The organism is Streptomyces sp. NPDC102451 (assembly GCF_044765485.1).
Taxonomy (GTDB): Bacteria; Actinomycetota; Actinomycetes; order Streptomycetales; family Streptomycetaceae; genus Streptomyces.
Genome location: NZ_JBIWKD010000005.1, coordinates 326,438 through 382,505, shown reverse-complemented (window position 1 = coordinate 382,505; position 56,068 = coordinate 326,438). Strand labels below are relative to the sequence as shown.

Below are 56,068 nucleotides of genomic sequence, written 5' to 3'. Positions count from 1 at the left end.
TCACCCCCCCCTCCGCCCCCCGCGCCGCCTACTGGGACATCGAGGGCAACCTCTACGACGAGAGCGGAAACCTCGTACAACGCGGCGACGAAGCCCACAAGGAAGCCGGCAAGACCGACACGGACACCCCGGACCACGCCCGCGTGGAAACCCCGGTGCAGCAGCCGGTACTGGTCGGCGCGGGGGCACGCGTGGGCGACGACCTGGGCGATGTCGGCCGGGCCGAGAACAACCTGCCCGGCAGCGGGGCACCCGACCACCCCTTGGGCGGCACGGCAGAGCACATGCCGAGCAACGCTTTGGGCAACAACCTGCCGGACGGCACGGCCGGCCACCACCTGCCAAGCAACAGTCTGGACGGCGGCGCACCGAACGGCACGGCCGGCCATGGACACGCGGGTGACGGCGGCGGCCATGGGGAAGGGCCTGGGGCTACAAAGCCGGTAAGGCCAGGTGATGAACCCGATCGTCTGGCGGCAGCCATAAACCGAGAAATCGACCTGGACAATCTGGGCATGCCCGTCGTCTGGCGCACGGACGACGTGCCCCTATATCGCAGCGACAACCGGCCTCCCGAGGACATTTTCGAGAGTGGCTTCGAGGCGCTGGACCCTTCGCGCGTCGACCTCGCCGAGTACGTTGAGAGCAGCGATCCCTCAGCGTTCGTAAGCACGTCGTGGCGCGATGACATCGGTGATGACTTCGGTGGAAAGTATACGTACGAGGTCGATGTACCCGGCGGGATCGATGTGAACGCTTCGATGGGTGATCATCCGCTCTCCTACGAGAAGGAGGTAGCGTTCCCCGGAGGCATTCGCGCCGAGTACATCAAGGGGGCCCGCCCCTACGATTACCGAACGGGCGAGGTTGGCGACCTCGTTCCGAACCCGAACTACCGCCCCGAGGTCGACCGTGTCCCATAATCCCGAAGTCCTGTACACGAAGGAGATCAAACTCGTCTCCAGTGAAGGTGTGCTGGCCGGAAGACTCGTCGGTGAGCACTCGGGGACTGATTACACCGTCCGCATCACCTACGGGAAGGGCACCTCGGAACACACCGCATGGAACCTCTTCGAGGCCTTGACGCAGGTGCGAAACGACCTGGAGCGGGAGGGCCTGAAGCCAGCTGTCGAGGGAGCCTGTCGGGACGTCTACCCCAGCAGAATGGCGTTGGAAATGGGCGGCGGCAGGAGAGCCTACCGATGGCCACCATCTGGTCGGCCAACAACCGTGGACATCTTCGACACTGTGCCAGCTGCATGCTACGCACGCCTCACCTCGGTGGTCGAACAAAGTGACCTGAACAAGCAACGCAGAAAGCGCGACAATGAATGACCCGAGAACACTGATACCGCCAGTGACCGAAGCGGTACGTGCGCAGGCAGCAGCCCGCCCGGGGTCTTGGGTCTATGCCATTGACCCGTTCTTCGACCCTGCCGGAGAGGTTCCCCCCTTCGGGATCATCGGCGCCTGGAAAGTCGACGCTCGCGGCCACCTCACGGGCGAGTTCAGACACAACTCCAAATATCGCCCTTCGCCGCAAAGCCTAGGCATGAAAAAGCCCCTCGATGCCGTGGATGCTGCGATTCAACTCGCCGCTACAGGGTACGCCGATGAAGCTGCTTTGCGAAACGTGATCTCGAGTTCCACCGTCTTCCTTATTCCCGGATCCGCCTTTGCGGAGCAAACAAATAGCGCTACAGGCCAGATCCTCACGGTATACACGAACGAATACTACGCACCGAGTTCGGTCCCGCAACTCCAATCAATTGAAGTAAGCACTCTCCTTACGAAACTCACAAGTCATACGGTACTGAAGTTCAATCCAGGCAGTTCGGCATCGGTACAGATTCCCGTCGCCGAACTTCGGCAAAACTGAGGTGCAAGCGAAGACGCAGGTAGGGTCCGACAACGCCGGGACTTCGCCCGAAACTACTCTTACGCCGGGCCACGAATCCGGAGCACTGCGAGGTGGATCAACCTGAAACTTATCCGGCGGCCCGGCAGCGGACAACGGCCCACCCCGCAGTCCCGGCGGCCCCAGCCGTCCCGCACCACCAGGCCGCGGAGGCTTCGATGGCCAGGCTGATGCGCCCGCCGCGCGAGTGCGGTTCGTGGTTCTGGAACCTGCACGGTGCGGTGGAGCCCGGCCTGGAATCCGCACTCAGGACTGCGGAGCGTATGAGCACAATCCTCCAGAAGCACGCCCTGCTAGGACCGGACTCACTCGAGTAGGACTGGTTTCAGGTCGGAGAGGACGGACTAGGCATCTACAGCCGCCTGAATCTTGTCTGGCGCTCTCTCCTCGATTCAAAATTGCCCGAGGACCTTCCTGCCTGCCGACCGAACGGTCATCCGCAGGGCAGAGATGGGCGATATTCTGGTTCTCAGATCCAGCACGTGGTTCGAGCGAGTGGAACACGTCATAACGAATATCGTCTGGTCGAACTGCTGGTGTCGCCCGATGAGATCGGCGCTTCGCCTCCGCACCTGCATTCCTGACGCTCGCACCAGCCCCTCTCGACGCGCTGGATGCCGAGGGGGAGATGACGTACTACGCGAAGATCAGCGACGGGTACCCTCGGCACAGCCCGCGCGGGATCGTCCGTCGGCGAGTCGACGATGATCGGACAAGGACATCGACCATGTCCGAATCACCGAGATCGAGGCTGCCGCATTCATTGAAGCGCTGACGAAGAAGCTCGTCGGCTCTCCATGTATCCGCAGACACGCTCTCCGCTCAGGCATTGGCTCCGGGCTCCTCCCACCGCTCAATCGGTCGGGCAGGAACTGATCGCCTTGAAGCGCGCCCCAGCTTTCTACGACCGATGTACGTCGAGCGGCGCACGGCCTGCACTCCAGGACGTAGCGGGGTTTCGTCGATGTGTCCTGCCGGGCAGCAAGCATTGGCCGAGTCCTCGATTCCGCACGCGCACCCAGGTGGGTTCCATCTCGACACCTTGGAACGGGACCCGTCCACGGTCCGGCCCGACGACCTCAAGCACCCGGACAAGGCCGCGGCCAAGCGCATGGCCGGCATGGAACTGACCAAGTGGGAGAAGCTCTTCGAGAAGGACCCAAGCTTCGCCAACGCATACGGGCTGGCCCATGCGCAGGAGAACTTCAACCTGCTCGGCGAGGGCGCGGCGAACAACAGTAAGCTCGGTGAAGCCCTTGGTGAGGAAGCTGCCCGCCGGCACATGCTCAGGCAGGTGGAGTTCGAAGGAGCTCGCGAGCTGACCGACCTCCCGGAGACTGCAAACGGCTCGAAGAGGTTCGACCAGCTCTGGCGGGACAAGGACGGCAACCTACTGATCGTCGAGGCCAAGAGCCCCAACGGAACCTTGGACTGGCGCCAGAGCAATGGCCATCCCAGCGGCGGCACTTTCATGGTCAAGCAGGGAAGCCTCGACTATGTGCGCACCATCGTGGCCGACATGAAGGACCGTGTACTCGAATCACCAGGTGAAGCCAAGTACATCCGGGAGATCGAGGATGCCATCAAGGACAAGACACTGCGTTACGTCCTCGTCCAGGCCTCTGAAAACACCGGTACGTATGTTGGAGCCGTACTCAAATACTTCAAGCTCTTCTGAGGAGAGTCGCCTTGACTTCGCGCATCCCCCGCCATCCCTTCCCCGTAGAGAACGCGGAAGTAGCGCTCGCCTCGCTCAAGGAGAGCGCGGAGCGGTGGATCAGTGGTCTGGAGGCCGATTCGAGTGGCTTGGGTGAAGCCTTGGACACCACGCTCATGGTGGCCAAGGTGCGCTGCCTGACGGACCCGCAGGGGTCAATCTTTCCCACGTGGGATGCCTGGGTGGACACAATGCAGGTTGGTTCGGCCGTGTTCGCAGCCGCGACCGCTACCGAGGGGCAGGTACGGTGCCGGATCGCGCACAAAGACCGTACGCTCCAGGCCACTGGCCCGCAGCAGTACGTGACACCGGGTACCTGGCTGACCGCCTTCTACCTGGCCGTAGTGTGCCGGGAGCGGGACAGGATCACCGCCCTGTGCCGGGTGCCACTGCCGCTGCTCAGGGACAACAATGCGCACTTCGACGAGTTCGAGTACGCCTGGATCGACGCGCTGCAGACCTACTGGCTCGGTGGTGACGGCCTCAGCGCGAAGCTGGTGGCCGCAGTCGACGGCACGGACCCGGCAGTCGCCACTCATCCGGAAGCTGCAGGCAAACTGATGTACCCGCCGATGGAGATGTTTCACCGGATCATTCGTGGGGACCACGCCGGCTTCGACCGGGCCCTCACCGCAGCCCTGGAGTGGCACAAGGAGTACTGGACGGAGGAGGGACGGGCAGCCCGTATCTCAGGTCTCGTCGCCCTTGCTCCGCTCGCCATGGCCTGTTTCGCCCGGAACGAGGGCATCCCGGTCGAGGTCGAATCCGAATACCTGCCCGCCACTCTCCTCGCCGGCAATTGGTGCGGCGAGTTCCCGACGTAGACGATTACCCCTGGCCAATTCAGCGGCACCGGATGACCTGACACCCCAATAGTCGAAAGGTGCCGCTGACCTGCAATGCCGTTGAGTTGGCCTCGCTCTTTCATGACGGGCTGCCAGCTTCTTTGTCGAAGCCTTTCGGCTGGCCGGGCTGATGGGGGCCAGGCTGATGGCCACACTGCGCGTCGGGTGGGCGCCGGGTTCCACGTCTCCGGTGAGGTGCTGCAGCCTCGTCAGGACGGGTGTGTTACCGGGGCAGTCGGGGTTCAGGAGAGCGTCGAGTCGCTCGATCGCGCCTGTGACAATGTCGACCAAGGGCCAGTGATGGGCGAATCGCACATGCCGACGGCGGGCGGTCGTGACGAGCTGGGCGGCGCGGTGAAGAGGCGGAGCCGCAGGCTGCGGGGCTCCCACCTGTAAATCTCGCGGTCAGGGCGAGCATGGGCATTCAGATGAAAGCCCCCGCCGACGAGCACGGCAACGCCGCAGAACGTGAGTCGGCCGCAGCGCCCTCCAGTGGCACACGGAGTACTGGACCGAGGAAGACCGCATGTACCGATCCCCCGGCCTCGTCGTCCTCGCGCCGCTCGCCATGGCCTGCATCGCCCACGACGCAGGCGTCCCCATCGAAGTCGAATCCGAGTACCTGCCCAAGCACCTCCTGCAACGCGGATGGCTCGGCGAGTTCCTTGCGTAAGCGATCAGGCCTTCAACTGCCCGTCCTCCAGCGCTAACTTTTGACCGGCCACTCCAGCGTTTCGCCGCTGCATCCCTGGGTGAGCTCAACGGCCTCCGCCTTCTCGCCCCTGGTGATGAGGAACGCCGTGCAGATCTTCGCCGACTCCCCCGAGTTCAGCTTCTTCTCGGAGTCCGGGGTCGGGCAGTTCGGCCAGGTGGCGTCGCCCATGAGGACGAAGACGGCCTTGGCGCGGTCCCCTCGGTCCGTCCTGATGACCAGGCTGTTGTCCATCTCATCGATCTTCGTGGCCGTCTTGCCTCTCTTGTGGGCGAGCGTGGACCACACGTACACGGGAACCCAACCAGGCCGTCTTCAGTGCAAACAAGCGATTATGCCAGAGCGGAACCGCCGGCCTGGCGGCGGTTGGCGGCGACTTTCACACTGCGCTCCGTCGGCGGTCGCGGCGCCGGCTGACAAACTGCTCGGCCGGGCGCCGTGCCCGCCAGGGGGAGGCCCCCCTGGCGGGTGCGCTGAGGACTGCCTACACCGATCGTCCGGTCAGCACCCGGTCCGGCCTCGCGTGACAGCTCAGCCCTTGTTGACCTTGATGACGACGGTCTTGCACACCTTGTCGGCGAAGGTCTGGTTCTTCTCGTCCCACAGCGGCCACAGCCAGCCGAGGTAGCAGGCGAAACTGTCCAGGAAATGCGCGAGCTTACGGACGAACGCCATGCCGAACCCCAGCGGCCTGCCGTCCGCCTCCCGGTGCAGGCTGATGCCGAGGACCTTCTTGCCGGTCGTCTGGCCGGTCTTGCCCTCCAGATAGAGCTGGAAGAAGGCCATGCCGAGGGCGTAGACCACGCCGATCGCGAAGAAGACTCCAGGCTCGGCAGTCGCCGGGTCATCGCTGCCCGCGAGATCGATGAAGCCGAGTGCGTACATCGGGCCGGCGATGATCAGCACATCCAGCAGGTACCCGCCCAAGCGCTGCCCCCAGTGGGCCAGCGGCGGCAGCCCTGCCCCCGGCATGCCGGGCGGCGGGTACGCCCCGTACTGCTGCTGCGGATAGCCGTACTGAGGAGGCACGCCCTGGGGCGCCTGCTGCGGGTAGCCGTACTGAGGGGGCGTTGCCTGCTGGGGGTAGCCAGGCTGCGGGGGCACGCCCTGCGGCGGGTAGCCGGGCTGGCCTTGCGGGGGCTGCTGGCTGTAAGGGTTGTTGGGATCGCCGAAGCTCATGGCGGAGCTCTCCAGTTTTGAGGTGGGGACGGAGCGACCTGAGCGGAGGACTGTTTCACGCCACGCGCAGTTGCCCCCCGTGCAGCCGCGATTGTGCGCGATCATCGTGTTCGTAGGACTGTCTGCTTGTCTAATCCGACCGGGACCTGTCCGGCCGGTCACTGACCCGTGGCTGAAGAGCACAGACAGGCGGGGCGAGATCGCGAAGAAGACGCCCCCGTCGTCGTCCTGGCCGGCGACGAGGGGCGGCTCATCGGCTTCGGGGGGCTACCCGGGCAGATACGCCTGGCCGGCACCGTTTTCGTCAGGTTTGAGGGACATCCTCACCAGTGTTCCCGACTCACTGATCAGCAGTTCCGGCACATGGTCCTCGTAGAAGCGGATCTGCCCGATGACGCCCTCGGTGCCGGAGTGCCGCGCCAACTGCTCCAGCAGCGGCCCCAGGTCGGGTAGACACTCCGCGTGCACCTCCTGGCGTGCGGTAAGGGCCCATCCGCCATCTGTCCGGTGCAGCTCACCCACCAGCAGGCCCCCGATGCGCGCCGCCGGTCCACGCTCGGCGAGGAGGGGGAACGCGTCGTCCGGTCCGGTCAGTTCTCCCGCGGGAGTATCTGCCGCCCCCTCCGCCCGCCCGGCGCCCGTACCGGCAGGAGTGCCGAGATGCCATACCAGCTCGTCCACGACCGCACTCGGCACCGTGGCGCGGAGATTCAGCGAGAGCTCGACTGCGTACATGTCACCCATCCCGGCAGCCTATGCATGCGCGCCGGGCGGTGAATTGGGAGGCAGCCCCGAGAACGGTCTGCTAGGAATACGAATTCCGCCCCATCCGACAGGAATTGGATGTCATGCCCCGCGCCGTCACCCTCATCCGTTCCACCGCCCTCTCCGACGTGGCCGAGTACGCCTACGCCGCCACCGCACCCGCCGACGCACGGCTGATCTTCCTCGCCGGGGCGTGCCCGCTGAACGAGGACGGGTCGACAGCGGCCGTCGGCGACTACGCCGGCCAAGCGGCGAAGGCCCTCGAGAACATGAAGACCGCACTCGCGGCGGCGGGGGCCGGTCTGGAGGACGTCATCAGTACACGCGTACTGGTGGCCTCCACGCGGCAGGAAGACCTGGTGACCGCCTGGGAGGTGGTCCGGGACGCGTTCGGCGACCATGACGTCCCGAGCACGTTGCTCGGCGTCACCGTCCTCGGGTACTACGACCAGCTCGTGGAGATCGAAGGCGTCGCCGCCGTGCTCGACGCCTGATCTGGCGGTCGTTGGGAAGTTACGGACAGCGAATGGCCCCATATGCCCGGGATGCGCGTCCGTAACTTCCCGACGACCGGAGTCACCGCGGCCCCTGCCGCGCCGCGTGCAGGTCAGCGCAGGGCCTGCGGGCCTATGACCGCGAGGAGGCGCAGCTTCTCGTGGCTCTCGCTGCCCGGGGCCGCGGTGTAGACGAGCAGGCGGTGCGACTGGTCCGGGTCGAGGAGGTTCTGGCAGTTCAGTTCGAGGGCGCCGACCTCCGGGTGGACGAAGCGCTTGACGTGATGGGGGCGGACGCCGACCTCGTGCCTGTCCCACAGGCCGCGGAATTCCTCGCTCCGGGTGAGGAGCAGCTCCGCGTAGCGCGCGGCTCGGGAGCCGGGGCCCCGTAGAGCGGCCACTTCACGCAGGCCGGACGCGAACATCCGGGAGAGGAACGCGTGGTCCTCCGGCGCGTAGAGCTCGCGGGCCGCCGGGTCCGTGAACCAGCGGTAGCCGATGCTGCGCGCCGGGCCGGTGTAGCGGGTCGTGTCGCCGGTGAGGGCTGCGCCGAGCGGGGTCTGCCGCAGCGTCTCCCCGAGCTCGGTGACGACCTCCGCGGGCGTGTCGTCCAGCCGGTCGAGGATGCGCAGCAGGCCGGGGCTGACGTGCTCGCTGACGGTGCCTGTGCCCCGTACGGGCGGGGCGTGGCCGGCCAGGCGGAACAAGTGGTCCCGCTCGTCGAGGGAGAGGTGCAGTCCCTGCGCGATCGAGGCGATCATCGGCTCGGAGGGCTGGGGGCCCCGCTCGCGCTCCAGCCGGGCGTAGTAGTCGGTCGACATGTGGCAGAGCTCGGCGACTTCCTCGCGGCGCAGCCCGCTGGTCCTGCGCCGCCGCCCGCGCGGGAGGCCGACGTCCTCGGGTTGCAGCAGCTCCCGGCGGCGCCGCAGGAACGCCGCGAGGCCGGCTCGGTCGATCTCCATGCGTTCTCTTCCTCTCGTACGGATCCTTTGTAGCGCGCGCACCCGTGCTCATCCACGGATCGTCGATCCCCCTCTGCGGCGGGGCGGGCTGTCGGCAGGCGTGTCCCCGGTGCTGTCTCTGCAGGTCAGCTCTAGTCTGGCCGCGCCGGCCGGGCATATCGGTGGATCGGGAGTCCCTGGATAGGTCCGGTCGTCGGGGTCACGGTGGGGGCAACGACTTCGTAAGGGAGTGCACTCATGCCACGTCAGGACATCGACATCACCGTTCCCGACCTGACCGGCCGGCGCGCCGTCGTCACCGGAGCGAGTGACGGGATCGGGCTCGGCATCGCCACGCGGCTGGCCGCCGCCGGCGCGGAGGTCGTCATGCCGGTCCGCAATTCGCGTAAGGGCGAGGCGGCAGCCGCCAGGATCCGTGAGCAGGCCCCCGGCGCGAACGTTTCGCTGCGCGCCCTCGACCTCTCCTCGCTCGCCTCCGTCGCGGAGCTCGGCAAGACCCTGCTGGACGAGGACCGCCCCGTTCACCTGCTCATCAACAACGCCGGCGTCATGACCCCACCCGACCGTCAGACGACGGCCGACGGCTTCGAGCTGCAGTTCGGCACCAACCATCTGGGCCACTTCGCCCTGGTCAACCACCTGCTGCCGCTTCTGCGAGCCGGGCAGGCCCGCGTGACGTCGCAGGTCAGTGTCGCCGCGAACCGCAACGCCATCCAGTGGGACGACCTGAACTGGGAGCGTTCGTACAACGGCATGCGCGCGTACAGCCAGTCGAAGATCGCCTTCGGCCTCTTCGGGCTCGAACTCGACCGCCGCAGCAGGGCTGCGGGCTGGGGCATCACGAGCAACCTCTCGCACCCGGGAGTCGCGCCGACGAGCCTGCTCGCCGCCCGCCCGGAGGTCGGCCGCGCCAAGGACACCCTGGGCGTGCGCCTGATCCGCGCTCTGTCCGCCCGCGGCGTCGTGGTCGGAACGGTGCACACGGCGCAGTTGCCCGCCCTTTACGCCGCCACGTCCCCCGAGGCCGTGGGCGGCGGGTTCTACGGACCGAGCGGGATCGGGAACATGGGCGGCGGCCCGGCGGAGCAGAAGCTGTACGGCCGGCTGCGCGGCAGGGAGGACGCGCAGCGCATCTGGCGGATCTCCGAGGAACTCGCGGGCGTTCGCTCCTGGGGATAGCACCGAAGGGGACGGGGCCGCCACTCCTCAGCCGGCCGGCACCAGGAAGGCAACAGCGGCGTTATGGCGAGTCGGGCCGTCCAGCATCAGTGGCGGCCCCCGCCGTGTGGCGCGGGTCACCGGAACTCGTCGGTCGGGCCGGAGAGGTAGGTGGTGTGAGGTGTAACGAGCAGGGAGATCGGGAGCGCATGCGTGCACGGATCAGGGCGGGCGACCGCGAGGCGTTCGCCGCGCTCTACGAGGAGTACGCGCGGGCGGTCTACAACCACGCCTACCGGCTGACGGGCGACTGGTCGACCGCCGAGGAAGTGTTGTCCGAGACCTTCCTGGCGGCCTGGCGCACCCGTCACGCCGTCGAACCGGAGGGCGACTCGCTGCGGCCGTGGCTGCTCGGGATCGCCACGAACAAGGCGCGCAACGCGAACCGCGGCATCGGGCGGCGCCTGGCCTTCCTGGCCCGCCGCCCCGCCCCGGAGCCGGTGGCGGACATCGCGGACGGCACGGCAGGGCGTGTCGACGACGCACGGCGGCTCGCCGCGGTCCAGCGGGCGCTGGGCGGGCTCCGCCGCCAGGAACGCGAGGTGCTGGTCCTCTGCGTCTGGTCCGGGCTGGACTACGCCGGGGCCGCCGAGGCCCTCGGCATCCCGGTGGGCACCGTGCGGTCGCGGCTGTCCCGTGCCCGTGCCCGGCTGCGCCGGCTCACGGACGAGGAGCTCGGCCGGGCGCCGGACGGGTCCGCGCGGGAGGCGCGAACCGGAGAAGCGGTCCGATCAGGCCGGGAACCCCGCCCCGGCCGCGGAGAGGTAGGGAGCAGGGCCCCGTTCGTGGCCCTGCCCATCCAGGAGGAAGCCCGATGAACGACCGTACCTCCGGCCCCGAGCGGGCCGAACGCGAGGAACTGGGCCGGCTGTTGCCGGCCCCGGCCGAACGGGATCTGCCCCCGGGCCGCCATCTCCACCACAAGGACACCCTGATGCGTCTGATCGACCAGGACGGCGCCCGCGCCACCGCTCGCCCCCGCCCCCGCCTCCTGCGCCCTGCCGTCCTGCTGCCCGCCGCCGGGCTGGCCCTGGGCGGGGTGCTGCTGACCACGCTCGCCGTGACCGGTCAGGACAGCGCTCCGTCACCGTCCGCCGCGGGCACCGCCTCCCACGCGCCGGCCCCGCGCGGCGCGGCCGTACTGCTCGACCGGATCGCGTCAGTCGCCGGGAAGAGCGACGAACGGACGGTCACCGGCGACCAGTTCGTGTACGTGAAGACACTCCAGACCGGTAACGAGGGGGAGTTCGGCGGTCCGTTGGAGCTGGGCAAGCCCCACGAGCGCGAGGTCTGGATGTCGCAGGAGCCGGGACCGGTGATCGATGAGGGCCTGATCCACGAGGACGGCTCCTACATCCCGATCGTCGTCGGGGTTCCGGACGGCGAGAAGCCCGTCGGCTACCCGGCCGGCCTCAACCGGCCGACGTACAACTGGCTGGCCTCGCTGCCCACCGACCCCGACGTCCTGTTGCGGCGGCTCACCACCGAGATCACCCGGGACCAGAACGCGCGCGACACCCCGGCCGAGGACCGTGACCAGGCCCAGGACGTCTTCGACGCCATCGGTGCGCTGCTGCAGGAGACGGTGGTGCCGCCGAAGACCGCGGCTGCTCTCTACAAGGTCGCGGCGAAGATCCCCGGAGTGACCGTGGACTCCGCCGCGGTGGACGCGGCCGGCCGGCACGGGATCGGTGTGGCCCGCGACGACACCCGGACCGGGTGGCGCACCGCCTGGATCTTCGACTCCACCACTCTGGAGTACCTGGGCAACCGGGTCTACCTCTTCAAGGACACCGACATGGGCAAGAAGGGCAACCTGCTCGCCGAGTCGGCGGTGCTGGAGCGCGCGGTCGTCGACGCCCTCCGCGAGAGGCCGTCGGCCGGGAAGCCCTCGGCCACCTGATCCCGCCGGCCTGCCGGGGCGCGACCACACGCCCCGGCAACGGCCTCGCACCTCCTTGTCACGCCCGGGTGCGGGTGGGCTTCAGCCGGAGTGCCGAGACGAGGAAGAACACGCCTCCGAGGAAGGCGTAGCCCGCGAGGTTCACCAGCGTGGGATCGCCGCTGCCGGCCTGCGTGATGAGCGAGGTGCCGGCGAGTACGGAGATGGCACCACTGATGATCATCGGCCACTGGCCGCCCAGGGCCCGGCGGACGGCACCCGCGACGAGTTGGACGAGTCCGGAGGCGACGGCCCAGGCTCCCCAGATCCGCAGGACGTCCGGAATGCCGGACGTGACGGCGACCGCCAGGCCGATGACGGCCAGCGAGCTGATCGCGATGTTCACGTGGAGGGCCGGCGCCGTACCGCCGTTCGCCTTGGCGGACCGTACGTCGACGATCGCTGCCGCCACGTCGAACAAGGGGTACACGAGCAGGAGCGCCACGCTCAGCGGTCCCAGCGTGTCGGCGGTCGCGAACAGGAGCCCGGCCCAGACCGCGGCGAACGCGAAGCGCCCGAAGTACAGCTTGCGCAGGGTCGCGGGGACGCTGGGGGGTGCGGTGCTGACGAGGGTGTCCACGGGAGGGCCTTTCGATGGTGTGACGGCGTCGTGATGCCGAATGAGGGAGAACGTTCGGTCTCATGCATTACAGACCCCCACGGCCCTGTCAAGACCGAACGTTCTACCTCAGGGGTTTGATAGCCTGGCCGCATGAGCCCCAGCCCAGAAGGCGGCAGCACGTCCGAAGCGCGGGCGCGGCTGCTCAGCACAGCGACGCGGATCTTCTACGCGGAGGGGATCCACTCCGTCGGCATCGACCGGATCACCGCGGAGGCGAAGGTGACCCGGGCGACGCTGTACCGCCACTTCGCGGGCAAGGAAGACCTCGTCCTCTCGTATCTGGACCAGGCCGACCAAGGGATCCGAGCGCAGGTCGCCGCCGCGCAGACGGGCAGCCGGTCGGCCCCCGACAAGGTCCGGGCCGTTGCCAGGTCCATCACGGAGGGCATCCGCTCCCCCGGTTTCCGCGGCTGCGCCTTCCTCAACGCGGTAGCCGAGTATCCCGATCCCGCACACCCGGTCCACCAGGCCGTCCTGGCCCACCGGGAGTGGTTCCTCAACACCGTCACGGACCTGCTGGCACGGACCGGCGACGCCCCCGCCGGGCCGGCCGCCCGGCACCTCGTCATGCTCCGGGACGGTGCCATGGCAGCCGGCTGCCTCTTCGACCCGGAGCTGATCTCCGAAACCTTCCTGCACGGCGTCGAGGGAATCCTGAGCTCTCGCGCCGCCGCGGAAGGCTGAGCGACGCGCCGTCAAGGCGCAGGCACTCCCCCGTCCGAGCGGTGAGCCCCGCCCCGCTAAGGTCCCGGCATGCGTGATGTGCAAGTGGTGCTGATCGGCGGCACGTCGAACGTCGGGAAGTCGGCCGTCGCCCGCGCGGTGGCGGACAGGCTCGGCTTCGAGTGCCTGTCGACGGACCACCTGGCCCGGCACCCGGGGAGGCCCTGGCGGACGCCCGACCGGGAAGTGCCCCCGCACGTCGCCGAGCACTACGGCGGTCTCACGGTCGACGAGCTGATCCGGTCCGTCCTCGACCACTACGACCGGCTGTGGCCCCGCATCGAAGAGCTGATCACCGCCCGTGCGGTCGAGGACGGTACGGGGCCGGGCCTGGTCCTCGAGGGTTCGGCGCTCCGGCCCGCGCCTGTCGCGAAGCTGGAGGTCCGGCGTACGGCCGCCGTATGGCTCACCGCGGACGACGCCGTACTACGCGCCCGGGTGCGCACGGCCGGCCGATACGAAGCGGCGACCACCGCGGAACAGCACCTGATGGACCAGTTCCTGGCCCGCACCGGGCGCTTCCAGGAGCTCATGCTGGATGCCGTCGACGGACTGGGCCTGGACCGCCTCGACGCGGGCGCGGGGCATACGGTCGCGGAGTTGGCCGACCTGGTACTCGCGGCCATCGACACGCAGGCCACCGTGGGACGCTCACCCGGCGGGGGCTGATCCGACGTCGCACCCCACCGACGAGGGCCCCGCGCCGGGGCTCAGTGCGCCACGAGGTCCGCGAGCAGCTCGGCGGCGGGCTTCGGGTGGACGAGCCAGCGCAGGTGGCTCCCCTCGAGCGTCCGGACGTCGAAGGGGTTGTCCGGTGTGAGCGCGTCCGCTTCGCGGATCATGCGGTCCTGCACGGCGGGCGGAACGCTGGTATCGGCGGCCAGGCGCACATAGGTCCGGGGAATCCGGCCCCAGGTCGCGGCCTGCGCACGGTCGGCGGACGTACCGCCGTCGAGGTTCTCGTCGGGCTGGAAGGTGTTCAGGAAGTTCCGGAACTCGTCATCGGTGAGGTCGGCGGCGAACGCCTGCCTGAACGCGGCGAGCGCCACCGGGTCGGCGGTGCGGAAATTGACCCGCAGAAGGCCAAGTTCGGCCGGGTTGCCGACGAGGGCGGCAGCCAGGGCCCCCGGATCCACGTCCGCCATCTCCGGCTGGGCGTAGTAGTCGGCCACGTCCAGATCGACGGGGCACCAGGCGGAGACGTAGACGATCCGGTCGATCAGCTCCGGCCGGGCGTTGGCGACGGCGGTGACGGTGATGCCGCCCCTGCTGTGGGCGACGAGGATCGTGGGCCCGTTCCCCTTGGCCCGTTCGAGGGCTTCGATCACGCGGGCGACGTTGTCCGCGAGCGTGACCCCCTTGATGCTCCCCGGTTCGGCGGCGAGGGCGTCGAGGTCCTGAGGAGCCTGGTAGGGCCCGGGGAAGGTCGCCTCGAATCCATGGCCCGGAAGGTCGACCGCGGCCGACCGGTGCCCCAGGAGGGCGAGTTCGGCCTGCAGCGGTGCGAACGAGAACGAATTCGCGAAGGCCCCATGGACAAGGACGAATGTAGGCAGATTCTGCATGCCTCACCCTCCGACAGAACGGCCTCCGGAGCAATACCCGCATCAGGATCACCACCCCTCCGCCCGCCCGGAATGTCCGCCCTTCCAGCATGTGCAACCGGGGGTTGACCATCTTCTCCCGCGCCCCTAAGTTTCTCGCAACCTGCTGGTACATCGATTAACCACCCCGGTTTCACGTCCTGGTTGGAGACATCCCGCTGTGCGCTCACCCCTGAGTCGGCGCGGTTTCCTGGCTGCTGGTTCCGGCCTCGCCGCCGCTGCCGCGCTCCCCGCAATGTCCGGCTGCTCCACGCTCGCCTCGGCCGATTCCGACCCCGGCACCCTGCTCGTCCACACCCAGCTCGGGACCACCGCGCCGGGCTCCGCCACGTACACCGCCGTCGTGAAGGCGTTCGAGAAGGAGAACCCGGGGATCCGGGTCAAGAACCTCGTCAACGGCGACGACCTCCCCCAGGTGTACGAGACCTCGCGGCTGGCCCGTAAGGAGCCGGACGTCGTCATGGTCAACCTGTACGACAAGACGCTGGCCTGGACCGATGTCGGCGCCACCGTCGATGTGAAGGGCTATCTCGACGACTGGGGACTGCGCGACCGGGTCCTGCCCGCCGCCCTCACGGAGTGGACCGACGGCAAGGGCAGGCTCCGCGCCTTCCCGTACTTCGCCACCAACTGGCCCGTCGCCTACAACACCCACCTGCTCGACCGGGCCGGCGTCGGCTCCGTCCCCACCACCGGGGACCAGCTCATCGGCGCCGCGCGGAAGCTGCGGGCCAAGGGCATCGCGCCGGTCACCGTCGGCGGAAACGACTGGACGGGGCAGAAGCTGCTCGCCCAGATCATCCAGACCTTCCTCACCCCGGAGGAGGCCCGGCAGGTCTACACGACCGGGGACTTCAGCGGCAGCCGGGGAGCGCGCGCGGGCATCGACTACTTCGTGACCCTGCGGGACGCCGGTGTCTTCGCCGACAAGGCGCAGGGGCTGACCTCGGACACGATGACCACGCAGTACAACACGGAGGCGGCGGCCATCCAGTCCGCGATGTCCTCCGCGCTGGCCAAGGTCCCCGCGAAGGCGGCCGGGCACACCGAGATCGGCGGCTGGCCGCTGGCGCCGGGCGCCGCCCACGAGAAGCCGACCATCCTGCGCTCGTACACCCTGATCGGCTTCTGGGTCAGCCCCAACGGCACCAAGAAGATCTCCACCGTCGAGAAGTTCCTCCGCTTCATGTACCGCCCCGACGTGGTGTCCCGCTTCATCACCGAGAGCGGCCGTGACATGGCGCTCGTGACGGACACCGTCAGCAAGGACTTCCCGCTGGTGGCCGAGGCCCAGCAGCTCGGCGACCGGGTCGGCCAGGCGCTCCTGCCCGACCTGTACGTCCCCCCGACGGCCACCCAGCCGCTGATCACCGCGACCAGCACCGCCTTCACCCGGGGGACGAGCGCGGCCTCCGTGCGCTCCGCCCTGGAATCCGCCTACCGCACGGCCTGACCGCGCGCCCGAGTCCTTGCGAGTCCTCCTATGACGATGCTCTCGTCCGCCCCGGGCGGGGCCTCGGTCCACGGGCCGGTCCCTCCCCCGCCGTCCGCCTCCACCACCACCAAGCGCCGCACGCAGGGCGGGACCGTCCTCGCCGTGCCCGCGCTGGTCTGGTACCTCGTCTTCATGGTCGGCCCGCTGGTCGCCATCTTCGTCATCGCGGCCCTGCGCTGGCCCGGGATGCTCCAGCCGGTCTCCTTCGCCGGCACCGGCAACGTCCGCGCCGTCCTGGACGATCCGGTCTTCTGGGACGCGGTGAGCAACACCGCCGTTCAGCTCGCCGTGGCGCTGCCGCTGATGATCACCGGCGCGTACATGCTCGGTTACTACGTCGCCCAGAAGCCGCCGGGCCACCGTGTCCTGCGGTATCTGCTCTTCATCCCCGGGCTGATCTCCACCCCCGCCAAGGCGATGGTGTTCTACGCGGTCCTCTCCCCGGACGGCCTGCTCAACGGCGCCCTGGACAAGGCCGGTCTCGGCTCGCTCACCGACGCCTGGCTCGCCTCCCCGTCCACCGCGCTCGGCTCCCTCATCGTCCTCGACGTGTGGAGCGGCATCGGGTTCACCGCCGTGCTGTTCGCGGCCCGGCTCGGCAGCGTCCCGGACGAGATCGGCGAGGCCGCGCAGCTCGACGGCGCCGGGCACTGGCGGGCCATGTGGCGCATCCACTTCCCCGTCATCCGGGACTTCGTGGGCGTCGTGACGATGCTCCAGTTCCTCTGGACGCTGTTCGGCTCCGCGCAGAACGTCCTGCTGCTCACCCAGGGCGGTCCCGGCAGCTCGTCGACGACGCTGTCCTTCCTCGTCTACCAGAAGGCGTTCATCGCGGCCGATCTCGGCTACAGCCAGACCGTCGGCGTGGTCCTCTTCCTGGTCGGCCTCGCCGGGCTGCTGACCATCCGTCGCGTCTTCCGCCAGAACTACTGAATCGGAGCGGTCCCATGAAGTACGGGAAATTCGGAAGGTCCTGGCTGCCGGCGCACATCTTCGCGTGGCTGTACATGGTGCTGCTGGTCGTCCCCCTCTACTACCTGCTGGTCTCGGCGTTCAAGACGAACGACCAGATCTTCGGCAGCCCGTTCTCCCTGCCCACCTCCCTGTCCACCACCAACTTCACCGAGTCGTTCTCCTCCGCGCACCTCGGCCCGGCCGTCCTCAACTCGATGCTGGTCACCGTGCTGGCGCTGGTGCTCACGCTGGCCCTCGCGATACCGGCCGCCTTCGCCATCGCCCGTACGGAGGGACGCGTCGGGGCGCTGGTGGAGCGGGTGTTCTCGCTGGGCTTCCTGATCCCCACGTTCGCCGCGCTGTTCCCCACGTTCCTGCTGGCCGCCGCCACCGGGCTGTTCCACACCCGCGCGTTCATGGTGCTGTTCCTGCCGGCCACGGCGATGCCGCTGTCCGTGGTGATCCTGGTGCAGTTCATGCGGACCATCCCGCGGGAGATGGAGGAGGCGGCGCGCATGGACGGCGCGTCCACCTTCGCCGTCCTGCGGCACGTCTACACCCCCATGTGCATGCCGGGGATCGCCACGATCCTGCTGCTGAACTTCCTGACGTTCTGGAACGAGTACCTCTACTCGCTCGTCATCATCGGCCCCGACCCCGAGCAACGGACCGTGCAGGTCGCCCTCCCCACGCTCAAGTCCCTGACCGGTACGGACTACGGCATCCTTACGGCGGGCACGGTGCTGACCCTGGTCCCGGTCTGGGCGGTCTACACCGTGCTCCAGAAGCGGATGCAGCAGGCTCTCGTGAGCGGGGCGGTGAAGATGTGAACAAGCGTCTGGAGGGTCGTACGGCTGTACGTCCCACGATCAAGGCAGTGGCCGCCGCCGCGGGGGTGTCGACCGCGGCGGTCTCGCAGGCCGTCAACGGCACCGGCCGGATCTCGGAGGCCACCCGCCGCCGGGTCCTGGACGCGGCCACCGAACTGGGCTGGTCCCCCAGCGCCTCCGCGACGGCGCTGCGCCGGGCCCGTACCCGTACGATCGCGCTCGTCGTCCGGCGGCCCACCGATGTGCTGGGCTCCGACCCGCACTTCAGCGAGCTGATCACCGGTCTGGAGGGCGAACTCGCGCCGCGCGGTTACGGTCTGCTGCTCCACCTGGTCGCGGACATCGCCCAGGAGAGCGCGCTGTACGAGCGGCTGGTCGCGGAGGGCCGGATCGACGGCGCCGTGCTGACCGACGCCCGCGCCGACGACCCGCGCCCGGAGCTGCTGCGGGGCCTCGGGCTGCCCGCCGTGCTGCTCGGCTCCCCCGACGCCGCCTCGCCCGTGCCCCGGGTGGGGCTCGGGCAGCAGGGCGCGGGCGTGAAGGAGGCCGTGGCCCATCTGCTGGAGCTCGGCCACCGCCGCATCGCCTACGTCGCGGGCCCGGCCGAACTGCTGCACACCCGGCTGAGGTTGCACGCCTTCGAGGAGGCCCTGGCCGAGGCGGGGCTGGCGCCCGTCGCCGTACGGCACAGCGACTTCACCGAGCGGGCCGCCGTCGACGTCACCGAGGAGCTGCTCGCGCTGCCCGACCGGCCGACGGCCCTCGTGTTCCCCAACGACTCCATGGCCGTCTGCGGCGTCGGCACGGCGCAGCGCGCCGGGCTCCGGGTGCCCGGCGACCTGTCGGTGGTCGGTTACGACAATCTCTCGCTCGGCCGCTGGGTCCACCCCCGGCTCACCACCGTCGACCAGCAGGTGCAGCGCGTCGGTGCCGCCGCCGCCCGCACCCTGCTCGCCGGCTGCGGCGAGGACGTGCCCCCACCGGAGCTCGACGGCCGCCCCCGGCTGGTCGTACGGGAATCGACCGGCCCGCTGACACCCCCCACCTGAACCCGCCGCACCGACCGGCACCCCCGCACAGCGAAGAGGACCCAGAAACACCATGCGACGCCACAGCGCCCAGCTCACCCACGACTCCGCCGTCCTCCCGTGGCTCGGCACCAACTTCTGGTCCCGCACCGGCGGTCCGCTGATGTGGCGGAACTACGAGCCGAAGACGGTGCGCGAGGAGCTGGCCGTGCTCCGGGAACACGGTCTGAACATGACCCGGTCCTTCTTCTACTGGCCCGACTTCCACCCGGAGCCCGGCCGGATCGACGAGGAACTCTGCGACCGCTTCCGTGACTTCCTGGACGCCCACCACGAGCTGGGCATGGGCACGGTCCCCACCTTCATCGTCGGCCACATGTCGGGCGAGAACTGGGACCCGGCGTGGCGCGGGGACCGCGATCTGTACGAGGACGTGTGGCTCGTCGGCCGGCAGGCGTGGTTCGTCTCCCAGATGACCCGCCGCTTCAAGGACCACCCGGCCGTCACGGGCTGGCTGATCACCAACGAGATGCCCGGCTACGGCCGGATCTACCAGGTCGACCCGCCGTCGAGCGATGTCGTCACCGCCTGGGCGCAGTTCATGTGCGACGCGGTGCGCGCGGCGGGCGGCACCCAGCCGGTGTCGCTCGGCGACGGCGCGTGGGGCATCGAGGTGACGGGCCGCGACAACGGCTTCTCGCTGCGGGAGACCGCCGAGTACGTCGACTTCGTCGGCCCGCACGTCTACCGCTCCGACACGGACCGGCCGCGCCAGCACTACCGGGCCGCGTTCGAGTGCGAACTGGCCGCCGTCACCGGTCAGCCGGTCGTCCTGGAGGAGTTCGGGCTCTCCACCGACACGGTCTCGGCCGCGAACGCCGGGATCTTCTACCGGCAGACCCTGCACAACTCGCTGCTCGGCGGCGCCACCGGGTGGATGGCCTGGAACAACACGGACTACGACGACCTGTGGGAGCAGTCGCCGTACGACCACCACCCCTTCGAGATGCACTTCGGGATCACCGACAGCGCCGGGCGCCCGAAGGAGCCGCTGCGGGAGCTGGCCGCCTTCGCGAAGGTCCTGGAGCAGGTCGACTTCCCGCGCTGCCGCCGTACGGACGCGGACGCGGCCCTCGTGGTCCCGGCCTTCCTGGAGCGTGGCTACCCGTACAGCCGGCCCGCCGACCGCCCGCTGATCTTCACCTCGCTGCACCAGGGCTATGTGGCGGCGCGCGGCGCCGACCTGCCGGTGGCGTTCGCCCGGGAGGCCGACGGGCTGCCGGACGACGCCTCGCTGTATCTGCTGCCGTCGACCCGCCAGCTGACCACCCGCACCCGGCGCGCACTGGAGCGCCGGGCGCTGGAGGGCGCCACGGTGTACCTGTCGTTCTGCTCGGGTGAGTACCCGACGACGCGCGGGCCCTGGTTCCACGACCTCGACGGGCTGTTCGGGGTGGAGCTCCAGCTGTCGTACGGGGTCGCCGAGCCGATCGAGGACGACGTGCTGGAGATGACGTTCACCGAGGACTTCGGCTCGATAGCCGCCGGTGAGGTGCTGACCTTCCCGGTGGCGGGCAACGAGGACAGCCGCGCCTATCTGCCGGTCGTCCCGGACGGCGCGCGGGTCGTCGCCACCGACGCGCACGGCCGCCCCGCCCTTCTGCGGTACGAGACGGGCGCGGGCCGCACGGTCCTGGCCACCTATCCGCTGGAGCACATGGCGGCCCGTACGGCCCGTGCCAACCCGGAGCAGACCCACCGGCTGTACGCGGCGCTCGCCGAACTGGCCGGTGCGGCGCGCCCGGTGACGGTGGACACCCCGTACGTCAGTGCCGACGCCCTGGTCCGCGAGGACGGGGCGCGGTTCGTGTGGCTGGTGAGTCAGTCCGGCGAGGAGCTGACCGTACGCCCGTCGGCGGACGGGGAGCTGCGTGAGCTGACCGGCGGTGACCCGGTGCGGGACGTGACCCTCGCCCCGTACGGCGTGCGCGTCCTCGAACTGCGCTGACCGCCCGACCCTTGAGGAGCCACCCCATGCCCGAGCCCCTGTTCCGCGATCCCGGGGCGCCCGTCGCCGACCGGGTACGCGATCTGCTGTCGCGGATGACGCTCGCCGAGAAGGTGGGCCAGGTCAACCAGCGGATGTACGGCTGGGACGCGTACGAGCGCACCCCGTCCGGCCACCGGCTGACGGAGGCGTTCCGCGCGGAGGTGGCGGCCTACGACGGGATGGGCGCGCTGTACGGACTCCAGCGCGCCGACCCGTGGTCCGGGGTGACCGCGGAGACCGGCATCGGCGCGGCGGACGGGGCGGCGGTCTCGGACGCGGTGCAGCGGCACGTCGTCGAGAACACCAGGCTCGGCATCCCCGTGCTGCTGGTCGAGGAGATGCCGCACGGCCTCCAGGCCCTGGACGGGACGGTGCTGCCGGTGAACCTGGCGGTCGGCGCCACCTGGGACCCGGAGCTGTACGAGGAGGCTGCGGCGCTCGCCGCCGGGCAGCTCCGGGCGCGCGGCGGCCATGTCGCCCTGGTCTCGGCACTCGACCTGGTGCGGGATCCGCGCTGGGGCCGCGCGGAGGAGTGCTTCGGGGAGGACCCGTATCTGGCGGCAAGGTTCACCGAGGCGCTGGTGCGGGGTGTGCAGGGTCCGGCCGGGGGCCGTATCGGGCCGGACCGTGCGGCCGTCGTGCTCAAGCACTTCGCCGGGCAGGGGGCCACGGTCGGCGGACGCAACAGCGCGGCCACCGAGCTGGGCGCGCGGGAGCTGCACGAGATCCATCTCGTGGCGGCGCTGGCGGGCGTACGGGCCGGGGCGGCGGGCCTCATGGCGGCGTACAACGAGTTCGACGGCGTGCCCTGCGCGGCCAACTCCCACCTGCTGACCGGGATCCTGCGGGAGCGGTGGGGCTTCGACGGCGTGGTGATGGCCGACGGGCTGGCGATCGACCGCCTGGTGCGGCTGGCGGGCGATCCGGTGGCGGCCGGGGCGCTGGCGCTGCGGGCCGGGACCGATCTGAGCCTGTGGGACGACTGCTATCCCCGGCTGGCGGAGGCGGTCCGGCGGGGGCTGATCGAGGAGTCCACGCTCGACACGGCGGTCGGACGCGTCCTCGCGCTGAAGTTCCGGCTCGGCCTCTTCGAGCACCCGTACACCGGCGCCCGCGAGGCGGACCCCGTGCCCATGGAACAACTCAGCGAGCGCGTCGCCCGTGAGTCGGTCACCCTCCTCGACCACGACGGGGTGACGCTGCCGCTGGCCGGCCGCCGCATCGGGAGGATCGCGGTCATCGGGCCGAACGCCGACTCCGTGCCGCAGCAGATCGGCGACTACAGCGCGCCGCAGCGGCCCGGCACGGGCAGCAGTGTGCTGGCCGGCCTGCGTGCGGCGGCACCCGTCGGCACGGAGGTCACCTACGCCCGGGGCTGCGGCCTCGTCGGCGGCGACCGCTCGGGGCTGCCCGGGGCGGTGGCGTCGGCGGCGGGCGCGGATGTGGCGGTGCTGGTCCTCGGCGGGTCGAGCGCGCGGGAGTCCGGTGCGCGTTTCGATGCCAACGGCGCGGCCGTCGTCACCTCCGGGAACCCGGTGGAGATGACCTGCGGCGAGGGCGTCGACCTGGCCGAACTCGGTCTGCCGGAAGGGCAGTCGGCCTTGCTGGACGCGGTCGCCGCCACGGGCACCCCCGTCGTCGTGGTGCTGGTCCAGGGCCGGCCGCACGCCCTGCCGGACCTCACGGGCAGGGCGGCGGCGGTGCTGAGCGCCTGGTATCCGGGCCCGTGGGGAGGCAGGGCGGTCGCGGACGTGCTGTTCGGCGCGGCGGAACCCCAGGGCCGGCTGCCCGTCTCCGTGCCCCGCTCGGCCGCCCAGCTCCCGGTGTTCTACAACGGCAAGGACCACGGCTACCGGGGTTACGTCGACCAGCCCGCCACGCCCCGCCATCCGTTCGGCCACGGCCTGTCGTACACGACGGTCGAGTACGGCACGCCCCGGCTGTCCCTGCCGTCCGTGGCGGCGGGCCGCTTCGGTGACGGGGCGCGGCCGCTGAGCTGCACGGTCCGTGTCACCAACGCGGGTGGCAGGCCGGTGCGGGAGACCGTCCAGCTGTACGTGCGCCGGGTGCTGGGCGGGACCTCGTGGCCCCGGGTGCGCGAACTGCGCGGTTTCGTCCGGGTGGAGCTGGCGCCGGGCGGGAGCACCGAGGTCACCTTCCCGGTGGACGCGGGGACCCTGGCCTCGTTCACGTACGCGGGGGAATGGGCCGTGGAGCCGGGCGAGTTCGCGGTGGAGACGGGGCCGTCCTCCCTGCGCACCCGCGCGGCCCGGCTCACGGTCACGGCGTAGACCGCTCGCCCCCCGTCAGGCTGTCCCCGGCTCCACCTGCACGGTCCGGGCCGTGCCCGGCGCCCCTTCCTCCGGCGCGGGGGCCGCGGCCCCCTTCGACGTACGGACGCGGACGCGGTCGTTGCGGCCGCCGCCCCGCACCAGCAGCACGCTCAGGGCGGCCAGGAAGCCGACGACGGTGAGGCCGACGAGCCCGCCCTTCGTCGAGCCGGTGGTGTCCTCGATGATCCCGAAGGCGGTGGGGGCGACGAACCCGCCCAGGTTTCCTATGGAGTTGATCAGCGCGATGCCGGGGGCGGCGGCCCGTGCGTCGAGGTAGCTCTGCGGGATCGTCCAGAAGACGGGCGAGGCGGGCTTGAAGCCCACGGCGGCCAGACAGAGCGCGCCCAGGCCGACCCAGGGTGAGGCGAAGACCGCGAGCAGGGTGCCGCAGCCGCCGATGAGGAGCAGCACCACCAGGACCGGCCGCCGTTTGCCGATGCGGTCCGAGATCCGCCCGCTGACGTACACGGCGGCGATGGCGCAGATCCACGGAACGGACGTCAGGAATCCGACCTGGAGGTCGCTCAGGCCGCCGATGTCGTCGACGATCGACGGCAGCCAGAACGTCACCGCGTACAGGGCGACGTTGATCGCGAAGTAGATCCACAGGAAGAGCAGCATCTGGGGGTCGGCGAGCAGCTTCCAGCGGGAGACGCGGGCCTTGGTGCCGCGCTGTGCGTCCCGGGCGTCCTGTTCGGCGTCGATGGTGCTGACGAGGCCGGCCTTCTCCTCGTCCGTCAGCCAGGTCGCCTGCTCGATGCCGGAGTCGAGGTAGCGGTAGACGACGAAGCCGAGGACGACGGAGAAGACACCCTCGACGAAGAACATCCACTGCCAGCCGGAGTGGCCCCAGAGGCCGTGCATCTCCAGCAGGGCCCCGGAGACGGGGCCGACGATGACGGTCGCCGTGCCGGAGCCCATCAGGAAGACCGAGGTGGCGCGGCCTCGGTGGGAATCGGGCAGCCAGCGGCTGAAGTAGTAGATGACGGCGGGGAAGAAGCCGGCCTCGGCGACGCCGAGCAGGAAGCGCAGCGCGTAGAACATGCCCGGGCTGTTGACGAAGGCCATCGCGGTGGCGACGACGCCCCAGCTGATCATGATGCGGGTGAGCCACACCTTGGCCCCGAACCGCTCCATCAGCATGTTGGAGGGGACCTCGAAAATGGCGTACGCGATGAAGAAGATGCCCGCGCCGAGTCCGAACGCGGCGGCGGACAGCCCGACGTCGGCGCGGAGCTGGTCCTGGGCGAAGCCGAGGTTGACGCGGTCCATGTAGTTCGCGACGAACATCACGAAGAAGAGGGGGACCACACGGCGGAAGATCTTGTGGATCGCCGACCTGACGGCCGGTGGGTGCTGGACTTCGGGGGTGGGGGGAGTTGCGGGCACGAGCGGCACTCCTTTGTGCGGCCGGACCGCCGCCGCTCGCGCGGCGGCGGCCGCCCACCGTCGGGTGCGGTGGGGTCGGGGAGGTGGGGGGGAGGGTTACCAGCGGGGCACGGACGGGGTGGTCCACTGAGGGTCGGTGACGCGCATCGCGGCCGCGTCGTCGCGGTCCTTGTACGTGCCGTCGTCGTCGAGCCACCGCTGGTGGAGGAACGCCAGCTTTTCGCGGTCGAGTTCGACCCCGAGGCCGGGCACGTCGGAGACGGCGACCTTGCCGCCGTCGAAGGTGAGCCGCTCGGTGAGGACGTCCTCCGACTGCCAGGGGTAGTGGGAGTCGCAGGCGTGGTGGAGGTTGGGGACGGTGGCGGCCACATGGGTCATGGCGGCGAGGCTGATGCCGAGGTGGGTGTTGGAGTGCATCGACACTCCGACGCCGAACGCACGGCATATGGAGGCGAGTTGCTGGGTGTTGCGGAGGCCGCCCCAGTAGTGGTGGTCGGAGAGGACGACCTGTACGGCGCCCTGGGTGAAGGCGTCCTTGATCTCGTCGAAGGTCGTCACGCACATGTTGGTGGCGAGCGGTACGCCGGACTTCGTGGCGACCTCGGCCATGGCGGGGACGCCGGTGGCCGGGTCCTCCAGGTACTCCAGGACTCCGCCGAGCTCCTCGGCGACCTTGAGGGAGGTCTCCACGGACCAGGCGCCGTTGGGGTCGAGCCGCAGCGGGTGGCCGGGGAAGGCGGCGGCGAGGGCCTTGACCGCGGCGATCTCCTCGTCCGGGGGGAAGACGCCGCCCTTGAGCTTGAAGGAGGTGAAGCCGTAGCGCTCGGTGAAGGTGCGGGCCTGTTCGACGATCCCGGCGGGGTCGAGGGCGGCGCCCCACGGGTCGTCCTCGCCCCCGGGCCGCTTGTAGAAGAGGTAGGCGCTGTACTCGACGGCGTCGCGCACCTTGCCGCCGAGCAGCGCGTGCACGGGCAGGCCGAGTGCCTTGCCGAGGGCGTCGAGGCAGGCGACCTCGAAGGCGGAGACGACGGAGAGGCGCAGCTTGTCGGCGGTCTGGACACCGCGCAGCCCGCCGACGTCGACCTGGCCGGTGACCCGGGAGGCATCGACGGCGACCTCGTCGGCCGCGCCGAACAGCCCGTTGAGGTCGCTGACCTGGCGGCCGACCAGCTGCTCGGCGAGGGGCCGGGCCAGCTCCAGGTACTTGGTGTCGCCGTAGGTCTCGCCGAGGCCGGTGGCCCCGTCGGCCGTGACCACCTCCACGATCAGGCGCGGGGTGTACGGCTGGTGGACGCCCGCGGTGTTCAGCAGCGGCGGGTCCGCGACCAGGATCGGGGTCAGCGTCACGTCCGTGATGGTGAGGTCGCGGGTCACAGGGAGGCTCCTACGAGGTCGAGTCCGGTGCTGAGCAGGGTCGTGAGGTCGGCCAGGTCGGTGGCCGAGGGGTCGGCGAGCGGGGCGCGTACGGGGCCGACCGTGTACCCGCGGAGCCGGGCCGCGGCCTTCACCAGCGACACGGCGTATCCGGGGACGCGGTCCCGGAGTTCGACGAGGGGTACGTAGAAGTCGCGCAGCAGCTTGTCGACCGTGCCGGCGTCACCCGCGTGCAGGGCGGCGAAGAAGGCGTTCGCGATCTCGGGGGCGAAGGCGTGGACGGCCGAGGAGTAGGCGGGGACGCCGACGGTGGCGTAGGCCATGGCCTGGATCTCCGCGGTGGCGGCGCCGTTGAAGAACAGGAAGCCGTCGGGGGCGGCGAGGGTGAGGCGCTGGAGGCGGTCGAGGTCGCTGTGGCCGTCCTTGACGCCGATGACTCCGGGGATGCGGGCGATGCGGCGGAACGAGTCGGCGGTGTAGGCGACCTGGCCGCGCTGGTAGGCGATGAGAGGCAGCCGGGTGCGGTCGGCGATGTGCTGGAGCTGGGCGACCAGCCCGTCCTGCGGGGCGGCGGTGAGGTAGTGCGGCAGGACGAGGAGCGCGTCGGCTCCCGCCTCCTCGGCGATACGGGCGAACCGGGCGGCCTGCGCCCAGCCGTAGCCGGTTCCGGCGACGACCGGGAGACGGCCGGCGGCCTCCTCGACGGTGATCGAGACGACCTGGCGGTACTCGTCCTCGTCCAGGGAGAGGAACTCGCCGGTGCCGCAGGCCGGGAAGACGGCGCCGGGGGCGGCGGCGAGGCGCTGCGCCACATAACCGCGGAAGCCGTCGGGGTCGAAGGATCCGTCCTGGTGGAAGCTGGTCAGCGGGAAGGACAGCACGGCGTCGGCCATTCCGTTCCGCAGCCGTCGCGCCACGTCGGCTGCGGCCTCCGTGCCGGTGTCGAGACTCACGCCATCTCCCTATGTAGACGTCATCCATGTATGAGGATGGAGATTAGGGAGGCGGACCTCGGGGCGTCAATGGGTACGCAGGACCGTTCTCGTATCCGGCGCCGTTCTCGTATCCGGCGCCGTTCTCGTATCCGGCGCCGTTCTCGGGAGCGGGGCCGGATTACGATCGGCACATGCCAGACACAACGGAGGCGGGCGGCGTCCGCGAGGTGAAGTCCGCGGCGCGCACGGTCGAGCTGCTGGAGGTGCTGGCTGCACGCGGCGACCGCCCGGCGCGGCTCCAGGAGCTGGCGGACGAGCTGGGCGTGCCCCGCAGTTCGATGTACGCGCTGCTCCAGACCCTGATCTCACGCGGCTGGGTCCGCACGGATCTGACCGGTTCCCTGTACGGCATCGGCATCCACGCCCTGCTCACCGGCACCAGCTATCTGGACTCCGATCCCCGGCTGCGCGCGGTGCGGCCGTATCTCGACGAGGCGTCCGAAGCGCTGGGCGAGACGATCCACATGGGCCGGCTGGACGGGCGGGACGTGGCGTATCTGGCGACGCGGGAGTCCCATGAGTACCTGCGGACGATCAGCCGTGTCGGGCGTCGCCTCCCGGCGCACGTGGGCGCACTGGGCAAGGCCCTGCTGGCCGAACGACCGGACGAGGAGCTGCCCGAGGGGCCGTACGAGGCACTGACGCCGAACACCCACACACACCGGGACGCCCTGCTGGCCGACCTCGCGGAGGTCAGGGCGCGCGGCTACGCGGTGGACCGGGAGGAGGGAGTGACCGGGATCGTCGGCCTCGGGTTCGCCCTGCGGTACGACAACCCGGCGCAGGACGCGGTCAGTTGCTCGGTGCCGGTGGCCCGGCTGACACCGGAGCACGAGGAGCGGATCGTCGCGGTGATGCGGGAGATCCGGGCGAAGGCGGAATCGACGACTCCGGCCGTGAACGGGTCGGCGCACTGGCGCTGAGGCCCGTCACCGGGGCCCGCCCCCGCGTCATCGCACGCGCGGTCACTGCACGCGTGCGGACGAGCGCCTGCGCTCCTCCTCGTCCTCGTCGTCATCCTCGTCCGGGACGTGGACGTCGAAGACGTTGATGTTGATCTCGACGACCTCCAGACCCGTCATCGTCTCGACCGCGTCCGTCACATGGGTCCTGATCCGGTCGGCGAGCTCATGGATCGGTATGCCGTACTCCACCTCGATGTCGACGTCGACCGCGGTCTGCTTCTCCCCCACTTCCACCTTCACCCCGCGCCCGCCGCCTGAGGATGCTCCGGGCACCCGGCCCGCGACGGCACCCAGCGCCTTGGACGCGCCCCGGCCCACCGAGTGCACGCCTTCGGTCTCGCGGATGGCGATTCCGGCGATGGTGGCGACCACCCCGTCGGCGATGGTGGTCCTGCCGCGCCCGGACCGCTCCCCGTTCCTGTCTGTCGTTGAGCTCCCGCCCAGGGATCCGACATCAGCCATGACTGCCTCACAGAGGGTTCGTTGCGACGAGGCGACTCGTCCCTCGTCGGCTCCTCTCTCACTGTGCGCCTGCCTGCCGCCTACCGCCATCGGGGTTACGTACCGCTCGGCACGGCGACACTCCGCGACCGGGAACCGGCCGGTACGGGTGCCGGGCGTGCTCAGCATCACCCTGGACAGCCACCGTGACCGCCGGGTAACTTTTGACCAGGACTGAGCAAGCGCTTAGCCACCGCGACCGACGCTGAAGCTGACACCAGGAGGCATCCCGTGCGCCGTACGGTTTACAACGAGGACCACGAGGCGTTCCGGGAGACCATCCGCGCCTTCATCGAGTCCGAGGTCGTCCCCGTCTACGACGAGTGGTTCGCGGCGGGCCAGGCGCCCCGCGACTTCTACTACAAGCTCGCCGAGCTGGGCATCTTCGGCATCGAGGTGCCCGAGGAGTACGGCGGCGCGGGCGTCGAGTCCTTCAAGTTCGAAGCGATCCTGTACGAGGAGACCGCCCGCGCGGGCATCTCCTTCGGCGGCTCCGGCGTGCACGTCCTGCTCTGCCTGCCCTACCTCAAGGCGTACGCCACCGACGAGCAGAAGAAGCGCTGGCTGCCGGACTTCGTCTCCGGCAAGTCGATGTACGCGATAGCCATGACCGAGCCGGGCACCGGTTCGGACCTGGCCGGCATGAAGACCACCGCCAAGCTCTCCGAGGACGGCACGCACTACGTCCTCAACGGCGCCAAGACCTTCATCACCGGTGGCGTGCACGCCGACAAGGTCATCGTCTGTGCCCGCACGGACTCCCCCAAGGCCGACGACCGCCGCCACGGCATCTCGCTCCTCGTGGTCGACACCAAGTCCGAGGGCTACTCGGTCGGCCGCAAGCTCGACAAGCTGGGCCTGAAGGTCTCCGACACCGCCGAACTCGCCTTCGTGGACGTCAAGGTGCCCGTCGAGGACCTGCTGGGCGAGGAGAACAAGGGCTTCTCCTACCTCGGCCAGAACCTCCCGCAGGAGCGCCTGGGCATCGCCGTCGGCGCGTACGCGCAGGCCGCCGCCGCCGTGCGGTTCGCCCAGCAGTACACGCAGGACCGCACCGTCTTCGGCAAGACCGTCGCGTCCTTCCAGAACACCAAGTTCGAGCTGGCCGCCTGCAAGGCCGAGGTCGACGCGGCCGAGGCCGTCTGCGACCGGGCGATCGAGGCCCTGGACGCCGGTGAGCTCACCCCCGCCGAGGCCGCCTCGGCGAAGCTGTTCTGCACCGAGGTCGCACACCGCGTGATCGACCGCTGCCTCCAGCTGCACGGCGGCTACGGCTTCATGAACGAGTACCCGATCGCCCGTCTCTACACGGACAACCGGGTCAACCGCATCTACGGCGGCACCAGCGAGGTCATGAAGTCGATCATCGCCAAGTCCATGGGGCTCTGAGAGCGGCTACGTTTCTCTCCCATGAGCGCAGCACTTGAATCCCTGCTCGATCTGCTCGACCTGGAGCAGATCGAGCAGGACATCTTCCGGGGCATGAGCCGTTCCGCGGTCGTGCCCCGTGTCTTCGGCGGCCAGGTCGCGGCCCAGGCCCTGGTCGCCGCCGGGCGTACGGTCCCCGAGGACCGGGGCGCGCACTCCCTGCACGCGTACTTCCTGCGCCCCGGGGACCCGGGCGCGCCGATCGTCTACAGCGTGGACCGGATCCGCGACGGGCGGTCCTTCACCACCCGCCGGGTCGTCGCGGTCCAGCACGGCAAGCCGATCTTCCACCTCTCGGCGTCGTTCCAGGTGCACGAGGAGGGCATGGACCACCAGGCGGTCATGCCGGCCGCCCCGGACCCGGAGACACTGCCGACGGCCGCGGAGATGCTGCCCCGGTACGCGGACCGCTTCACGGACCCGCGCATGGTGGACCGGCTGCTGGAGGCCCGGGCGGCCGTCGACCTGCGCTATGTGGACGCCCCGCCGTTCGCCACCGCCGGCGAACCGCGCGAGCCGCGCTCCCAGGTCTGGTTCCGGACCAACGGCAAGCTGGCGGACGACCCGCTGCTGCACGTCTGCATGGCGACGTACGTCTCCGACATGACGCTGCTCGACTCGGTGCTGCTCGCCCACGGGCGCGGCGGCTGGGCGGTCGGCGACGTGGTGGGGGCCAGCCTGGACCACGCCATGTGGTTCCACCGCCCCTTCCGGGCGGACGAATGGCTGCTGTACGACCAGGAGTCGCCCTCCGCGTCCGGCGGGCGCGGTCTCGGCCAGGCCAGGATCTGGACGGCGGACGGGAAGCTGGCCATCACGGTCATCCAGGAGGGCCTGGTCCGCGTCCCGAGGGACTGAGGCCGCACATTCGGACATACTGCCCGTCATGAATGACGCCACGAGTGATGCCGCGAGTGACGCCAGGAGTGACGGGCAGACCGGCGGCGGCGGCGAGTCCACGTTCACCGTCGTCGTCGCGGCGGCCGCCAACCTCGGCATCGCACTGGCGAAGCTGGTGGCGGGGCTGATCAGCGGTTCGAGCGCGATGCTGTCGGAGGCCGCGCACTCGGTCGCCGACACCGTCACCGAGGTCATGCTCCTCACGGCGCTCAAGCGCAGCGAGAAGCCCGCCGACGAGGACCACCCGCTGGGCTACGGCCCCGAGCGGTACATCTGGGCGATGCTCGCCGCCGTCGCGACGTTCGTCGGCGGCGCGGTGTTCTCCCTGTACGACGGCATCCACACCCTGCTGCGGGGCGAGGAGCTCGGCGATCCGCTCATCTCGTACCTCGTGCTGGCGGTCGCCTTCCTGCTGGAGGGCTTCTCGCTGCGCACGGGTGTCCGGCAGGTGCGCGGTGCGGCCGCGCGGCTGCGGATGCCCGCGCCGCGTTATCTGCACCGCACCCCCGACACGGCGGTCAAGGCCGTGGTCATGGAGGACTCGGCGGCGCTGGTGGGGCTGCTGCTGGCGGCCGGCGGCCTGCTCGGCGGGCAGCTCTCGGGCTCCGGGGTCTGGGACGGCATCGCCTCGGTCCTCATCGGCGTACTGCTGGTGTACGTGGCGTGGGTGCTCTGCCGGTCCAACGCCCAGCTGCTGATCGGCCGGCCGATCCCCGCCGACATGCGGGCCGGGGTGCGCGAGGAGCTGCTGTCCGTGCCGCACATCGTCGAGGTGGTGGAGCTGACCACGCTGATCCAGGGCCCCTCGGAGCTGCTCATCGCCGCGAAGATCGATTTCCGGGACGCGGCGACGGCCGCGCAGATCGAGTGGGCGTGCGAGGAGGCGGAGCAGCAGCTGCGGGAGCGCTACCCGTCGATCCAGCGGGTGTATCTGGACCCGACGCCGGGACGCGCACAGCGGGCGGCGGCGCGCTCCGGCGACTGAGGGAGGCGCGGGGCACACGTGCCGTCGCGGACCGGAATGCGGGAGTAAGGCGAGAGGTGGGGTCCGCACACCCCGGGTGGGGTAGGACCCTGCCGATCTTTTCCCTCACCGAGGAGTACCGGCCGTGTCCCAGCCTCCTGCCCCCCTCGTCCTCGACCCCGCCGCCCACGACGCGGACGCCGAGCACGAGCTGTTACGCGCCCAGGGCCCCGCGGTCCGTATCGACATACTCGGCGTGGAGGCCTGGTCGGTCTCCGATCCCGCCCTTCTGAAGGAGCTTCTGACCAGCCCGGACGTCTCCAAGGACGCCCGGCAGCACTGGCCGGGCTTCGAGGAGGCGGTCCGGTCGTGGCCGCTGGCCCTGTGGGTCGCCGCCACGAACATGTTCACCGCGTACGGAGGCGAGCACCGCCGCCTGCGCCGCATAGTCGCCCCGGCGTTCAGCGCCCGGCGCATCGCCGCGCTGAGGCCGACCGTCGAGTCCCTCGTGGACGGGCTGCTCGACGGCCTGGAGAGCACGCCCCGCGGTGAGGTGGTCGATCTGCGCGACCGGTTCGCGTATCCGCTGCCGATCACGGTCATCGGGCGCCTCCTGGGCGTTCCCGACGAACAGGCCAACGAGTTCCGCGTCCTCGTCAACGACGTGTTCGCCACCACGCTGACCCCCGAGGAGGCCGCCGCCAACGCCGCGCAGCTGTACGGGATGCTCGACGCCCTCATCGCCGCCAAGCGGGCCGAGCCGGGCGATGACGTGGCGTCGGTGCTGATCTCCCTGGGCGAGGCCGGCGCCGACGGGGAGGGGCTGGCCGAGGAGGAGCTGCGCGACACGCTGCTCCTGATGATCAACGCCGGCTACGAGACCACGGTCAACCTGATCGACCAGGCCGTCACACTCCTGCTGACCGACCCCGCCCAGCTCACCCATGTCCGGGCGGGCCGCGCGTCGTGGTCGGACGTCGTGGAGGAGACGCTGCGCCACTCGCCCCCGGTCAAACACCTGCCCCTGCGGTACGCCGTCGCCGACGTCCCGCTGCCCGACGGGCGGATCATCGTCAAGGGCGAGGCGATCCTGGCCTCCTACGCGGCGGCCAACCGCCACCCCGGCTGGCACGACGATCCGGACGTCTTCGACGTCACCCGGATCACCAAGGAACACCTCGCCTTCGGGCACGGGATCCACTTCTGCCTCGGGGCGGCGCTGGCCCGGATGGAGGCGGAGATCGCGCTGAGCGCCTTCTTCGACCGCTTCCCCGACGCCGAGATCGCCCCCGAAGCGGGGGACATGGGACCGGTGGCCTCGCTGATCAGCAACGGCCACCGGTCGCTGCCCGTACGCCTGCGCCCCTGAGCCTGCCGGCCGGGCGTGGCCCACCCGCGTGAGCGGGCGGCGCCCTACGCCCGGTCGGTGGAGGGGAGCAGTCCGGCCGCGTCCAGCAGGTAGTCGGTCATCGGGTCGTAGTAGCGCGGGTCGGCGACGTGGTCGTCCAGCGGCACGGTGACCTGGAGCGTGCCCTCCGCCTCCCCGAGGAACAGCGCGGGGTCGTTGCAGTCCGCGTAACCGATCGAGTCGATCCCGCGCTGCCCGGCGCATCCCGCCCAGCCGTGGTCGGCCACCACCAGGTCGGGCTGCGGCCGGCCCTCGCGCTCCAGGCCGTCCAGGATGGCGGCCATCGGGACCGGTGAGTGGGTGTGCCACAGGGTCGCGCCGCGCTCCAGCACGGCGACGTCGGCGAACTGGAAGACCATGCCCTCGTCCGCCATCAGGCCGCCGGGGATCCGCACGATCTCGCATCCGGCGGCCCGCAGGGCGTTCGCGGTCTGACGGTGCACGTCGAGCAGCCCGCCGGGGTGGCCGGTCGCGAGCAGCACCCGCTCGCCGTCGGCCGCCGCCTTGCGCAGCCGTGCGGCCATCCGGTCGAGGGCGTCGACCGTCAGCTCCGGGTCGATGGTGTCCTGGCCCTGCCGGTGCTCCGGGTCGTCGTTGACGCCGCATCTCTCGGCCATCACGGCCAGCACGTCCTGCTCGTCCACCCAGCGGTCGCCGAGCTCCAGCCCCAGCCAGAAGTGGCGGTTGCCGTTGGCGAGCTGGCGGTAGTGGGAGAGGTTGTTGTCGCGTGGGGTGGCGACGTCGCCCGCGATGCGGGTGCGGACGAGGTGCTCGACGAGGGCGGCGCGGCTGGGTATCGGCATGCACCCATTGTGCCGTCGGCGACGCGCTGTGTGCCCGGCGTCTCGTACGGCGGAATTCCCCGGCCGGGAAAGGCGCCCGGGCGGCCCCCGGAATCTACGACGCCGCAGCCTCGAAGGCACCCCTCGCCAGCCGGTGCAGCAGCGCCGCCGTGGCCGTACGGTCCGGGAGCGCTTCGGGGCGGGTCAGGTGGGGGGTGGAGTTCAGCAGGCCGAAGACCGCGTGGACGGTGACCCGGGCCTCGCTCTCCGGGAGGGAGGGGTAGAGGGCGCGGACGGCCTCAACCCAGACCTCCACGTACTGCCGCTGGAGCTGGCGCACGCGCTTGCGGTCGGTGTCGCGCAGGCGGTCCAGCTCGCGGTCGTGCAGGGTGATCAGGGGCCGGTCGTCCAGGGCGAAGTCGATGTGGCCCTCGATGAGGGCGTCCAGGAGCGAGTCCGGGGAGCCGCTCGGGGAGGCGCCGCCCTCGGTGACGCGCAGCTTCCCGCCGGCCAGCAGGCGCTCGCTGATGCCGACGAGCAGCTCGGCGAGCATCGCGTCCTTGCCGGGGAAGTGGCGGTAGAGGCCGGGGCCGCTGATACCGACCGCCGCCCCTATCTCGTCGACCCCGACACCGTGGAAACCGCGCTCGGCGAAGAGGCGGGCGGCCTCCCTGAGGATCTGCTCGCGGCGGGTGGGAGCCGCGACACGGGCGGCGGCATGGGTGCTCATGAGGATTCATTCTAGACAGGCGGGTTAGCGCTCGTTAACCTGAGCGTCACGCGTTAACGCTCATTAACTCTGATCGACTACTGCGGTACGGGCAAGGGGGCTCGACAGGATGCAGCAGGCACCGGTCCTGGTGAGCGCGGCCGATCCCGCCTCGGAGGCCTGGCAGGCCAACGAGGCGGCGCATCACGCGCTCGCCGAGGAGCTGCGCACGCGGCTCGCCACGGCACGGCTCGGCGGGGGTGAGAAGGCCCGCGCCCGGCATGTGGCGCGCGGCAAGCTGCTGCCCCGGGAGCGGGTGGACATGCTGCTCGATCCGGGCTCGCCCTTCCTGGAGCTCGCGCCGCTCGCGGCCGAGGGGCTGTACGGGGGCGCGGCGCCGGCCGCCGGGGTGATCGCCGGGATCGGCCGGGTCAGCGGCCGGGAGTGCGTGATCGTCGCCAACGACGCGACCGTCAAGGGCGGCACGTACTACCCGATGACGGTGAAGAAGCACCTCCGCGCCCAGGAGGTGGCCCTGGAGAACCGGCTGCCGTGCCTGTACCTGGTGGACTCGGGCGGCGCGTTCCTCCCGATGCAGGACGAGGTCTTCCCCGACCGGGACCACTTCGGCCGTATCTTCTACAACCAGGCCCGGATGTCCGGCGCGGGCATCCCGCAGATCGCGGCGGTGCTGGGTTCCTGCACGGCCGGCGGGGCGTACGTCCCGGCGATGAGCGACGAGGCCGTCATCGTCCGGAACCAGGGCACGATCTTCCTGGGCGGCCCGCCGCTGGTGAAGGCGGCCACGGGTGAGGTCGTGACGGCGGAGGAGCTGGGCGGCGGCGAGGTCCACTCCCGTACGTCCGGGGTCACCGACCACCTCGCCGAGGACGACGCGCACGCGCTGCGGATCGTACGGAACATCGTGGCGACGCTTCCGGGCCGCGCACCGCTCCCCTGGACCGTCGAGCCCGCCGAGGAGCCGAAGGCGGACCCCTCGGGGCTGTACGGGGCGGTGCCGGTCGACTCCCGTACGCCCTACGACGTGCGGGAGGTCATCGCCCGGGTGGTGGACGGCTCCCGCTTCCAGGAGTTCAAGGCGGAGTACGGCCAGACGCTGATCACCGGCTTCGCCCGGATCCACGGCCATCCCGTGGGCATCGTCGCCAACAACGGGATCCTGTTCTCGGAGTCCGCCCAGAAGGGCGCCCACTTCATCGAGCTGTGCGACCAGCGCGGCATCCCGCTGGTGTTCCTGCAGAACATCTCCGGCTTCATGGTCGGCCGTGACTACGAGGCCGGGGGCATCGCCAAGCACGGCGCCAAGATGGTTACGGCCGTGGCGTGCACCAGGGTCCCGAAGCTGACGGTGGTGGTCGGCGGGTCGTACGGCGCGGGGAACTATTCCATGTGCGGCCGGGCGTACGGGCCGCGCTTCCTGTGGATGTGGCCCAACGCCAAGATCTCGGTCATGGGCGGCGAGCAGGCCGCCTCCGTGCTGGCCACCGTCAAGCGCGACCAGATCGAGGGGCGCGGCGAGGAGTGGCCCGCCGAGGACGAGGAGGCCTTCAAGGATCCGGTCCGCGCGCAGTACGAGCAGCAGGGCAACGCCTACTACGCCACCGCCCGGCTCTGGGACGACGGTGTGATCGACCCGACGGAGACCCGGCAGGTGCTGGGTCTCGCCCTGACCGCGTGTGCCAACGCCCCGCTGGGCGACCCCCAGTTCGGCGTCTTCCGGATGTGATGTGAGGACTTCCATGTTCAGCACTGTTCTGGTCGCCAACCGTGGCGAGATCGCGGTCCGGGTCATCCGGACGCTGCGCGAGCTCGGGGTGCGGTCGGTGGCCGTCTTCAGCGACGCCGACGCGGACGCCCGGCACGTACGGGAGGCGGATACGGCGGTCCGGATCGGCCCCGCACCGGCCGCCGAGAGCTATCTGTCGGTGGAGCGGCTGCTGGACGCCGCCCGCCGTACGGGCGCCGAGGCGGTCCACCCGGGGTACGGCTTCCTCGCGGAGAACGCGGGCTTCGCCCAGGCGTGCGCGGAGGCGGGGCTGGTCTTCATCGGCCCGCCCGCCCCGGCGATCTCGCTGATGGGCGACAAGATCCGCGCCAAGGAGACCGTGGCCGCGGCCGGGGTGCCGGTGGTGCCCGGCTCCTCGGGGAGCGGACTCACGGACGCCCAACTGGGAGAGGCGGCACGGGAGATCGGGATGCCGGTGCTGTTGAAGCCCTCGGCGGGCGGCGGCGGCAAGGGCATGCGACTGGTGCGCGAGGAGGCGCTGCTCGCCGACGAGATCGCGGCGGCCCGGCGTGAGGCGCGGGCCTCGTTCGGCGACGACACGCTCCTGGTGGAACGGTGGATCGACCGGCCGCGCCACATCGAGATCCAGGTCATGGCCGACGGCCACGGCAACGTGGTGCACCTCGGCGAGCGCGAGTGCTCGCTCCAGCGCCGCCACCAGAAGATCATCGAGGAGGCGCCCTCGGTCCTGCTCGACGAGGCGACCCGGGCGGCGATGGGCGAGGCGGCCGTGCAGGCGGCGCGGTCCTGCGGGTACGTCGGCGCGGGCACGGTCGAGTTCATCGTCCCGGGCAGCGACCCGTCCTCGTACTACTTCATGGAGATGAACACCCGTCTCCAGGTCGAGCACCCCGTCACCGAGCTGATCACCGGGCTCGACCTGGTGGAGTGGCAGCTGCGGGTCGCCTCCGGCGAACAACTCCCGTACGGCCAGGCCGACATCACCCTCACCGGGCACGCCGTCGAGGCCCGGGTCTGCGCGGAGGACCCGGCGCGCGGCTTCCTGCCGTCCGGCGGCACGGTCCTCGCGCTGCACGAGCCGCAGGGCGGCGGGGTGCGCACGGACTCGGGGCTCAGCGAGGGCGTCCCGGTCGGCAGCACGTACGACCCGATGCTGTCGAAGGTCATCGCGTACGGCCCCGACCGGGCGACCGCGCGGCGCCGGCTGCGGGCGGCGCTGTCGGACACGGTGGTGCTGGGCGTCCCGACGAACGCCGGGTTCCTGCGGCGGCTGCTGGCCCATCCGGCGGTGGCCGCGGGCGACCTGGACACCGGGCTCGTCGAGCGGGAAGCGGACGGCCTGGTGCCGGACGGGGTGCCGGAGGAGGTGTACGCGGCGGCGGCGCTGCTGCGGCAGCCGTCCCCCGCGCACACGGCCGGCTGGGTCGATCCGTTCTCGGTACCCAGCGGCTGGCGCCTCGGCGGCACCCCCGCGGAAACCTTCCACCACTTCCGCGTCCCGGGCCACGACCCGGTGCGCGTGGGTCTGCGTACGGGCGCCGGGGGCACGGCCGCGCTGACCTTCGGCCACGCCGGGGACCGGGAGGAGACGGCGGACGCATGCGGTCCGGTGCCGTCGCTGCCGGGCGCGGAGAGGTCGCGGCTGGTCGAGGCGGACGGGCGGCGTGTCGTCGTCGAACTCGACGGCCTGACGCATACGTTCAGCCGGGCCGTGTCCCCGGAAGGGGTCTGGCTCGGCCGTGACGGCGACACCTGGCACGTCCAGGACCACGACCCGGTGGAGGCGTCCCTCAGCGGCGCCGCCCGCTCGGGCGCCGACACGCTCGCCGCGCCCATGCCCGGGACCGTCACGGTGGTGAAGGTGGCGGTCGGCGACGAGGTCGTGGCCGGGCAGAGCCTGCTGGTCGTCGAGGCGATGAAGATGGAACACGTCATCTCCGCCCCGCACGCCGGGACCGTCACCGAACTGGACGTCACCGCCGGTGCCACGGTCGCCATGGACCAGATCCTGGCCGTGGTGGCCCCGAAGGAGGAGTCGTGACCGCTGCCGGACTGCCCATGACGGTGCCCGCGCCGGGGCTGCCCGCCCGGGTCCGTATCCACGAGGTCGGCGCCCGCGACGGGCTGCAGAACGAGAAGTCCGTCGTACCGACCGAGGTGAAGGCGGAGTTCGTCCGCAGGCTCGCGGCGGCCGGGCTCACCACGATCGAGGCGACCAGCTTCGTCCACCCGAAGTGGGTGCCCCAACTGGCCGACGCCGAGCAGCTCTTCCCGCTGCTGGACGGACTCGGGGAGGAGGTCGCCCTGCCCGTCCTCGTGCCGAACGAGCGCGGCCTGGACCGGGCGCTGGCGCTCGGGGCCCGCCGGATCGCCGTGTTCGGTTCGGCGACCGAGACGTTCGCCGCCCGCAACCTCAACCGCACGGTGGACGAGTCGCTCGCCATGTTCGAGCCGGTCGTGGCCCGGGCGAAGGCGGCGGGCGTCCATGTGCGCGGCTATCTGTCGATGTGCTTCGGCGACCCGTGGGAGGGCGCCGTGCCCGTCGCGCAGGTCGTCCGGGTCGCGAAGGCGCTGGAGGACCTCGGCTGCGACGAGCTCTCCCTCGGCGACACGATCGGGGTGGCCACCCCGGGCCATGTGACGGCGCTGCTGGCCGCGCTGAACGAGGCGGGGGTCCCCACCGGCACGATCGGGGTGCACTTCCACGACACGTACGGCCAGGCACTCTCCAACACCCTGGCCGCGCTCCAGCACGGGGTGACGACGGTGGACGCCTCGGCGGGCGGCCTCGGCGGCTGCCCGTACGCGAAGAGCGCCACCGGAAATCTCGCCACCGAGGATCTCGTGTGGATGCTCGACGGCCTCGGTGTCGACACCGGGGTCGATCTCGGCGCACTCACCGCCACCAGCGTGTGGATGGCCGAACAACTGGGCCGACCGAGCCCGTCCCGTACCGTCCGCGCGCTGTCCCACAAGGAGTGAAGCACCGATGTCCCTTGACCACCGGCTGACCGCCGAGCACGAGGAACTGCGCCGCACCGTCGAGGAGTTCGCACACGATGTGATCGCCCCGAAGATCGGCGACTTCTACGAGCGCCACGAGTTCCCGTACGAGATCGTGCGGGAGATGGGCCGGATGGGCCTGTTCGGCCTGCCCTTCCCTGAGGAGTACGGCGGCATGGGCGGCGACTACCTCGCCCTCGGGATCGCCCTGGAGGAGCTGGCCCGGGTCGACTCGTCCGTGGCGATCACACTGGAGGCCGGGGTCTCGCTCGGCGCCATGCCGGTCTACCGCTTCGGGACCGAGGAGCAGAAGCAGCGGTGGCTGCCGAAGCTCTGCGCGGGCGAGGCGCTCGGCGCGTTCGGGCTGACGGAGCCGGACGGCGGCTCGGACGCGGGCGGCACCCGCACGACGGCCGTGCTGGACGAGGCCACCGGCGAGTGGGTGATCAACGGCTCCAAGTGCTTCATCACCAACTCCGGTACGGACATCACCGAGCTGGTCACGGTCACGGCGGTCACCGGCCGCAAGGAGAACGGCGCCCCGCGCATCTCCGCGATCATCGTCCCGTCGGGCACCCCCGGCTTCACGGTGGCCGCCCCGTACTCCAAGGTCGGGTGGAACGCCTCGGACACCCGCGAGCTGTCCTTCTCCGACGTCCGCGTCCCCGCGGCGAACCTGCTGGGCGAAGAGGGCCGCGGGTACGCGCAGTTCCTGCGGATCCTGGACGAGGGCCGGATCGCCATCTCGGCGCTGTCGACGGGCCTGGCGCAGGGCTGTGTGGACGAGTCGCTGAAGTACGCGAAGGAGCGGCACGCCTTCGGGAAGCCGATCGGAGCCAACCAGGCCATCCAGTTCAAGATCGCGGACATGGAGACCCGGGCACACATGGCCCGGATCGGCTGGCGCGACGCGGCCTCGCGGCTGGTGGCCGGCGAGCCGTTCAAGAAGGAGGCGGCGATCGCGAAGCTGTACTCCTCGACGGTGGCGGTGGACAACGCCCGTGAGGCGACTCAGATCCACGGCGGGTACGGCTTCATGAACGAGTACCCGGTGGCCAGGATGTGGCGCGACTCCAAGATCCTGGAGATCGGCGAGGGCACGAGCGAGGTCCAGCGCATGCTGATCGCCCGCGAGCTGGGCATGGACGCCTGAGGCACACACGGGACCCGCGCCTCCAGCCGACCGCCGGCTGAGCCGGCCGCGCGGCAGCCGCCTTCCCCGGTCGGGGGGAGGCGGCTTTACGTTGCGGCTTTACGTTGCGGCTTTCCGTTGTGGCCAGTAACGGAACGGCCGCTCTCCCTTGCCCTCCCTGTCCACGATATGTGAGGTTAGGCTAGCCTTCCCTCGAATCGTCAGCGGGCGCCCTGGGGCGCGTACGAAAGCAGACCCACTCATGTCCAACCTCCGGACCAGCCCACTCTCCCGCCGCGGCCTGCTGGCCGCCGGTGGCGCCGTCGGTCTCGGTGCCGTTCTCGCCGCCTGCGGCGACGGTGACGAGAAGAGCTCCACCTCGGGTTCGGGCGCGGAGAAATCCGGCCCCTGGTCCTTCAAGGACGACCGCGGGCAGACGGCGAAGGCCGAGTCCGCACCGAAGAACATCGTCGCGTTCATCGGTGTCGCCGCCGCGCTCCACGACTACGGCGTCGAGGTCAAGGGCGTCTTCGGTCCGACGAAGACCTCCGACGGCAAGGCCGACGTCCAGGCCGGTGACCTCGACATCAACAAGGTCGAGGTGCTCGGCAACGTCTGGGGCGAGTTCAACGTCGAGAAGTACGCCGGTCTCGCGCCGGAGCTCCTCGTCACCGCCATGTGGGAGAAGGACGCCCTCTGGTACGTGCCGGACCAGTCCAAGGACAAGATCCTCAAGCTGGCCCCGAGCGTCGCCCTGTGGGCCGCGCAGACCACGATGCCGAAGGCGATCCAGCGTCACGAGGACCTCGCCGCCTCCCTCGGCGCCGACGTCAAGGCCAAGAAGGTCACCGACGCCAAGGCCGCGTTCGAGAAGGCCGCGGCCCGGCTGCGCGCCGCCGCCAAGTCCCAGCCGAACATCAAGGTCCTGATCGGCTCGGCCAGCCAGGACCTGTTCTACGTCTCGCTCGCCAAGACGTCCGCGGACACCCTGTACTTCCAGGAGCTCGGCGTGCAGTTCGTCGAGCCGAAGGTCAACGAGGCCGGCTTCTTCGAGGAGCTGAGCTGGGAGAACGTCGACAAGTACGACGCCGACATCATCATGATGGACAACCGTTCCTCGGCCCTGCAGCCCGACGCCCTGACCTCGAAGCCGACCTGGGCGCAGCTGCCCGCCGTCAAGGCCGGCCAGATCGTCCCGCGTACGACGGAGCCCATCTACTCCTACGACAAGTGCGCGCCGATCCTCGACGCCCTCGCCGAGGCCATCGAGAAGGCCAAGAAGGTCAGCTGACCCCTCCGGCCCTGCCGGGAGCGATTCCCGGCAGGGCCCTCGCCGTTCCGGTTCCCGGGAGGACCCTCGCATGACGACCGCCACCGCAACCGCCGTCGCCCCGTTCCGGTTCTTCGACCTGACGGTCCTGAGGACCAGCAGGCTGAGCCCGTCCATGCGGAGAGTCACGCTCGGCGGCCCCGGAAGCGACGGCTTCGTCGCCGGGGGCCGGGACCAGAGCCTCTCCATCTTCCTGCCGCATCCGGGCCAGGCCGAGGCCGTCGTCCCGGTCGACGGGAACGGTGAGTGGTTCCCGGCCTGGCGGGCCCTGTCCCCCGACGTCCGGGCGGTCATGCGGTCGTACACCGTCCGCGCCCAGCGGTTCGCCGAGGACGGCTCGACCGAGATCGACATCGACTTCGCCCTGCACAAGGACGGCGGCCCGGCCTGCCGCTGGGCGGAGGCCGCCGCGCCGGGGCAGCGGCTCACCGTGCTGGGCCCCACGGGTGCGGACAACAACGGGATCCGCTTCCAGCCGCCGCAGGACGCCACATCCGTGCTGATCTGCGCCGACGAGACCGCGCTGCCCGCCGCGTCGGCCGCGCTGGAGTGGCTGCCCGCCGGGGTCAGGGCCAGGGTCTGGCTGGAGGTCCCGCACACGCAGGACCGGCTGGAGATCCGCACCGAGGCCGACGCCCGCATCACCTGGCTCGTACGGGACGAGGGCGCGCCCTCCGCCGTGGAGGCCGTGCGCGCCGCCGAACTGCCCGAGGGTGACCCGTACGTCTGGATCGCGGGCGAGTCGTCCGGAGTGAGGGCGCTGCGCCGCCACTTCGTCCAGGAGAGGCGGTTCGACCGCCGCCGCGTCACCTTCGTCGGCTACTGGCGGCGTGGACTGAGCGAGGAACAGCTGAGGGAGGAAGCGGCACGGGTGGCCGCGTAACGCACCCGCGTCTCTTGTGGGGTTCCTGTGACGGGACCCAGGGGGACGAGGACCGCGAAAGTCGTCAGGTTAGGCTTGCCTAACTTAACCGTCGCGGCCCTCGTCCCCCCATTTTTCTGCCCGGAGGGCCGCGGCGACGCTCTACCCGGGAGGCCCCCCACATGCGTTCCCACCTGCTCAACCACACGACGGCGGAGGACTACCGTCGCTCCGTCACCGCGGGAGTCGAACAGGTCGCGGCCCGACTCGCTGCCACGGAGCAGCCGTTCAGCGGCATAGGCGTCGACGGGCTCACTCCCGTCATCGACGCCATCGACCTCGACCGGCCGCTCGGCGACACGGCTGCCGTCCTGGACGAGCTCGGCGAGGTCTACCTCCGCGACGCCGTGTACTTCCACCACCCCCGCTACCTCGCCCACCTCAACTGCCCCGTGGTCATCCCCGCCGTGGTCGGCGAGGCCGTGCTCTCCGCCGTCAACTCCTCCCTGGACACCTGGGACCAGAGCGCGGGCGGCACCCTGATCGAGCGCCGGCTGATCGACTGGACGGCCGAGCGCATCGGCCTCGGCCCGGCGGCCGACGGCGTCTTCACCAGTGGCGGCACACAGTCCAATCTGCAGGCGCTGCTGCTGGCCCGGGAGGAGGCCAAAGTCCGCCCCGAGGAGTTCTCCCGGCTGCGGATCCTGACCTCCGAGTGCAGCCACTTCAGCGTCCAGAAGTCCGCCAAGCTCCTCGGCCTGGGCCCCGACGCCGTGGTGTCCGTCCCGGTCGACCGCGAGAAGCGCATGCAGACCGTCGCGCTGGCGGCGGCCCTCGAACGCTGCGAGGCCGAGGGCGCCGTCCCGATGGCGGTCGTCGCCACCGCGGGCACCACGGACTTCGGCTCCATCGACCCGCTGCCCGGGATCGCCGCGCTCTGCGAGCGGTACGCCACCTGGATGCACGTCGACGCCGCCTACGGCTGCGGGCTGCTCGCCTCGCCCACCCGGCGCGGGCTCGTCGACGGCATCGAGCGCGCCGACTCGGTCACCGTGGACTACCACAAGTCCTTCTTCCAGCCGGTGAGTTCCTCCGCGGTGCTGGTGCGCGACCGGTCCACCCTGCGCCATGCGACGTACCACGCGGAGTACCTCAACCCCGAGCGGACCGTCCAGGAGCGCATCCCCAACCAGGTGGACAAGTCCCTGCAGACCACCCGCAGGTTCGACGCGCTCAAGCTGTGGATGACCCTGCGCACCATGGGCGCGGACGGTGTAGGCGAGCTGTTCGACGAGGTGTGCGACCTGGCCGCCGAGGGCTGGCGGATGCTGGCCGCCGACCCGCGCTTCGACGTCGTCGTGGAACCCAGCCTCTCCACCCTGGTGTTCCGCTACGTCCCGGCCCGCGTCAGGACGCCCGGCGACATCGACCGGGCCAACCTCCACGCCCGTAAGGCCCTCTTCGCCTCCGGTGAGGCCGTGGTCGCGGGCACGAAGGTCGGCAGCAGCCAGTACCTGAAGTTCACCCTGCTCAACCCCGAGACGACCGCGGCCGACATCTCCGCCGTCCTCGACCTGATCGCCGGCCACGCCGAGCAGTACCTGGGAGAGTCCCTTGACCGCGCTTCCTGAGCCCCTCGCCGCTCCGTACGACTTCATCGGGATCGGGCTCGGTCCGTTCAACCTCGGACTCGCCTGCCTGACCGAGCCCGTCGAGGAGCTGAACGGGGTGTTCCTGGAGTCCAAGCCGGACTTCGAGTGGCACTCCGGGATGTTCCTCGAAGGGGCCCATCTCCAGACGCCGTTCATGTCGGACCTGGTCACGATGGCCGACCCGACCAGCCCGTACTCCTTCCTGAACTACCTGAAGGAGCGGGGCAGGCTCTACTCGTTCTACATCCGGGAGAACTTCTACCCGCTGCGCACCGAGTACAACGACTACTGCCGGTGGGCGGCGGCCCGACTGAGCAGTATCCGATTCAACCAAACCGTACAGTCTGTTACGTACAGTGAGGGCGACGGGCTGTACACCGTCCGCACCGCCGACAGGGCCTTCCGCGCCCGCCGTCTCGTCCTGGGCACCGGCACCCCGCCGCAGATCCCGGAGGCCTGCGAGGGCCTCGGCGGCGACTTCCTGCACAACTCCCGCTATCTGCAGGAGAAGGCGAATCTGCAGGCCAAGAGGTCCATCACCCTGGTGGGCAGCGGGCAGAGCGCGGCGGAGATCTACTACGACCTGCTCTCCGAGATCGACGTGTACGGCTACCGGCTGAACTGGGTGACGCGCTCCCCGCGCTTCTTCCCGCTGGAGTACACCAAGCTCACGCTGGAGATGACCTCGCCGGACTACGTGGACTACTTTCACGCCCTGCCCGAGGACACCCGCTACCGGCTGGAGGCCGGCCAGAAGGGCCTCTTCAAGGGCATCGACGGCGAGCTGGTCGACGCGATCTTCGACCTGCTCTACCAGAAGAACCTGCCGGGCCCGGTACCCACCCGCCTCCTCACCAACTCGGCGCTGAGCAGCGCGCGTTACGAGGAGTCGACGGGGACGTACACGCTGGGTCTCCGCCAGGAGGAGCAGGGCAGGGAGTACGAGCTCGACAGCGAGGGCCTGATCCTCGCCACCGGCTACCGGTACACCGCGCCCGCCTTCCTGGAGCCCGTCACCGACCGGATCCGGCACGACTCCCGGGGCCGTTTCGACGTGGCCCGCAACTACAGCATCGACACCACCGGGCGCGGGATCTTCCTGCAGAACGCGGCGGTGCACACCCACTCGGTCACCTCGCCCGACCTGGGCATGGGCGCCTACCGCAACGCCTACATCATCGGCGAACTGCTCGGCCGCGAGTACTACCCGGTCGAGAAGTCCGTCGCCTTCCAGGAGTTCGCAGCATGACCAGCACGAAAACGATCGGGGCGTTCACCGTGCGCCCCCTGGACCCCTCCCCCGGCCGGCCGGGCCACCGGTCCGACGCCGAAGTGGTGCACGCCTGGGTCACCCACCCCAGGGCGGCCTTCTGGATGATGGGCGACGCCCGGCTGGAGGACGTCGAGCGGGAGTACATGGCGATAGCCGCGCACCCGCACCACGACGCCTTCATCGGGCTGCACGACGGGGTGCCCGCCTTCCTGATGGAGCGCTACGACCCCACCGAGGTCGAGCTCAAGGGGCTGTACGAGGCGGAGCCCGGCGACGTCGGGATGCACTTCCTGGTCGCCCCGCCCGAGAACCCGGTGCACGGCTTCACCCGGGCCGTGATCACCACCGTCATGGAGGCGCTGTTCGCCGACCCGCAGGTGCGCAGGGTCGTCGTCGAACCGGACGTCACCAACACCGCGGTGCAGGCACTGAACAAGACGGTCGGCTTCGAGGTGGTCCGCGAGATCACCAAGCCGGAGAAACAAGCCCTGCTCAGCACCTGCACCCGCGAGCAGTTCGAGGCCGCGACCACTGGAGCCGACCGATGACCACGTACACCGCCACCGCCGCAGCCGTCGGCCACCTGACCCCCGAGCGCTGGGCCGTCGCCAACCGGCTGCTGATCCGCAAGGCGCTGGCCGAGTTCTCCCACGAGCGGCTGCTGGCCCCGGCCCCGCTCGGCGACGGCCGCTGGAGCGTGCGCGGCGACGACGGGACGGTCGAGTACCGCTTCGCCGCCGGCCGCTTCGCCCTGGACCACTGGCAGGTCGACGCCGCGTCGATCACCCGGCACCGGCACGGCTCGGACCTGCCGCTGGACGCGCTGGAGTTCTTCATCGAGCTGCGCTCCACACTGGGGCTGTCGGCCGAGGTCCTCCCCGTGTACCTGGAGGAGATCTCCTCCACGCTGGCCGGAACCGCGTACAAACTGACCAAGGAACCGACCACCGCCGCCGAGCTCGCCGTGGCCGGTTTCCAGGCCGTCGAGACGGGCATGACCGAGGGGCACCCCTGTTTTGTCGCCAACAACGGGCGGCTCGGCTTCGGGGTCGACGCCTATCGCGCGTACGCCCCGGAGGCGGCGTCCGGAATCAGCCTGGTCTGGCTGGCCGCCCGGCGTGATCGCGCCACCTTCACGGCGGGCGCGGGGCTGGACTACTCCACGCTGATCGCCGGGGAGCTCAGCGAGGAGACCCGGGCGAGGTTCGGCGCGCGGATGAAGGACCTCGGGCTCGACCTCGACGACTACCTGCTGATCCCGGTCCACCCCTGGCAGTGGTGGAACAAGCTCGCCGTCACCTTCGCCGGCGAGGTGGCGCAGCAGCACCTGGTCTGCCTGGGTGAGGGCGAGGACTCCTATCTGGCCCAGCAGTCGATCCGTACGTTCTTCAACGCCTCCCACCCCGAGAAGCACTACGTCAAGACGGCGCTGTCCGTGCTGAACATGGGCTTCATGCGGGGGCTCTCCGCCGCGTACATGGAGGCGACGCCCGCGATCAACGACTGGCTGGCCGGTCTGATCGAACGCGACGAGCTGCTGCGCGGGGCCGGTTTCTCGATCATCCGGGAGCGGGCCGCCATCGGCTACCGCCACCAGGCCTACGAGGCGGCCACCGCCAAGGGGTCGCCGTACCTGAAGATGCTCGCCGCGCTCTGGCGGGAGAGCCCCGTGCCGTCCCTGGCCGGGGGCGAGCGGCTGGCGACGATGGCCTCACTGCTGCACACCGACGCGGAGGGCCGTTCGGTGGCGGGCGCGCTGATCGCCGAGTCGGGCCTCGGTCCGGCGGACTGGCTGCGGCGGTACCTGGACGCGTACCTGGTGCCTGTGCTGCACAGCTTCTACGCGTACGACCTGGTGTTCATGCCGCACGGCGAGAACGTGATCCTGGTGATCGAGGACGGCGTCGTGCGCCGGACGGTCTTCAAGGACATCGCCGAGGAGATCGCGGTCATGGACCCGGACGCGGTGCTGCCGCCCCAGGTCGAGCGGATCCGCGCCGACGTCCCCGAGGACATGAAGCTGCTGTCGGTCCTCACCGATGTCTTCGACTGCTTCCTCCGCTTCCTGGGGGCGGACCTGGCCACGGAGGGGGTCCTCGACGAGGAGACCTTCTGGCGGACGGTCGCGGCGTGCGTCAGGGGCTACCAGGACTCCGTGCCGTACCTCTCGGACAAGTTCGAGCAGTACGACATGTTCACGGAGGAGTTCGCGCTGTCCTGCCTGAACCGGCTGCAGCTGCGTGACAACCAGCAGATGGTCGACCTGGAGGACCCGGCGGGCGCACTCCAGCTCACCGGGAAGCTGCGGAACCCGATCGCGGAGTACTGAGCCCGGCGTCCGGCCCCGCCCGCTCCGGGCGGGGCCGGATGAGAACGTACGGGACATTTCCGCCATACTGGCCCCACTGGATGAGATTCCTGCCCGATATCGGGCAGATTTCTTGCGTAGCGACCCCGATCCACGCACTATCGACGAGTGCTCGAACGCCGCCCTACGCATGACGACCTCATCGACCACCTCGTACGCTCCACCGCGCTCCAGCGCGGCGAGGCCGCCCGGGTGATCCTCGACGTGCTGGCGTACTTCGACGAGACGACCGAGGACTTCGTCCGGCGCCGCCACCGCGAGATGCAGGCGGGCGGCCTGGTGAACACGGAGATCTTCGAGCGGATCGCAGCCGAGCTGCCGCACCGCGCGGTGGCGCCGCAGGAGCTCTCGCTCCGCCAGCTGCGCCGCATCGTCTACGGCTGAGCGGGACGGGCCGGGCACCGGACTTTTGTACGTCGATGGAGGGGCAGAGAATCCATGTGCGGGATCGTCGGTTACATCGGGAAGCGTGACGTGGCTCCGCTGCTGCTGGAAGGGCTGCAGCGGCTGGAGTACCGGGGGTACGACTCCGCGGGCATCGTCATCACGGGCAAGGCCCCGGCGGGGAAGCCCGGCGCCCTGAAGATGGTCAAGGCCAAGGGCCGGGTCCGCGAGCTGGAGGCCCGGGTACCCAAGCGGTTCGCCGGCACCACGGGCATCGCCCACACCCGGTGGGCCACGCACGGCGCCCCGAGCGACGAGAACGCCCACCCGCACCTGGACGCGGAGAACAAGGTCGCCGTCGTCCACAACGGCATCATCGACAACGCCTCCGAGCTCCGCGCGAAGCTCGTCGCGGACGGCGTCGTCTTCCTCTCCGAGACCGACACCGAGGTGCTGGTCCACCTGATCTCCCGCTCGCAGGCGCTCACGCTGGAGGAGAAGGTCCGCGAGGCGCTGAAGTCCGTCGAGGGCACGTACGGCATCGCCGTCCTGCACGCCGACTTCAACGACCGCATCGTCGTCGCCCGCAACGGCTCCCCGGTCGTGCTCGGCATCGGCGAGAAGGAGATGTTCGTCGCCTCCGACGTGGCCGCCCTGGTCACGCACACCCGCCAGATCGTCACCCTGGACGACGGCGAGATGGCCACCCTCAAGGCCGACGACTTCCGTACGTACACCACGGAGGGCTCGACCACGACGGCCACGCCGACCACCGTGGAGTGGGAGGCCGAGTCGTACGACATGGGCGGCCACGACACGTACATGCACAAGGAGATCTCCGAGCAGGCCGACGCCGTGGACCGCGTGCTGCGCGGCCGCATCGACGACCGCTTCTCCACGGTGCACCTGGGCGGGCTGAACCTGGACGCCCGCGAGGCGCGCGGGGTCCGCCGGATCAAGATCCTCGGCTGCGGCACCTCGTACCACGCGGGTCTGATCGGTGCCGGCCTCATCGAGGAGCTGGCCCGCATCCCCGCGGACGCGGAGCCCGCGTCCGAGTTCCGCTACCGCAACCCGGTCGTGGACCCCGACACCCTGTACGTCGCGGTCTCGCAGTCCGGTGAGACGTACGACGTGCTGGCGGCCGTGCAGGAGCTCAAGCGCAAGGGCGCGCGCGTCCTGGGCGTCGTGAACGTCGTCGGCTCGGCGATCGCCCGCGAGGCGGACGGCGGCATGTACGTCCACGCCGGCCCCGAGGTCTGCGTCGTCTCCACCAAGTGCTTCACCAACACCGTCGTGGCCTTCGCGCTGCTCGCCCTGCACCTGGGCCGCATCCGCGACCTGTCGGTCTCCGACGGCAAGCGGATCATCGAGGGGCTGCGCAGGCTGCCGGAGCAGATCGGTCAGATCCTGGAGTCCGAGGACGAGATCAAGAAGCTCGCCGAGGAGTACGCGGGCGCGCAGTCGATGATGTTCATCGGCCGCGTCCGGGGCTACCCCGTCGCGCTGGAGGCCTCTCTGAAGCTCAAGGAGATCTCGTACATCCACGCCGAGGCCTACCCCGCCTCGGAGCTCAAGCACGGGCCGCTCGCGCTCATCGAGCCGGCGCTCCCCACCGTCGCGATCGTCCCGGACGACGACCTGCTGGAGAAGAACCGCGCCGCGCTGGAGGAGATCAAGGCCCGCAGCGGGCGCATCCTCGCCGTCGCCCACCGCGAGCAGGAGAAGGCCGACCACACGATCGTCGTCCCGAAGAACGAGGACGAGCTGGACCCGATCCTGATGGGCATCCCGCTGCAGCTGCTCGCCTACCACACGGCGCTGGCCATGGGCCGTGACATCGACAAGCCGCGCAACCTGGCGAAGTCGGTCACCGTCGAGTAGCCGATCGAGCCGCGAAGACCGCCCGCCCGGCCACGGGCGGGCACACGGAAGGCCCCTGACGGCGCGTCAGGGGCCTTCCGGCGTACTCGGCTCGGGGAACTCGGGGAACTCAGGGAACTCAGGGGATGACGATGACCGGGCGCTGGGCGCGGCGCGCGAGACGGCCGGCCACGGATCCGAAGATGCGGCCCACGATGCCGTGCGTCGAGCCGACGACGATCGCGTCGGCCGAATACTCCCGGCCGACCTCCTCCAGCTCGTGGCAGATGTCACCGCCGCGCTCCACGAGGACCCAGGGCACCTCGGCGAGATAGTCGGCGCACGCCAGCTCCAGACCGAGGACCTCGGTGCGGTGGTCGGGGACGTCGACGAAGACGGGCGGCTCGCAGCCGGCCCAGACCGTGGTCGGCAGCCGGTTGGCCACATGGACGATGATGAGCCCGGAGCCGTGCCGGTGCGCCATGCCGATGGCGTACGCGAGGGCTCGTTCGCTCGACATGGAGCCGTCGAATCCGACCACGACACCATGCCGGAAGGCGGGATCGCAGGAAGGGCGCGACTCTCCGACCGTCTGCGGTTCCGACCCGGGGTCGGCTACCTGCTTGCGGTCTGCGGGTTCAGGGATTTCGTGACCGGCCATCGGTGTCTCGGCGAAGAGAGTCCTCGTGAGGAGGGAGCGGTTTGGAGGTGTACCTGCGAGCGGTGAAGCTGTGTCCGGGAAACATCTTCCCAACCCCCTACCCCCAAGGGTACGGCGCCACTCCTCCACTGCCCAGCCCTCGCACATCGCAGGCGGCGATGGAGGGAGCATGCCGGACTCCGCCCCCGTATGGCAATGCCGGTTGCGTCGTACATCCAGCTCGTGGACGCTGCTACGGGTTCCGGTCACCGTGTCCGGCCGGCGCCCGTGCCGGCCCCGCCGGGGCGGCCGAATGTGCCACCCGTCCCTCCGGAGCGGACCGTCACACCACGCCACCGCGCGACTGCACACCGTCCATCTCCGGAGTCCGGACGGCCGCGAGGGGCCCCAGAGGCGCACGGAGGCTCCTGGGGCCAGGGGGCGTGCGCCGGTCGTATGACTGGAATACGCGCACGCAACCATCGGTTTTCAGCCAACTTCGCCCCCACCCTTTTCCCTTGGTGCCACAGCCGCCCAACCTGTGTGCCACCAGGCAGGAATAGACCGCGCGGTACGCTTTGACCCTACGGAGCCCGGCCATGATCGCGATGCGCACTTCCCTGTGGGGCTCACGGGTGAAACGCTTCGTGATCGAACGCTTCGCGCCAAGTTGCCTTGTCGACATAGTGCCGGTGGGGGAACGTGTCACGTCGGCACCGCGGGACGCAGTAGATTCGATCATGAGTGTCGAGGACTGGGGACGCGTGCGAGACCGAGGGGAAACGTGCAGGAGCGACAGGCCCGTAGGGACCAGGAAGACGCGAACACCGAGGGGGGCTTAGCGTCATGAGCCAGGACTCCGCCACCGCAACGGAGGCCGCACGGAAACTGACCGGGCGGCGACGCCGGGAAGTCGTAGCCGTACTGCTGTTCAGTGGGGGCCCTATCTTCGAGAGCTCCATTCCGCTCTCAGTTTTCGGAATCGACCGGCAGGACGCGGGAGTTCCGCGCTACCGCCTGCTGGTCTGCGGGGGCGAGGAGGGACCGCTGCGCACCACCGGCGGCCTCGAACTCAGCGCGCCGTACGGCCTGGAGGCGATCAGCAGGGCCGGCACCGTCGTGGTGCCCGCCTGGCGGTCCATCACCTCCCCGCCGCCGGCAGAGGCCCTGGACGCGCTGCGCCGCGCCCACGAGGAGGGCGCCCGCATCGTCGGTCTCTGCACGGGGGCCTTCGTCCTCGCCGCGGCCGGCCTGCTGGACGGCCGCCCGGCCACCACGCACTGGATGTACGCACCGACGCTGGCCAAGCGCTATCCGTCGGTGCACGTCGATCCGCGTGAGCTGTTCGTCGACGACGGCGACGTGCTCACCTCGGCCGGAACGGCGGCCGGAATCGATCTGTGCCTCCATATAGTCCGTACCGACCACGGCACCGAGGCGGCAGGGGCCCTGGCCCGCCGGCTCGTCGTACCGCCGCGGCGCAGTGGCGGTCAGGAGCGCTACCTCGACAGGTCTTTACCTGAGGAGATCGGCTCCGACCCGCTCGCCGAGGTTGTGGCCTGGGCGCTGGAGCATCTCCACGAGCAGTTCGACGTGGAGACGCTGGCCGCGCGTGCCTACATGAGCAGGCGGACCTTCGACCGCAGGTTCCGTTCGCTCACCGGCAGCGCACCGCTCCAGTGGCTCATCACCCAGCGCGTGCTGCAGGCGCAGCGGCTGCTCGAGACCTCCGACTACTCCGTCGACGAGGTCGCGGGCCGCTGCGGCTTCCGCTCGCCGGTCGCGCTGCGCGGGCACTTCCGCCGCCAGCTGGGCTCCTCGCCCGCCGCGTACCGGGCCGCCTACCGGGCCCGCCGTCCGCAGGGCGGGGCGCTGGAGAGCGTCACCACGGTGCTGGAGACGTCCGTGCCCGCCCAGGGCACGGCGTCGTCGAGCCGGCGGGCCGCCGCGGCGTCCTCGGCCGGTCCGTCGCCGGTCACCGCGACGGCCGCTCCAGGCGGCCCCGCGGAGCGCCTCGGACCGGGTCCCGAGGCGTATGTTCCGGGCCGCCCGGCCCTGCCGGGGCAGCGCAGCGCCCCGTAGGGTGGGGCCCATGAACGACCGCATGGTGTGGATCGACTGCGAGATGACCGGGCTCTCGCTGACGGACGACGCACTCATCGAGGTGGCCGCACTGGTCACCGACTCGGAACTGAACGTGCTCGGCGAAGGGGTGGACATCGTGATCCGCCCGCCGGACGCGGCCCTGGAGACCATGCCCGAGGTGGTGCGGCAGATGCACACCGCCTCGGGCCTCCTCGACGAGCTGGCCGGGGGCACGACCCTGGCCGACGCGGAGGAACGGGTCCTGGCGTACGTCCGCGAGCACGTGAAGGAGCCGGGCAAGGCCCCTCTGTGCGGAAACTCGGTCGGCACCGACCGGGGCTTCCTGGCGCGTGACATGCCGTCGCTGGAGGGCTACCTCCACTACCGGATCGTCGATGTGTCCTCGGTCAAGGAGCTGGCGCGCCGCTGGTACCCGAGGGCGTACTTCAACAGTCCGGACAAGAACGGCAACCATCGGGCACTGGCCGACATCCGCGACTCCATCACGGAGCTGCGCTACTACCGGGACGCCGTCTTCGTGCCGCAGCCCGGCCCGGACTCGGCCCGCGCCAAGGAGATCGCGGCGCGCCACACGCCGGCCGCCGGCCAGTAGGCGCACACCCGCAGGTCACGGGCCCTCCGGGGCCCGTGCACCGTTCCTGAAGAACTGGGGCGCGAGCACCCGCTCGGACCCTGTACACTTTTTCTCGGCCGGTCAGGAAAGCGACCGGACGACATGGTGGGTATAGCTCAGCTGGCAGAGCACCTGGTTGTGGTCCAGGATGTCGCGGGTTCAAGTCCCGTTACTCACCCTTGAAGGGGAAGCCCCTGACCTGCGGAAACGCAGGTCAGGGGCTTCTTCGTGTCCCGAGCTGGCCAAACCACGGCTGAGTGCCGACGGTCACTGCCGCCCGCTGTCCTTGATTGTCACCGCAGGGCAGCGGGCGGACTGCACTCAGTTCATCCCAGTGCTGGAGAAGATCCGCGTCCCGAGGTCGGGGACGGGCAGGCCCCGCAAGAAGCCTGACAGTGTCGCCGCCGACAAGGCATACAGCAACGGACCGTGCCGCGAGTACCTGCGGCACCGGGGCATCCGACACACGATCCCGGAGAAGACCGACAGCCAGGCCGCCCGCCTGCGCAAAGGCTCACGCCGCGGGAGGCCGCCTGGCTTCGACGAGAAGCGCTACAAGAAACGGAACACCGTCGAACGGGCTATCAACCGGTTGAAGCAGCACCGGGCGGTAGCCACCCGCTACGACAAGCGCCATTACGTCTACCTCGGCACAGCCACCGCGGCAGCTCTCACGATCTGGCTCCGAGCATGATCGGCTCCGTGGCACTGAGCCGACAACATGCTCCTCGCTCCCCCCTGCCGTCAAGGATGTGCACCCTCACACCATCGGTCGAACCCTCGCTACGAGGGGCGGAGAACGGGATCGATCGCTGCAAGGGTTTCGTGCAGCCGACGGGCCCCCCGGGCAACCCGATCGTCGGTGTCGCCCGACATCTCCTCGCATAGCCGCAGTGTCTCGTCCAGATCGTCCGAGAAGATGCTGAAAACATCGACGATCGCGGTGTGGATGTAGTCGGCGTGGTTGTCGTTGGCGACTGCCAGTGCGGACGCGACTATCGCCAGTCCGACCCTGTCCTTTCGCCGAAGCAAGCCCTGCGAGGTCCGCCGGGTGACGAAGGTGTCACCGCGGTCAAGCACAAGGCTCAGCAGCGGCGCCACGGCCTCCGGCATCTCCGCGAACCCTGCCAGGCTGTGACCGGCATCCGCCCGGTCACGCCAGTCATCGCTTCGCCCAAGTTCGCCGAGCGTCACGACCACCGCACGCCGCAGGTCACTGTCCACGGATTCGCCCGTCCCTCCCGCGATTCCGGTCAAAATATCACTGAGGAGCCCTACCGGATGATCGCCAGGACAGGTCCTAGTCGGCTCAGCCCCCGCAGCCCTCGCCGTAGTGGACCTCGATGCTGGTCACCGCGTTGTCGTACTCGAAAAGAAGTTCCTGGATCTTGCCCGGCCCGATGCCCCAATAGTGGCCGCGGAAGTTCTCATCGGTCCAGACGCACACAAAACGATCAGTGCGATTCCACAGCGAACCGGCCCGATCGTTCCACGCCGCGCCGATGTTGCGGTTGTCCGCCGCACCGAGCTGCAGGATGTCCCCGGTGTTGTTGTGGCCGTCGTAGAGGCAGACCTTACCTGCCATACAGCTGCCCATGGGATCGTCAGCCGATGCGGTTCCCGGGCCCGCCAGTACGGCGGTGGCCGCGAGGACTGCTCCTATTGCCGCGGTTCTGACTGTCAGTTTCATGAATGTCCTTGATCGTCGTTTCCCGTGGAAGCGCGGTCATGGTCACCGCGTCCATCTATCACTGCTGGAGGGGATCCGGTCGTGAGACGGTTCCCAGCCGTGGTCTTCAGCCGTAGTTGATCCAGGCCCGGGTGGCGCCGTTCTGAGGGTCGACATCGAGGTAGTCGGCCCGGCCGTCGTTGTTGAGGTCGGCGAACTGGATGCGTGCGCCGTCGACGCCGACTCCGCTGGCGACCGTCCCGCCCGGGTGCCACAGCCAGTCGCTGCCGGCGGGTTCCTTGGGGTTGGGACCGCCGTTCTGCCAAACTTGAGCGGAGCTGTCGTAGTTCACGCCATCGCCGCTGCCCAGGAGGACGTAGTCGGCGGAGCGTGTCCCGTAGAGCGGCGCGAAGCGGACCCGAGTACCTGTCGCGCCGACTCCGCTGGCGATGGTCCCCTGCGGGTACCACAGCCAGTTGCTGCTGCTGCCGGTGGGTTCCTTGGGGTTGGGCCCGCCGTTGAGCCACGCCTGGACCGAACTGTCGTCGTTAACGTTCAGGTAGTCGGCCCGGCCGTCGCCGTTGATGTCCGCGAACCGG

At 70.2% G+C, this 56,068-nt stretch carries 52 protein-coding genes, 1 tRNA gene and 2 pseudogenes (1 of these 55 only partly in view); 39 read left to right on the top strand and 16 right to left on the bottom strand.

Annotated elements, in window-relative coordinates:
- The 6 genes and pseudogenes from ACIRD8_RS14700 to ACIRD8_RS14675 all read left to right on the top strand — a co-directional run.
- On the top strand, positions 1–923 hold the end of the coding sequence (locus ACIRD8_RS14700; RefSeq protein WP_403990279.1) for a hypothetical protein. The gene continues 1,387 nt to the left of window position 1, outside the view; the window shows 923 of its 2,310 coding nt (coding positions 1,388–2,310); its start codon lies off the left edge, out of view; the stop codon is at positions 921–923.
- A complete protein-coding gene (locus ACIRD8_RS14695) occupies positions 913–1,335 on the top strand; it encodes a hypothetical protein (protein ID WP_403990277.1) in 423 nt (140 codons plus the stop codon). The genes ACIRD8_RS14700 and ACIRD8_RS14695 overlap by 11 nt, the downstream gene beginning before the upstream one ends.
- 22 nt (positions 1,336–1,357) lie before the next feature.
- On the top strand, positions 1,358–1,879 hold the full coding sequence (locus ACIRD8_RS14690; RefSeq protein WP_403990275.1) for a type VII secretion system-associated protein: 522 nt from the start codon (positions 1,358–1,360) through the stop codon (positions 1,877–1,879).
- Positions 1,880–2,828: 949 nt separating this feature from the next.
- Positions 2,829–3,596 carry a hypothetical protein gene (locus ACIRD8_RS14685; RefSeq protein ID WP_403990273.1) on the top strand — a complete coding sequence of 256 codons (768 nt, stop codon included), beginning with the start codon at positions 2,829–2,831 and terminating at the stop codon, positions 3,594–3,596.
- 11 nt (positions 3,597–3,607) lie between these two features.
- Complete coding sequence (locus ACIRD8_RS14680) at positions 3,608–4,459, top strand: immunity 49 family protein (protein WP_403990271.1); 852 nt, start codon at positions 3,608–3,610, stop codon at positions 4,457–4,459.
- 505 nt (positions 4,460–4,964) lie between these two features.
- A pseudogene (locus ACIRD8_RS14675) lies at positions 4,965–5,153 on the top strand (Imm49 family immunity protein); the annotation flags it as partial.
- Positions 5,154–5,186: 33 nt separating this feature from the next.
- Here ACIRD8_RS14675 and ACIRD8_RS14670 read toward each other — a convergent pair.
- The 3 genes from ACIRD8_RS14670 to ACIRD8_RS14660 all read right to left on the bottom strand — a co-directional run bounded on the left by ACIRD8_RS14670 (position 5,187) and on the right by ACIRD8_RS14660 (position 7,115).
- Positions 5,187–5,426 carry a hypothetical protein gene (locus ACIRD8_RS14670; protein WP_403990269.1) on the bottom strand — a complete coding sequence of 80 codons (240 nt, stop codon included), beginning with the start codon at positions 5,424–5,426 and terminating at the stop codon, positions 5,187–5,189.
- A gap of 297 nt (positions 5,427–5,723) precedes the next feature.
- Positions 5,724–6,371 carry an RDD family protein gene (locus ACIRD8_RS14665; RefSeq protein ID WP_403990267.1) on the bottom strand — a complete coding sequence of 216 codons (648 nt, stop codon included), beginning with the start codon at positions 6,369–6,371 and terminating at the stop codon, positions 5,724–5,726.
- A gap of 267 nt (positions 6,372–6,638) precedes the next feature.
- On the bottom strand, positions 6,639–7,115 hold the full coding sequence (locus ACIRD8_RS14660; protein ID WP_403990265.1) for a hypothetical protein: 477 nt from the start codon (positions 7,113–7,115) through the stop codon (positions 6,639–6,641).
- A 104-nt stretch (positions 7,116–7,219) separates the two neighbouring features.
- On the opposite strand from ACIRD8_RS14660, the gene ACIRD8_RS14655 reads away from it, so the two are divergent.
- Positions 7,220–7,630 (top strand): RidA family protein, encoded by a 411-nt coding sequence (locus tag ACIRD8_RS14655; protein WP_401512272.1) that lies wholly within the window; start codon positions 7,220–7,222, stop codon positions 7,628–7,630.
- A 113-nt stretch (positions 7,631–7,743) separates the two neighbouring features.
- On the opposite strand, the gene ACIRD8_RS14650 is transcribed toward ACIRD8_RS14655, so the two are convergent.
- Entirely contained in the window at positions 7,744–8,592 is an 849-nt protein-coding gene (locus ACIRD8_RS14650) for a helix-turn-helix transcriptional regulator (protein WP_403990262.1), read from the bottom strand.
- Between the two features lie 237 nt (positions 8,593–8,829).
- Between ACIRD8_RS14650 and ACIRD8_RS14645 the strand changes: the two genes are divergently transcribed.
- From ACIRD8_RS14645 to ACIRD8_RS14635, 3 genes are all read left to right on the top strand, one after another.
- Positions 8,830–9,771, top strand: coding sequence for an SDR family oxidoreductase (locus ACIRD8_RS14645; RefSeq protein ID WP_403990260.1), 942 nt, complete (start codon positions 8,830–8,832; stop codon positions 9,769–9,771).
- Between the two features lie 188 nt (positions 9,772–9,959).
- A complete protein-coding gene (locus ACIRD8_RS14640) occupies positions 9,960–10,628 on the top strand; it encodes an RNA polymerase sigma factor (protein ID WP_403990258.1) in 669 nt (222 codons plus the stop codon).
- Positions 10,625–11,713: a CU044_5270 family protein gene (locus ACIRD8_RS14635; protein ID WP_403990256.1), complete on the top strand. Its 1,089-nt coding sequence runs from the start codon at positions 10,625–10,627 to the stop codon at positions 11,711–11,713. The genes ACIRD8_RS14640 and ACIRD8_RS14635 overlap by 4 nt, the downstream gene beginning before the upstream one ends.
- A 58-nt stretch (positions 11,714–11,771) precedes the next feature.
- Here the strand turns inward: ACIRD8_RS14635 and ACIRD8_RS14630 are convergent, their stop codons facing one another.
- Entirely contained in the window at positions 11,772–12,332 is a 561-nt protein-coding gene (locus ACIRD8_RS14630; protein WP_403990254.1) for a hypothetical protein, read from the bottom strand.
- A 132-nt stretch (positions 12,333–12,464) separates the two neighbouring features.
- Here ACIRD8_RS14630 and ACIRD8_RS14625 point away from each other — a divergent pair, with 132 nt between their 5' ends.
- Together ACIRD8_RS14625 and ACIRD8_RS14620 are read left to right on the top strand one after the other, a co-directional pair.
- Positions 12,465–13,058: a TetR/AcrR family transcriptional regulator gene (locus ACIRD8_RS14625; RefSeq protein ID WP_403990252.1), complete on the top strand. Its 594-nt coding sequence runs from the start codon at positions 12,465–12,467 to the stop codon at positions 13,056–13,058.
- A 69-nt stretch (positions 13,059–13,127) separates the two neighbouring features.
- Complete coding sequence (locus ACIRD8_RS14620; protein ID WP_403990250.1) at positions 13,128–13,766, top strand: hypothetical protein; 639 nt, start codon at positions 13,128–13,130, stop codon at positions 13,764–13,766.
- Positions 13,767–13,807: 41 nt separating this feature from the next.
- Here the strand turns inward: ACIRD8_RS14620 and ACIRD8_RS14615 are convergent, their stop codons facing one another.
- The gene (locus tag ACIRD8_RS14615; RefSeq protein WP_403990248.1) at positions 13,808–14,662 is read right to left on the bottom strand and encodes an alpha/beta fold hydrolase; all 855 of its coding nucleotides are present in this window, start codon (positions 14,660–14,662) and stop codon (positions 13,808–13,810) included.
- A gap of 199 nt (positions 14,663–14,861) precedes the next feature.
- On the opposite strand from ACIRD8_RS14615, the gene ACIRD8_RS14610 reads away from it, so the two are divergent.
- The 6 genes from ACIRD8_RS14610 to ACIRD8_RS14585 are packed head-to-tail and all read left to right on the top strand — an operon-like array spanning position 14,862 to position 23,349.
- A complete protein-coding gene (locus tag ACIRD8_RS14610) occupies positions 14,862–16,154 on the top strand; it encodes an ABC transporter substrate-binding protein (RefSeq protein ID WP_403990246.1) in 1,293 nt (430 codons plus the stop codon).
- A gap of 30 nt (positions 16,155–16,184) precedes the next feature.
- The gene (locus ACIRD8_RS14605; RefSeq protein ID WP_403990244.1) at positions 16,185–17,129 is read left to right on the top strand and encodes a carbohydrate ABC transporter permease; all 945 of its coding nucleotides are present in this window, start codon (positions 16,185–16,187) and stop codon (positions 17,127–17,129) included.
- Between the two features lie 14 nt (positions 17,130–17,143).
- Complete coding sequence (locus ACIRD8_RS14600; protein ID WP_403990242.1) at positions 17,144–17,980, top strand: carbohydrate ABC transporter permease; 837 nt, start codon at positions 17,144–17,146, stop codon at positions 17,978–17,980.
- A complete protein-coding gene (locus ACIRD8_RS14595; protein WP_403990240.1) occupies positions 17,977–19,029 on the top strand; it encodes a LacI family DNA-binding transcriptional regulator in 1,053 nt (350 codons plus the stop codon). Before ACIRD8_RS14600 ends, ACIRD8_RS14595 begins: the two co-directional genes overlap by 4 nt.
- Before the next feature lie 52 nt (positions 19,030–19,081).
- Positions 19,082–21,016, top strand: a complete 1,935-nt coding sequence (locus ACIRD8_RS14590) for a cellulase family glycosylhydrolase (RefSeq protein ID WP_403990238.1) — start codon at positions 19,082–19,084, stop codon at positions 21,014–21,016.
- Positions 21,017–21,042: 26 nt separating this feature from the next.
- Positions 21,043–23,349: a glycoside hydrolase family 3 N-terminal domain-containing protein gene (locus tag ACIRD8_RS14585; protein ID WP_403990236.1), complete on the top strand. Its 2,307-nt coding sequence runs from the start codon at positions 21,043–21,045 to the stop codon at positions 23,347–23,349.
- A gap of 15 nt (positions 23,350–23,364) precedes the next feature.
- Here the strand turns inward: ACIRD8_RS14585 and ACIRD8_RS14580 are convergent, their stop codons facing one another.
- The 3 genes from ACIRD8_RS14580 to ACIRD8_RS14570 all read right to left on the bottom strand — a co-directional run bounded on the left by ACIRD8_RS14580 (position 23,365) and on the right by ACIRD8_RS14570 (position 27,107).
- On the bottom strand, positions 23,365–24,702 hold the full coding sequence (locus ACIRD8_RS14580) for an MFS transporter (RefSeq protein ID WP_403990739.1): 1,338 nt from the start codon (positions 24,700–24,702) through the stop codon (positions 23,365–23,367).
- Positions 24,703–24,876: 174 nt separating this feature from the next.
- Positions 24,877–26,154, bottom strand: coding sequence for a glucarate dehydratase family protein (locus ACIRD8_RS14575; RefSeq protein ID WP_403990234.1), 1,278 nt, complete (start codon positions 26,152–26,154; stop codon positions 24,877–24,879).
- On the bottom strand, positions 26,151–27,107 hold the full coding sequence (locus tag ACIRD8_RS14570) for a 5-dehydro-4-deoxyglucarate dehydratase (protein WP_403990232.1): 957 nt from the start codon (positions 27,105–27,107) through the stop codon (positions 26,151–26,153). The genes ACIRD8_RS14575 and ACIRD8_RS14570 overlap by 4 nt, the downstream gene beginning before the upstream one ends.
- A 173-nt stretch (positions 27,108–27,280) precedes the next feature.
- Between ACIRD8_RS14570 and ACIRD8_RS14565 the strand changes: the two genes are divergently transcribed.
- Complete coding sequence (locus ACIRD8_RS14565; protein ID WP_403990230.1) at positions 27,281–28,072, top strand: IclR family transcriptional regulator; 792 nt, start codon at positions 27,281–27,283, stop codon at positions 28,070–28,072.
- Positions 28,073–28,114: 42 nt separating this feature from the next.
- On the opposite strand, the gene ACIRD8_RS14560 is transcribed toward ACIRD8_RS14565, so the two are convergent.
- The gene (locus tag ACIRD8_RS14560; RefSeq protein ID WP_403990228.1) at positions 28,115–28,576 is read right to left on the bottom strand and encodes an Asp23/Gls24 family envelope stress response protein; all 462 of its coding nucleotides are present in this window, start codon (positions 28,574–28,576) and stop codon (positions 28,115–28,117) included.
- Between the two features lie 270 nt (positions 28,577–28,846).
- Here ACIRD8_RS14560 and ACIRD8_RS14555 point away from each other — a divergent pair, with 270 nt between their 5' ends.
- The 4 genes from ACIRD8_RS14555 to ACIRD8_RS14540 all read left to right on the top strand — a co-directional run bounded on the left by ACIRD8_RS14555 (position 28,847) and on the right by ACIRD8_RS14540 (position 33,276).
- On the top strand, positions 28,847–30,004 hold the full coding sequence (locus tag ACIRD8_RS14555) for an acyl-CoA dehydrogenase family protein (protein ID WP_403990226.1): 1,158 nt from the start codon (positions 28,847–28,849) through the stop codon (positions 30,002–30,004).
- A gap of 21 nt (positions 30,005–30,025) precedes the next feature.
- The gene (tesB, locus tag ACIRD8_RS14550) at positions 30,026–30,901 is read left to right on the top strand and encodes an acyl-CoA thioesterase II (RefSeq protein WP_403990224.1); all 876 of its coding nucleotides are present in this window, start codon (positions 30,026–30,028) and stop codon (positions 30,899–30,901) included.
- A 28-nt stretch (positions 30,902–30,929) separates the two neighbouring features.
- A complete protein-coding gene (locus ACIRD8_RS14545; RefSeq protein ID WP_403990222.1) occupies positions 30,930–31,928 on the top strand; it encodes a cation diffusion facilitator family transporter in 999 nt (332 codons plus the stop codon).
- 124 nt (positions 31,929–32,052) lie between these two features.
- Positions 32,053–33,276, top strand: a complete 1,224-nt coding sequence (locus ACIRD8_RS14540; RefSeq protein ID WP_403990220.1) for a cytochrome P450 — start codon at positions 32,053–32,055, stop codon at positions 33,274–33,276.
- A 44-nt stretch (positions 33,277–33,320) separates the two neighbouring features.
- Here ACIRD8_RS14540 and ACIRD8_RS14535 read toward each other — a convergent pair whose 3' ends face one another.
- Entirely contained in the window at positions 33,321–34,118 is a 798-nt protein-coding gene (locus ACIRD8_RS14535; protein WP_403990218.1) for a phosphatase, read from the bottom strand.
- Between the two features lie 94 nt (positions 34,119–34,212).
- Positions 34,213–34,827, bottom strand: coding sequence for a TetR/AcrR family transcriptional regulator (locus ACIRD8_RS14530; protein ID WP_403990216.1), 615 nt, complete (start codon positions 34,825–34,827; stop codon positions 34,213–34,215).
- Between the two features lie 109 nt (positions 34,828–34,936).
- Between ACIRD8_RS14530 and ACIRD8_RS14525 the strand changes: the two genes are divergently transcribed.
- The 12 genes from ACIRD8_RS14525 to glmS all read left to right on the top strand — a co-directional run bounded on the left by ACIRD8_RS14525 (position 34,937) and on the right by glmS (position 50,462).
- A complete protein-coding gene (locus ACIRD8_RS14525; protein ID WP_403990214.1) occupies positions 34,937–36,553 on the top strand; it encodes a carboxyl transferase domain-containing protein in 1,617 nt (538 codons plus the stop codon).
- A 13-nt stretch (positions 36,554–36,566) separates the two neighbouring features.
- A complete protein-coding gene (locus tag ACIRD8_RS14520) occupies positions 36,567–38,615 on the top strand; it encodes a biotin carboxylase N-terminal domain-containing protein (protein WP_403990212.1) in 2,049 nt (682 codons plus the stop codon).
- Complete coding sequence (locus ACIRD8_RS14515; RefSeq protein ID WP_403990210.1) at positions 38,612–39,556, top strand: hydroxymethylglutaryl-CoA lyase; 945 nt, start codon at positions 38,612–38,614, stop codon at positions 39,554–39,556. Before ACIRD8_RS14520 ends, ACIRD8_RS14515 begins: the two co-directional genes overlap by 4 nt.
- A gap of 7 nt (positions 39,557–39,563) precedes the next feature.
- Entirely contained in the window at positions 39,564–40,730 is a 1,167-nt protein-coding gene (locus tag ACIRD8_RS14510; RefSeq protein ID WP_403990208.1) for an acyl-CoA dehydrogenase family protein, read from the top strand.
- A gap of 241 nt (positions 40,731–40,971) precedes the next feature.
- Positions 40,972–42,000, top strand: coding sequence for an ABC transporter substrate-binding protein (locus tag ACIRD8_RS14505; protein ID WP_403990206.1), 1,029 nt, complete (start codon positions 40,972–40,974; stop codon positions 41,998–42,000).
- 70 nt (positions 42,001–42,070) lie between these two features.
- Positions 42,071–42,922, top strand: coding sequence for a siderophore-interacting protein (locus ACIRD8_RS14500; protein ID WP_403990204.1), 852 nt, complete (start codon positions 42,071–42,073; stop codon positions 42,920–42,922).
- A 161-nt stretch (positions 42,923–43,083) separates the two neighbouring features.
- Positions 43,084–44,532, top strand: a complete 1,449-nt coding sequence (locus ACIRD8_RS14495; RefSeq protein ID WP_403990202.1) for a pyridoxal phosphate-dependent decarboxylase family protein — start codon at positions 43,084–43,086, stop codon at positions 44,530–44,532.
- Positions 44,516–45,802, top strand: coding sequence for a lysine N(6)-hydroxylase/L-ornithine N(5)-oxygenase family protein (locus ACIRD8_RS14490; protein WP_403990200.1), 1,287 nt, complete (start codon positions 44,516–44,518; stop codon positions 45,800–45,802). The genes ACIRD8_RS14495 and ACIRD8_RS14490 overlap by 17 nt, the downstream gene beginning before the upstream one ends.
- Positions 45,799–46,374: a GNAT family N-acetyltransferase gene (locus ACIRD8_RS14485; RefSeq protein WP_403990198.1), complete on the top strand. Its 576-nt coding sequence runs from the start codon at positions 45,799–45,801 to the stop codon at positions 46,372–46,374. Before ACIRD8_RS14490 ends, ACIRD8_RS14485 begins: the two co-directional genes overlap by 4 nt.
- Entirely contained in the window at positions 46,371–48,155 is a 1,785-nt protein-coding gene (locus ACIRD8_RS14480; RefSeq protein WP_403990196.1) for an IucA/IucC family protein, read from the top strand. Before ACIRD8_RS14485 ends, ACIRD8_RS14480 begins: the two co-directional genes overlap by 4 nt.
- 147 nt (positions 48,156–48,302) lie before the next feature.
- Positions 48,303–48,578, top strand: coding sequence for a hypothetical protein (locus ACIRD8_RS14475; protein WP_099172741.1), 276 nt, complete (start codon positions 48,303–48,305; stop codon positions 48,576–48,578).
- Between the two features lie 54 nt (positions 48,579–48,632).
- Positions 48,633–50,462, top strand: coding sequence for a glutamine--fructose-6-phosphate transaminase (isomerizing) (gene glmS / locus ACIRD8_RS14470; protein ID WP_403990194.1), 1,830 nt, complete (start codon positions 48,633–48,635; stop codon positions 50,460–50,462).
- A gap of 118 nt (positions 50,463–50,580) precedes the next feature.
- Here the strand turns inward: glmS and ACIRD8_RS14465 are convergent, their stop codons facing one another.
- Positions 50,581–51,102 (bottom strand): universal stress protein, encoded by a 522-nt coding sequence (locus ACIRD8_RS14465; RefSeq protein ID WP_403990192.1) that lies wholly within the window; start codon positions 51,100–51,102, stop codon positions 50,581–50,583.
- Positions 51,103–51,927: 825 nt separating this feature from the next.
- On the opposite strand from ACIRD8_RS14465, the gene ACIRD8_RS14460 reads away from it, so the two are divergent.
- The 4 genes from ACIRD8_RS14460 to ACIRD8_RS14445 all read left to right on the top strand — a co-directional run bounded on the left by ACIRD8_RS14460 (position 51,928) and on the right by ACIRD8_RS14445 (position 54,494).
- The gene (locus ACIRD8_RS14460; protein ID WP_403990190.1) at positions 51,928–53,163 is read left to right on the top strand and encodes a helix-turn-helix domain-containing protein; all 1,236 of its coding nucleotides are present in this window, start codon (positions 51,928–51,930) and stop codon (positions 53,161–53,163) included.
- A gap of 10 nt (positions 53,164–53,173) precedes the next feature.
- Entirely contained in the window at positions 53,174–53,779 is a 606-nt protein-coding gene (gene orn, locus ACIRD8_RS14455) for an oligoribonuclease (protein ID WP_403990188.1), read from the top strand.
- Between the two features lie 126 nt (positions 53,780–53,905).
- A tRNA-His gene (locus ACIRD8_RS14450) sits at positions 53,906–53,978 on the top strand.
- A complete protein-coding gene (locus ACIRD8_RS14445; protein ID WP_403990186.1) occupies positions 53,949–54,494 on the top strand; it encodes an IS5 family transposase in 546 nt (181 codons plus the stop codon). The genes ACIRD8_RS14450 and ACIRD8_RS14445 overlap by 30 nt, the downstream gene beginning before the upstream one ends.
- A gap of 89 nt (positions 54,495–54,583) precedes the next feature.
- Here the strand turns inward: ACIRD8_RS14445 and ACIRD8_RS14440 are convergent, their stop codons facing one another.
- From ACIRD8_RS14440 to ACIRD8_RS14430, 3 genes and pseudogenes are all read right to left on the bottom strand, one after another.
- On the bottom strand, positions 54,584–55,024 hold the full coding sequence (locus ACIRD8_RS14440; protein ID WP_403990184.1) for a hypothetical protein: 441 nt from the start codon (positions 55,022–55,024) through the stop codon (positions 54,584–54,586).
- Between the two features lie 85 nt (positions 55,025–55,109).
- Positions 55,110–55,490 carry a peptidase inhibitor family I36 protein gene (locus ACIRD8_RS14435; RefSeq protein ID WP_403990182.1) on the bottom strand — a complete coding sequence of 127 codons (381 nt, stop codon included), beginning with the start codon at positions 55,488–55,490 and terminating at the stop codon, positions 55,110–55,112.
- A 106-nt stretch (positions 55,491–55,596) separates the two neighbouring features.
- Positions 55,597–56,068: pseudogene (locus tag ACIRD8_RS14430) on the bottom strand (hypothetical protein); the annotation flags it as partial.

Excerpts from the sequence above, each read along its gene's own strand:
- ACIRD8_RS14685 (WP_403990273.1), top strand. The coding sequence starts at position 2,829 with ATGTACGTCGAGCGGCGCACGGCCTGCACTCCAGGACGTAGCGGGGTT.
- ACIRD8_RS14670 (WP_403990269.1), bottom strand. The coding sequence starts at position 5,426 with ATGGACAACAGCCTGGTCATCAGGACGGACCGAGGGGACCGCGCCAAG.
- ACIRD8_RS14665 (WP_403990267.1), bottom strand. The coding sequence starts at position 6,371 with ATGAGCTTCGGCGATCCCAACAACCCTTACAGCCAGCAGCCCCCGCAA.
- ACIRD8_RS14660 (WP_403990265.1), bottom strand. The coding sequence starts at position 7,115 with ATGGGTGACATGTACGCAGTCGAGCTCTCGCTGAATCTCCGCGCCACG.
- ACIRD8_RS14655 (WP_401512272.1), top strand. The coding sequence starts at position 7,220 with ATGCCCCGCGCCGTCACCCTCATCCGTTCCACCGCCCTCTCCGACGTG.
- ACIRD8_RS14650 (WP_403990262.1), bottom strand. The coding sequence starts at position 8,592 with ATGGAGATCGACCGAGCCGGCCTCGCGGCGTTCCTGCGGCGCCGCCGG.
- ACIRD8_RS14645 (WP_403990260.1), top strand. The coding sequence starts at position 8,830 with ATGCCACGTCAGGACATCGACATCACCGTTCCCGACCTGACCGGCCGG.
- ACIRD8_RS14640 (WP_403990258.1), top strand. The coding sequence starts at position 9,960 with ATGCGTGCACGGATCAGGGCGGGCGACCGCGAGGCGTTCGCCGCGCTC.
- ACIRD8_RS14635 (WP_403990256.1), top strand. The coding sequence starts at position 10,625 with ATGAACGACCGTACCTCCGGCCCCGAGCGGGCCGAACGCGAGGAACTG.
- ACIRD8_RS14625 (WP_403990252.1), top strand. The coding sequence starts at position 12,465 with ATGAGCCCCAGCCCAGAAGGCGGCAGCACGTCCGAAGCGCGGGCGCGG.
- ACIRD8_RS14620 (WP_403990250.1), top strand. The coding sequence starts at position 13,128 with ATGCGTGATGTGCAAGTGGTGCTGATCGGCGGCACGTCGAACGTCGGG.
- ACIRD8_RS14615 (WP_403990248.1), bottom strand. The coding sequence starts at position 14,662 with ATGCAGAATCTGCCTACATTCGTCCTTGTCCATGGGGCCTTCGCGAAT.
- ACIRD8_RS14605 (WP_403990244.1), top strand. The coding sequence starts at position 16,185 with ATGACGATGCTCTCGTCCGCCCCGGGCGGGGCCTCGGTCCACGGGCCG.
- ACIRD8_RS14600 (WP_403990242.1), top strand. The coding sequence starts at position 17,144 with ATGAAGTACGGGAAATTCGGAAGGTCCTGGCTGCCGGCGCACATCTTC.
- ACIRD8_RS14590 (WP_403990238.1), top strand. The coding sequence starts at position 19,082 with ATGCGACGCCACAGCGCCCAGCTCACCCACGACTCCGCCGTCCTCCCG.
- ACIRD8_RS14585 (WP_403990236.1), top strand. The coding sequence starts at position 21,043 with ATGCCCGAGCCCCTGTTCCGCGATCCCGGGGCGCCCGTCGCCGACCGG.
- ACIRD8_RS14565 (WP_403990230.1), top strand. The coding sequence starts at position 27,281 with ATGCCAGACACAACGGAGGCGGGCGGCGTCCGCGAGGTGAAGTCCGCG.
- ACIRD8_RS14560 (WP_403990228.1), bottom strand. The coding sequence starts at position 28,576 with ATGGCTGATGTCGGATCCCTGGGCGGGAGCTCAACGACAGACAGGAAC.
- tesB (WP_403990224.1), top strand. The coding sequence starts at position 30,026 with ATGAGCGCAGCACTTGAATCCCTGCTCGATCTGCTCGACCTGGAGCAG.
- ACIRD8_RS14545 (WP_403990222.1), top strand. The coding sequence starts at position 30,930 with ATGAATGACGCCACGAGTGATGCCGCGAGTGACGCCAGGAGTGACGGG.
- ACIRD8_RS14535 (WP_403990218.1), bottom strand. The coding sequence starts at position 34,118 with ATGCCGATACCCAGCCGCGCCGCCCTCGTCGAGCACCTCGTCCGCACC.
- ACIRD8_RS14530 (WP_403990216.1), bottom strand. The coding sequence starts at position 34,827 with ATGAGCACCCATGCCGCCGCCCGTGTCGCGGCTCCCACCCGCCGCGAG.
- ACIRD8_RS14525 (WP_403990214.1), top strand. The coding sequence starts at position 34,937 with ATGCAGCAGGCACCGGTCCTGGTGAGCGCGGCCGATCCCGCCTCGGAG.
- ACIRD8_RS14520 (WP_403990212.1), top strand. The coding sequence starts at position 36,567 with ATGTTCAGCACTGTTCTGGTCGCCAACCGTGGCGAGATCGCGGTCCGG.
- ACIRD8_RS14510 (WP_403990208.1), top strand. The coding sequence starts at position 39,564 with ATGTCCCTTGACCACCGGCTGACCGCCGAGCACGAGGAACTGCGCCGC.
- ACIRD8_RS14505 (WP_403990206.1), top strand. The coding sequence starts at position 40,972 with ATGTCCAACCTCCGGACCAGCCCACTCTCCCGCCGCGGCCTGCTGGCC.
- ACIRD8_RS14500 (WP_403990204.1), top strand. The coding sequence starts at position 42,071 with ATGACGACCGCCACCGCAACCGCCGTCGCCCCGTTCCGGTTCTTCGAC.
- ACIRD8_RS14495 (WP_403990202.1), top strand. The coding sequence starts at position 43,084 with ATGCGTTCCCACCTGCTCAACCACACGACGGCGGAGGACTACCGTCGC.
- ACIRD8_RS14485 (WP_403990198.1), top strand. The coding sequence starts at position 45,799 with ATGACCAGCACGAAAACGATCGGGGCGTTCACCGTGCGCCCCCTGGAC.
- ACIRD8_RS14480 (WP_403990196.1), top strand. The coding sequence starts at position 46,371 with ATGACCACGTACACCGCCACCGCCGCAGCCGTCGGCCACCTGACCCCC.
- glmS (WP_403990194.1), top strand. The coding sequence starts at position 48,633 with ATGTGCGGGATCGTCGGTTACATCGGGAAGCGTGACGTGGCTCCGCTG.
- ACIRD8_RS14465 (WP_403990192.1), bottom strand. The coding sequence starts at position 51,102 with ATGGCCGGTCACGAAATCCCTGAACCCGCAGACCGCAAGCAGGTAGCC.
- ACIRD8_RS14460 (WP_403990190.1), top strand. The coding sequence starts at position 51,928 with ATGAGCCAGGACTCCGCCACCGCAACGGAGGCCGCACGGAAACTGACC.
- orn (WP_403990188.1), top strand. The coding sequence starts at position 53,174 with ATGAACGACCGCATGGTGTGGATCGACTGCGAGATGACCGGGCTCTCG.
- ACIRD8_RS14445 (WP_403990186.1), top strand. The coding sequence starts at position 53,949 with ATGTCGCGGGTTCAAGTCCCGTTACTCACCCTTGAAGGGGAAGCCCCT.
- ACIRD8_RS14435 (WP_403990182.1), bottom strand. The coding sequence starts at position 55,490 with ATGAAACTGACAGTCAGAACCGCGGCAATAGGAGCAGTCCTCGCGGCC.